The sequence below is a fragment of the Pedobacter sp. UYP24 genome, from assembly GCF_054057295.1.
In genome coordinates this window covers 1-57,671 of sequence record NZ_JBSRZD010000013.1, presented here as the reverse complement: position 1 = coordinate 57,671, position 57,671 = coordinate 1, and the positions used below count along the sequence as shown (strand labels likewise).

Genomic DNA, 57,671 nt, shown 5'->3' with positions numbered 1-57,671 from the left:
CAAAAGGCGAATGAGGCCCTGGCTTGTTGGGCCGGTCTGGGCTGGTATGGTCATAACTCATCAATGTTACAAAATCATATTGGGCCAGTGCAGTTTCGGTGAGCTGGTCTTTATAGAAAATGGCGATTGCGGCGGTAGAGATCAAATTGCGCCGGTGCAGTGCAGCCGATAGCTCGGTAGCAAACTTTTCGTAGTTGCCATCAATATCGCTGCCTTCAATATCTACATCAATACCGTCAAATCCATATTTAAGTGCCACATCTATCAGGCTATTAATAAAGGCAGGTCGTTTATCATCCCTTAACAGCGCGGCATAATAGGGGTGCCTGCCGCCGCCAGCTATAGATGGCAGTACCTTTACATTTTTAGCGTGTGCAGCTTTAATAAAAGGCGCAAGGGCAGATAGGTCGGCACTAAAATTACCCAGCGTATCGGGATTTAAAAACGATAGATTAATATGAGTAACCATATTAAAAGGCACGGTATTTAAATTGGTAGTTAGCGCTGCACGGATGGAGTAGTATCCAACTATTTTAAATTTGTTGTTCCGTTGCTGGCCCATGGCCGATGCCATTGTGAGTACTAAGAATAAGCTTAATAATATGTTTTTCATCTTCCTGTATTATTTACTCAACGAGTCCAAATGCTGGAGACTTTGCTTCTTGTTCTGCCCTTGAGAGCCCCTGCTTTGAAGCTTGTTTTCGCCAATCTTTAACTACTGTAGAAATTTCCTGAATGATCTGATACATTTGGTTCTCCTTTAACTGGAAAAATTGACCTACACTTAATGCCAGTTCAAAATCCAGCGCATTATTGTCCATATCTACATTTATAGCCAATCCATTTTTTTCTATTGAAGGATTAATATCATATGCTGGCGATAACCTCCAACCCTTTTCCGTTAGTAAAAACCCATGATTTCTCAAATGATCATCGGTATTCGAGATCGCCATATTAAACACTATTCTCCTCCATAACTGATGTAAATCCTCCTCAATAGCTGAACCATAAGTTTGTATAAAATCTGCTATTTCAAGATAACTTGAACTAACATCTCTAATGCTATGAACTGCTCCCTCAAAACTGGGTCAATAGCACCAAATCACCTGACTCGGATAATGCATCTCAAATCTACTCAAATTCTATTTCAAAATATTGAAGAATAGCTTTGTAATTATCCTGAGCGGTAAGGCAGGTGTCTGATAAATATTCTTTTATGTGACCCCATTCTTGTAAACCTCTATAATAGAACAATTTTATATCCTCATCTATTATAAATGGCACCATATTGTTGGCTAGGCATTCCTTAAACATAATCAACCGACCAACACGACCATTACCATCTTGAAAAGGATGAATAATCTCAAATTGATAATGAAAGTCAATAATATCTTCAAAAGTTTTATTTTCGATACTGTGGTATTTAGAAAGTAAATCTTTCATTTTTGCTGTAACTTCTTTAGGTGGACAAGTTTCATTACCACCAACTTCGTTCGGGAGTTTTTTGTATTCGCCAACATTAAACCAATCTTTTCTACTATCGGAAGTGCTCGTTTTTAAAAGATAATGTAATTCTTTAATCAAAGATTCTGTCAACTTAGATTTTCCTTTATCAATAATTAAATCGATACAGCGAAAGTGGTTTGTAGTTTCTATAATATCATCTATATTAACACTTTCTTTTGATGCTTCAATTGTATTGGTTTCGAAGATATATCGGGTTTGGTCGTGGGTTAATTTACTTCCCTCAATACGATTCGAATTATAGGTGAGATCAATTTGCGTAAGATGATAAATGCCACCTTTCAGCTTCATTTCCTTTTGCTCTTTTAGATGATTGAGTAAAGTATTATCACTGAATTTCTTCTTATTCTCTTTTTGAGATATCGTAGCATATTCTGGAATATTCCAAGTTTTACCAGTTAAGAATGCTCCTTGAATTCTGTCTTTAGCACAATAATTCCGAACAGTTCTTTCAGGAATGCTCCATTTTTTCGCAAATTCACTTACTGAAATATAGTTCATAATTTTATTTAAGTGCCGTTATCGGCAAATATACAACAAATCAAGCTTTTATAATCATAATTTTGCCGATAACGGCAACAATTGAGGATTTTATTTCCTTTGAACTTTATGGGAACCTGTAAAAAAAATGGCATTAATCCATTTGAATGGCTTAGGGATATTCTTGTCAGAATACCAGAACATTATGTAAATAAATTGCATGAACTACTCCCACAAAACTGGGTCAAGAGCACTAAATCATCTGATTTGGGTACTTAGCCGATGGCTTAGGTATGGAGAGCTATGCTACGCCCTGCTGATATAAGTGTTTCTGGAATTCTATAAACATGGAGCTGATACTAGCTACACTGCCAAGAACGCCCTTAGCATCTTCTAAAGAATGATATTTGTTTGTTAGTAATATGGGCAGTTTTTCTTGGTCAAGTTCATCTACGCCGGTCTCAATATATTTGGTTAATACGAATTCTATAAATTCCTTTTGTTTATCGTTTAATAATGCAAAAATTGTTGCCTGTGCTGCAGCCACTCGCGCTTCTCTAGTTATAGGCTTAATATCACTATTGAAAACATATTCTAAAACATCAAATAGATCACTCTTTTCTGCATCTATTAATTGTTGAAGTGTATGTAATTCATCCTTACCAAAACCTGCTTCCTCTAATTTTATCATTAAATCTTTTCTAGTAATGGGGTTACTCCAAATTGTACGTAATTCATCTTCACTTTTGAAAAGATTTGGCAGCTCTCCAAAAAGGTTATTTAAAAACTCTTCCGACGATATTGGTTTACCGTCGGCACTCCAGAAGGAGGTCGACATCATAAATTGAATATCTCTTTCTTTTCCGTCACGTAGCTTAATTTTAATTTTCGTCCTTCTCTCAGGCGGTTCGCCACCATCTGTTGTTGGCTTTGGTGGTCTTGTATAGGTCCCAGGGGGCTCATGAACTTCATTGGTCTCTGGTTCAAGTGGTTCTCCATCCCATGCGGGGTCAGCAAAGTGGTGGTATGCATCAACAAAGTCGTAAATGGTGAAAAATTCTTTGCCATCAAATAGACGGGTTCCTCTACCAACAATTTGCTTAAATTCAATCATTGAATTTACAGGACGAAATAGCACAATGTTTCTGATGTTTCTTGCATCAACACCAGTAGATAGTTTTTGCGAAGTTGTTAAGATTGCAGGAATGGTCTTTTCATTGTCCTGAAATTCTCTTAAAAATTGTTCTCCAATCTCGCCATCATTGGCTGTTACCCGAACGCAATAGTTCGGGTTTTTATCTTTTTTATTTTGATTAACTAAATCACGTATAGCAGAAGCGTGGTCTTGGGTAGCACAAAAGATAATTGCTTTTTCTTTTTGGTTAGCCTCATTCATGTAAATTTTAACACGCTTATCCTCTCGTGCCTTTATTTCAATGATCTTATTGAAATCAGCCTCTTTATATAACTTCCCTTCCTCAATTTCTCCTTCGATGATTTGGTCATCGCTAGTGTAAATATAATCATCTAGGGTAGTCTTGAAGCGTTTTACCTTAAAAGGCGTTAAGAAGCCATCATTAATACCCTCTTTAAGTGAATAGATATACACAGGTTCGCCAAAATATTTATAGGTGTCTACATTATCATTCCTTTTTGGTGTTGCCGTTAAACCGAGCTGAACAGCAGGGCTAAAATATTCTAGAATTCCTCTCCAGTTACTTTCGTCATTGGCTCCACCACGGTGACATTCATCAATAATAATGAAATCGAAATAGTCCGCAGGATAAGCACCAAAGTAAGGCGCAGATTTACCCTCGGCATCTGTACCTGACATAAATGTTTGAAATATCGTGAAGAAAATACTCCCGTTAGTCGGAACACTTCCTTTTTTACTAATTTCTTTTGGACTAATTCTTACCAAAGCATCTTCTGGAAATGCGGAAAATGAGTTAAAAGCTTGATCAGCCAATATATTTCTATCGGCTAGAAATAAGATCCGAGGTCTTCTACTACCATCTCGGCTTAAGTTCCAACGGGTTTGGAACAGTTTCCAGGCAATTTGAAAGGCTATGGCGGTTTTGCCGGTGCCTGTAGCTAAGGTTAAAAGAATGCGTTCTTTATTCTTTGCAACGTCTTCTAATGTGTTTTTAACGGCAATTTCTTGATAATAACGTAATTGCCAACTTCCACTTTTGTCTTCGAATGGAACAGAGGCAAACTTCTCTCTCCATTCATTTTGTATAGTAAATGTTTTATCCCAAAGTTCATCAGGTGTTAAGTAGCTGTCAACCAACTTCTCTTCACCTGTTTTAAGACAAATAAAATAAATCTCTCTGCCGTTAGTAGAATAAGTCGTTTCTAATTTAAGCTTATTGCCATATAATTTAGCTTGCGCAACGCCTTCACCGACTTCCAATTCATCACTTTTAGCTTCAACTACAGCTAACTTAATACCTTTATAAACTAAAATATAATCCGCTATCATAGGTTTACTACGTGTACCGCCTACATTAATTTTACCATCGGTTATTTTGGCATTACGTTCTCGAAGAACTTTTGAACCCTCTATAACACCCCATCCACAAGCTTTTAGCTTTGGGTCAATTAGTTCTGCTCGTGTTTCTGCTTCGTTCATTTTAGAGGGGTGTTAATTTTTCTATTGAGTTTCTATTGAGTTTTTACTGGTTTTCTTGCAGATTTGCTCAATAGAATATTTCATGCCTCCATTTAAATTTCTTATTTGCCTCTAAATAGGTAAGCATATTTGGGGTTAAAATAAATCCTTATAGAATTCGACCCCAATATTTATATTTTCACTTTCCGAACTGACTTGGCTTAGTGCATGGATGATTTTTAATTTCAGGGCTTCACTATAATCTTCCTCATTTACAATAGAAATAATTATCTCGAGTAATAAATCTTTATCAATTATATTATCTGCCACTGTCACAGCAATATTCTCCATTTCTATAATAAACTTGTCTACAAAGACATCTAGGCCATTTATAGAAAGAAAAAAGGCCCCCATTGCAATTGATGTCCGTTTATTACCATCATTAAATGCATGGAATTTATTGAAAGAAAAAACAAGATGGCTGAGCTTTTCTTCAAAACTAGGATAATAGTCATCGTTTTGAATGTGTTCCAATGGGCTATCCAAATTTCCATAAACTTTAACACCTTCGATGCCACCTGAGATTTCAATAATTTTATCGTGAATTTGTATGGCATATGCTGTTTTAAAATAGTTGAGAGCCATATTATCGATCTTTTAATCTCTTAAAAATTTCCTTATTATCTTCTAGTCTTTTTTCCAGATCCATACTGCGTTCTCCCAGAAAAGTCTCATAATCCTCAGAACTTACTTCATTAATATAATCCTTGAGCTTTTCATGAAGCGCCTCTCTAAAAGCCAAATCACGGCTGGCCATTAGACTTCTGGCTTTTTCCCTTAATGGCATTAAAGTAAATTCTGTAATTTTCTCATAGGAGGAAAACAGCAGGTGGGCCTCAGATAAACTTAGTTTCCTACTTAATCTTTCAAACTCATTTTTCAGAAAATTAGCAAAACCATTTTCATACCCAGAGACCAAATCCAAAATTTCAGAGTACATTGTACTACGTACACTTTCATTAGTATTCAATTTTAATATATGGCGGTATTCCTTAGCATTTTCTTTAAAAATGCTCTTGTATATTTTATCCGTGAGCTGGCTATACTTAAATTTATTTTCTGTTATATAATAATCAAGTGCGTTAGTGAATTCTTTTCTATAGTTATACTCCCTAATTGCACTTGGTAAAAAATCTTCTTCCCGCTGATTGATAAATTTTGTTTTACCTCCCAGTTTTTTATTTAAAACATCGATTACGATGTCTAAAATAGAAGAGCGAAGTTTTTGAGCTTTTTCAGAGCTAGTAAGCAACATACCTACGTTTAAAAAGGACTTGTAGGTAAACACAGATAATTGAGGTGCTTTCAGTAAGCTATCTGATTCACTTTCATATAATTGGACGATGTCTCCGACATCGATGTCGGAGACATCCGACTGAGTCTTGGCTTTTTTTAAAAAAGCTGAAATTTCCTCTTTGAAAAGCTTGAGCTTACTCCCTGAAAAAACTTCATAACCGCTTAGTATCAATTCTTCTCTATGTACTTCTACTATCCGTTCAATAGTTCTGATATCTACTTCAAAGTAATTTGCCAGTTGTTGTCGCGTGAATCTATATTTACAATCGAATTTAATTCCATAGAAACCTACCTGCTGATAAACTTCCTGAATTGCATAATTATTGTTTAGTATATTTTTCCTGTCGAGACTGGAATTCGTTAAATCTTTACTCATAAATTTCCATTTTTTTGGCTTTCAACGTCCCACTAAACGCCTTGTGTAAAATAGATTTTTTAAGTTCTTCAAAACGATCTAGTTTTTGCTGATATGTTGACTTTAACTTTTTAGTTTCGGTTGATAGAGCATCTAGTTTTTGAACAATGGCTTGTTGTTCATCAATGGAGATAGGAAAAGGTAACTTATAGTTTTCGAAAGTTCCTAAATTTATATTGTCCTGGGCGCTCCCTTTTCCTAATTTCTTTAGCTCCGATTTTAAATACTGTAAAGTATAGTAAACAAAGTCTAAATCAGCCTTCGAAGGGTCAACTTCTAGACCAATTATGCTATCTGGAAAACAAGAATCAAAATCTAAAATAGCTGTTTCAGCGATATTAGCTGCTATAGTTATGCAGATTGTTCCCTTTTTCCAAAGTTTACTTTGAGCTAGACCTACCTCGTTATAGGTTTGAGAATATTCTGTTACAAACTTATTAGCATTTCTAACATCACCGGTTTGAATAAAAGGGAAATCCCCTTCGTAAAGACCCTTCCAGTTTCTTGGACGATGTTTGGATTTTCCTCTACCAAAATCTAATGCAATTTCGACTAAGGTTTTCTCCTCCCAATGGTCACCTTTATTCTCAAACACCCCTTGCAAATAATTTTCAAAAAGTTTTTTAGCGTTTTTTAAGTTTTGCTCAGCATTGGCTATTGCTCGGGCTATAGTGGCAAAAGTATTATCTAAAATCGCAATGATGCGTTGTTGCTCGATGAGGGATTTTGGATAGTTTATTTGAATCGTTTGAAGTTCAGATTTAACTAGACTTGGTATAGTGGTTCCTCTATTCATACTTTTAAAATCAATTCCTAAGCATAAATAGTATATTAATCTCTTATCTATTTGATCTTCATTTTTAGGAAAAAAACCAAAGGCTGTATCTACATTCCAAATTCTTTCATCAATGTAGATTGGTTTACTAATGTTACCTTTTCGTCCAATTATTGTTGTACCAGCTTCACAAATGAAATCCGTTGCATAACCCATTGCATTACCAGCACTACCCATAATTTTATACTTTCCAGTATTAGATAGTACTGCTTGCTGGTTTTTGCCATTTCTAATTTCAATTACTTCCCCAAATTTTTTTGTTTCCCAATTGTCTCTCATATTAGTTCTAAAATTGAGGTTAAAATGTCAGCGCTTTCTTCATCTAAAACTTTAATATCGGCTAAAATTTCTTGCGGTTGGCGTAAGGCAGCTTCTTCCTTTTTGTTTGGATTTTTGGCAGATAGGTCAAAAGTAATCTGGTCAATGTCTTTTACATTAATGCTCCAAGAGTTTTCGCTATCAACTTTTGTTTTTTGTAAGGTTACAAAATCGGCTAAATCCTTTTCGTTTAGGGCGTTAGTTTTGCCTAGATTTCTGGCTAAATTTAGTTGGTAAAACCAAACTTTTTGAGTTGAACTTCCTTTTTCAAAAAATAACACTACCGTTTTTACACCGGCACCTGTAAAAGTTCCACCAGGCAGATCTAAAACAGTATGCAAATTACAGTTCTCTAAAAGCAATTTGCGCAAGCTTACACTGGCATTATCGGTATTGCTTAAAAAGGTGTTTTTAATTACCACACCCGCTTGTCCACCTGCTTTTAAAATCTTAACAAAATGCTGTAAAAACAAAGAAGCCGTTTCGCCGGTTTTAATCGGGAAATTTTGTTGTACTTCTGCACGCTCCTTACCACCAAAGGGAGGATTAGCTAAGATGACATCATAACGATCCTTTTCCTGTATATCGGCCAAGTTTTCTGCAAGCGTATTGGTATGAACAATATTTGGGGCTTCTACACCATGCAAGATCATATTCATAATGCCAATAATGTAGGCTAAGGATTTTTTCTCCTTACCGTAAAAGGTTTTCTTCTGTAAGGTTTCGGTATCTTTTGTGGTTAAAACTTTGCTATTTTTAAGGTAGTCAAATGCTTCGCATAAGAAGCCAGCACTACCTACTGCACCATCATAAATAGTATCGCCAATTTTTGGAGCAACTACTCTAATAATCGTTTTAATCAAAGGACGAGGAGTGTAATATTCACCGCCATTACGGCCTGCATTACCCATGTTTTGTATCTTGGCTTCGTACAAATGGCTCATTTCGTGCTTTTCGGCACTGGTTCTGAAGCGAAGTTCATCAATGCGATTAATTACTTCACGTAGGTTGTAACCACTTTGTATTCGATTTTTTAGCTCACTAAAGATCTCGCCAATTTTATATTCAATGGTATCAGCACTTTCCGCATCTCCTTTAAATTTCTTCAGGTAAGGAAATAATTGTATGTTAACGAAATCGTTTAAGTCATCTCCTGTTAAAGCATTGTGATCTATCTTTCCGTTCTCTAATTTCGGTGCTGCCCAAATGCTCCATTGATATTCTGGTGCAATAATATCAATGTAAGATTTGCCTGTTAATTCGGCAGCAGTCCTTTTGTCGTGCTCTAAGTCATCTAGGTATTTTAAAAACAGTACCCATGAGGTTTGCTCTACATAATCCAATTCACTTCCACAACCAGCATCTTTATGCAGGATATCATCTATATTTTTAAAAGTTTGTTCGAACATTCGTTTTGAAGGGTATTTATACTCTTCAAATATGGTGATTTTCAAACTTTTATTTTTGATTTTTGGGGATCCTATTTTTATCTTAAATCATTTCCGTCCTAAACGTTTTATCTCAATAAAGAAATTGGTGATTTCATTGGATTAAATCGCTATTAAAGACTGTTTTCAAAACAGAACCCCCTGTATGCATTCCGGGGGTATATCAAGCAACTCTTCGAAGGGCTTGTTCAGCCATAGTTGGAGGTTAATCTTTACAAAGATATTAAGCCTGATGAATGGCGACCAGTGCTAATATTTTGCATATTTATCAACATTAACATTATCTTTGTACTTACAGTGCCGGGCCATACAAAGCATTAGTCCTGCACTTTAAAAAAAGAACATTCAAAACCCGAGCAAGCCTCGAGTTTTTTATTTCAAGCCAATCTCAATCTAAATGCCATGTATTTGCTTTGGTATCATTTATTTTTTCTTTTCGTTATTGCGATGTAACGTATCCGTACTATAAACTACAAGTTTGATTGCTCAATAATTTGTTTATAGTTCTGAGGATATAGATTCTTGATGTTTTTGTGATTTATGGATATGATATTTTGCTGTTGCGTCGGGCGGATAAAATATGCAGACTTGTAATATTCTATTGCATAGGACGGAAATTTACTACAATGGAACAATAAATCCCCTTGTAGTTTTGATTACATGGTTAATATCTACGCCATCTAAAAAGATGTAAAAAATTTCGAGTTCCCAGTTCTCGGAAGTGAGCGCAACTATCCGGTTATATGCATATTTAGACTTAAAAACGAATGTACAAGCTCTTTCATATTCAATACCGAACTTTGCCCCCCATATTGTGTCTAAATATTTTTCATCATAATATTTATAAGGAGCTATTTTATTTCCATAATGTGTAAATTTGCTAATTGCATTATTTTTAAAATTTGTCGGCGATAAAGGCATCGTTTTTCTCTCAATATCTTCCCTGCGATTAATAAGAATCCGAATGCCTATATAAACAGTGCTATCGCTATTTTTTAGAACTCGATCGAATAATGTTTGACTGTGATGAGGGGCACATTGCCAGTCGCCAAGTTCTACGTCTTTCATTGGAGCAATACTGAAATTGTTTGGCAACTTAAATTTAAGATGCGCATCTACCAACAAATCTTGAAAGGCTTTCTCAAACTGATTCTCGGTTAAAAGACTTCTTTGTGCGTTGGAGTTCAGAAAAAACACCAAGTTCAAAATCAAAATACAAAAAAATCTAACCATAAATTTGGAATTAAAATTGTCTAAGGATTTTTCTTTCTTATACCTCCATGCTGATTTTACGAGTGAACTATTTAATGAGCGTCCATCACTTATTACCATTTTAATACTTTAAGATATGATTTTTTGTTAGAAAGAACATATTCGTTGTAAGCTTTTACATTGACGTCTTCAACTGAGGACTATCCAGGCCTACATTTCTTTCCATTTTCCTATTTCTGCAGCAGTGAAACCTTTCTATCTTTCCTTAACCTCCCTTTTCGGTTCCTTCTTAAATTTCAACATTTTCTCCAGTCTCTTTAATCGATTTGCTAATTCTTGTTGGGATATACCGCTGTAATAGTGGTATATTTCAATATCAACTTTATTTTCTTTGTGCAAAAAAATTACTCTACAATTTTCATCGGGACTAAGTACGGGTATCTGTCTAAAAGGTACTAAATTCCATGTTCCGGCAACATCTGCATTATAAGTTTTTCTTGAAAATGCTTTATCAAACAATACAAATTTCTGATTAAACGGGATATAATTTTTGTTCGGATCATACAGTTCGCCATCAGACTTGACAATACTAAGCTTTTTAACAGTATCAATTGGCCCATTAAAACAAATTGCTACCGCCATGTGACCATCCAAACTTTTAAGCAAAATGCGTGAAACTGCCGTTACATGACCACTAATGCCATCTACTATCTGAACAGAACTATCTATAGTGACAAAACCCGTTGGCATTTTAAATTCGACATTGAATATTTTTAGGTTACGATTAAAATCTGACATCTGTCCAAAAGCACAGTTGCAAGAAATCACCACACATAATACGGTAATTCTGATAGTTGTAGCACCCAAAAACTTAATAGTCATACTTTAATTGGTCTTTGATGGTTGTAGACAAGTTGTCTTAAGCCAACTTGTCCCCTAATATAACGAATGGAACTTCAAATTAAAATTCTCTGCGTATTATATTTTCCCGCACAACCCCAACACCCCCTCAATCTACCGGTGTTCTTAAATATTGCATCACGCTAGATTCCAGGTAAAAATAGTTAATACCCATTTTCTTTGCTTCTATCAAACCCTTCTGCGTGTACCTTTTTAGCGTACGCGGACAGCGCTGCAGCATGTGGCATGCGGTACGTGTACTTAGCCACCTTTCCTGGGCATTTTTGTGTAATTCAATCAATTCTTTCAATAGGTCTGCGATACTTTTTAATGATACTTCCATGTTCTTAAATTTTAAAAAAGGGTTTAATAATGTTCTTGTTTTAACACCAGCAAAATTACTGGTCAGAAACCGCTTTAAAAAGTCAAAAACGTGCTTAAAACGACCAAATAGACTGTTTACCAGATCAAATGCAACCCTTTCACCTACCAACACTAGTTACCAAACAGGCGAAATACACACAATAAACAGGTGAACTACACACATTAAACCGACGAACTGCACCTGCTAAACCTGCGAACTGCACCTGGCACCAGGCGAACTACACAAATTTTATTTGCCATTTATTGGCCCAATAATCCGGAATTATTATAATTTCGCTCCCAATTCATTACATTTTAACTAACGCTCCCCATTTTGAACACGCTAGACAGGATTAACGCAGAAATTGAACCCATAAAATATAATAAACGGTATGTCTGCCTCATTGCGGCCAATCTACTGGTGATCATATTATATTTCAGATTACCTCGTAAAAACATGTTCTCCATTGATAGCGGAGATACGCTCTTTTTATTGCTGATATCGGCTGTAACGATCAGCTACATGCTGTTTAAAATGACCTACTTATTCATTAAAATGTTAGACCGTAATTATCCATGGAACTTCCCAAGTTTAAGGTGGCTCTATCAAATACTCTTATGTGTTTTACTGCCAACCAGCATTGCTACGCTGGTCTCCTACTTCTATTATCGTGCTTTTGGTTATGACCTCCTCCAGTCCAACACAAAAATCATCCATACTGTCATCATTTTTCTTTGCTTTGTCTTTGTAAACCTGTATTACTTCGAGCGTTGGGCAATACTAGCCCGAAAAAGAATAGCCAATCAGAAGGAAATTGTGGTTGATGAAATCAGCACACCTCCCATCATTATACTGCCAGAAGAGCTTCCGCTAATTATCATTAGTGAAAAGGAAAAACGCTGGGCTCGCATGCCCGATGGCATCATGAAAGAATGGGAACACACCATTGAAAAATCATTAACCGCATTGCCAGATGGGGATTATTTCATACTCTCCCGTGATATCATCTGCAGGAAAGATAACATCGCTACGGCCACCTATAAAAACAGAAAGTATACCGTGTCAACACGCATACCAGCAAACAACTACATCGTGCTAAGCGAAGCCGTTACCCGCAAGCACCGTCAATTTCTCCGCAGCATCCCGGTATAGCGTCTGCCTTCGGCCTGGCTTCGTCCTGGCTTCGGCACGGGTTCGTACGTCGGTTATCCATTCGGTATCCGTCGGGTATCGGTTCTGCATCATTGGTATATCTAAATAACAATTAAATAAGCTCAAAAGGCTCCTTAATGAATACCAAAAATACGGACCCAACAGCACCTGGTATACTGCCTGTAGCTTAATGACTGCCTACTTGTTGCTCTTGTGGACAGTACCTGGACAACGGTTGACAGTTCTGCTCCAGGCTTGGATTCCCTGATATTCTGCCTTAATTTTGCAGGAAACAAGAACAAATCATAAACAAAAACAGAAAAAACATGGGAAAATTTGACGGAAAAAATTTTATGGGATTTAGTGGAAAAGTAGGTGGCATAGTGGCTTATTACCTTAAAGGACAAAACGTGATTAGGCAGGTTGGTTATCCTGTAAAACCACCCAGCAAATTGCAAATTGCACAAAGACATAAATTAACGGTAATTAACGCGTTTCTTAGCCCGCTCAAAGGTTTTTTTAATACCGGGCTTAATCTGATGGTGAAAGACACGCCAAAGAATGCATACAATCAGGCAGTAGCGTATGCCAGCCTAGCACTTGAAGGGCAGTATCCAGACATCAGCATCAATTACACGAAAGTAATTTTAAGTCAGGGGTATTTGAAAAATCCAGAAAACCTGCAATTGTCTTTTCAGCACAATACGGTAGAAATAACCTGGACAAAAATCAATAATGATGTAAACAGAAACCTGGATCGTTCGATGCTCGCTTTCTATTTCCCCGACTTGGGAAGGGCCTTTATCGCTTTAACCGGGCCAGAAAGAGCGGATGGCCGCGTAACGCAAACTTTGCCGCCTGATTTCTTGAACCAAAGAATGATCGTGTACATCGCCTTCCAATCTGATGATAAAAAAGAGATCTCCCAAAGTGTTTACCTGGGAGATCTCTTCACCACTGCTGGTTTGTAATCAGCAGTCAATTTCTATTGTTCTAAAGTAAATTATTAACTTTATTATGCAAACAACGCTGGAACATGTTTACCCAGTCCATCTGGAGTGGTATAAAATGGCCGCTTTTCTATCACATAATTGGTTTCTGGTGCAATACCCAGGGCGTGGTAAATACTTTGGTGAACCTGGTCAATCACGATCGGGTTTTCGATTGTTTTGCATGGCCGCTCATCAGCAGTTTTGCCATATACGCTCCCCTTTTTTATGCCACCTCCAAACATCAACATGGAGCAGCCATCTGTAAAGTGGCGGTGCATACCGTAGTTTTTTATGTCTGTAATGATGTTTGGTTGCTCAACTTGTTCCTGTACTTTTAGTCCTGGCCTACCCTCTACCATCATGTCCCTGCTAAATTCGCTGGCCAAAATGACTAACGTACGGTCCAGTCTCCCGCTTTTTTCCAAATCTTTAATCAGCTGTGCTACTGGTCCGTCAATCTGCTTTTTCATATCAACCAGCCTGGTGTAACCGTTATCATGGGTATCCCATCCTTTAAAAGGCTCATATTCTGTAGTTACGCTGATAAACCTTGCGCCTTGGTCCGTTAGCCTTCTAGCCATCAGGCAGCCCAGCCCAAATTTCCCTGTGTTGTAAATATCATAGCTCTCTTTAGGCTCCAAACTTAAATCAAAGGCTTTCGCCTCTGGCGAATTAAGCAGGATGTAAGCCTGCTCCATGGATCTTTTTAGGGATTCCTTCTGGTAGTCGCTCCCGTATTCGCCCATTGGGCCCCGACTAATCAAATTATGGTAAAGCTGGTTTCGCTTTTCAAATCTCTTGGCAGACATGCCGACAGGCGGCCTCACACTTTCTAAACCGGCAGATGGATCTGGAATAAGAAAAGGCCCGTATTCATTGCCCAAAAACCCGGCAGTATGGAATGCTTTCAACTCCTCGCCTTCTCCCAATGTAAACCGCTGACCAATATCTATAAATGCCGGAATTACCGAATTTAAAGGTCCCATTTCTTTTGAAATCCAGGAACCAATATGAGGGGCTGCTACCGATTGAGGTGGCTTGTAACAGGTATGCCAATGGTATTGGTGTCTGGAATGCAGGATGTGTCCCATATCGGCGGCAACATAAGAACGGATCAGTGTTCCTTTGTCCATTATTTTCCCTATCGACTCTAATCCTTCAGAAAAATGAACACCATCCAGCATTGTAGGAACAGGTTTGAAGGTACTCAATACACTATTGGCCTCCATCCCCTTGGTAAAAGGAGTATATTTTTTTGGATCGAAAGTATCTGTGTGTGCCATTCCTCCAGCCATCCAAAGCAGGATAACGGTATCTGCAGTGGCATTTTTACTTGTTCCGTTACAGGACGACAGTAAATTGGTTAATGGTATACCGGCTGCCATAGCTGCCAGTGTAGCTGCACTTGTGTTCTTTAGAAATTCCCGTCTGTTCCAGCTCATATTTAGAAGATTGGATTTGATTTACGCCTCATGCTTTAGTAGATAATTTGAAACTCTGGCAGCAATACCATTGCCCAGAAAAAGTCTTGTATGGCTTCTGCTTTTGGAGCAGTCCCCAAGGTTTGTCTGGCCAGCTTAAACTCTTGAGCTGCAGGTTTCCGCCCCAGTGTTTTTTGATAGATTTCATCAATCAACTGATCCGTATTCTTGAATTTTGCTTTCCAGTTTTGCGCACCCTGAAGCAATACGGAATTGAAACGCCCACCGTTCGTTAGCTCCAAAGCTTGCAATAGGTTGGCCTGAGAATCTCTGCTTGTCGCTACTGTTTCCCGGTTTGGCCGGCCCAAAGCAGTTAAGAAAGAATTATTTGCCACCAATGATGCCCGTACAAATGCGGGTTTTACCGGCATCTTGTTATAAGCGGCATTCATAAATGGATTGTACCGCAAATTTGAGTCGGCAAAAACCGGAGATATGATGTTGCTTACCGCATCTGTAAACTGCTCGGCAGACATCCGCTTACGTGCCATTCCTTTAAATTGATATTTTGGATTACTAACCTGGCTTGCTTCTTTAAAGCCTACGGAAGGCATTTGATAAGTGTTAGAAGTAGCGATCAAATAGACCAGTTCTTTGACATCTGCTTTTTTGGCTACAAAATTAAAGGCCATCCAATCCAGCAAATCCTGGTTCCAGGGCTCATTGTCCATCACATCTACCGGCTCCACCAATCCGCGACCCATTAATTGCGCCCATACCCGGTTCACTATGGTTCGGTAAAGCCTGCCATCTGCTGGTTTGATCAAATTCTCTGCAAGCTGCATCCGCTTCTGCGCTACAGTTGCTTTCGCATCAATGGCACCCAATTCTTTCCAAAGCATCCTGGCATCCACAAATTTACCGGTGGGCTTATCACACCTGTTTATTTCCAATGTGGTATCGGCAAAGATATTGGCAAATGCATAGGCATCCTCTAGTTTTAAATCGCTGATAAAGCTGTTGTGGCAAGAGGCACACTTTAAGTTGAGGCCCAAAAATACCTGTGATACATTTTGAGCAGCCTGCATTTCTGTACGCTGACTGGAATTGATTACGCCACGCCATTTAATACCTTCTACAAAACCCTTTGATGCATCGGTAGGGCTGATGAGTTCTTTTACAAAAACATCATAAGGCTTATTCTCTTTGAGTGATTTATAAAGCCAGTCGGTAATATCAAATCTTCCACCGGTAATATATCCGGTACCTGTATAATCATTCCTCAACACATCATTCCAGAAACTAAGCCAATGCAAAGCATAGTCATCTTCCTGATCCAATAGTCTTCTCACCCATATCGCCCTTTTATCGGGTCTCGTATCTTTAACAAAGGCATCCAAATCCTGAGGACTTGGCAATAGACCTATAATGTCCAAATAGATCCGCTTTAGATAAATCTGATCCTCAACAGGTTTATCCCATTTAATGTTGTTCTTTTTAAAGTATACGTTAGTCCAAAGATCTATAGGATTAGAAAGTCCATTGCTTACTGCCGGAAGCACAGGATTACGAGGTTCCAATTTGGCTACCCGATAAATAACTTGCTTGCTTCCATCATCTGGCCAGGGCGCTCCCTTGTCGATCCAAAACTTAATGGTAGCAATATCCTTATCCTGAAGTTTTTTGCCTTTAGACGGCATAACATCCTTATGATCTATAGGAAGGTTGATTCTGAACAATTCACTTTCTGAAGCATTTCCGGGTACGATAACCGGTCCATCCTCTCCCCCTTTGAACACCAGGTGTTTACTGTCCAAACGAAGATCGCCTTTTACCTTCTCTTCACCATGGCATTTGTAGCAATTGTGTGCCAAAATAGCCCTGACCTCAGTATTCAGTTCCGCTTCTTGTTGTTTGCTAAGCTTGGCGGTATCATTTTGAAAACTGGCCAGACTAAAATTACCACTGCTCCCTGATTGGTAATCTCCATTCCATGGTAAGGTAGAGGAGATGAAATCATCACCATGTGTTAAACTGGCACCAAAATGTCCGGCTACGGAAACGCCAATAGCGGTAAAAAACAACAAGGTTCTATATAATTTAACAGTGGATGCTGTCTGCTTTTTACTTACCATGCGCAATAGGGCTACGGTAATTAAACTGAGTACTGCCGTAGCACTACCAGTATATAAATGTATGTTAAGAATATTACCTGAGTAATCGCCATATTTATAGAGCAGGAGTCCGAACAACACCGCAAATACCGCGGATATTGCCCCAATAATAATTAATATATCTATGCCTGCGCGGAATTTAGACTGATACTTTTTTAAGGTAAAAAGCTCTAAAAATGCCGCAAACACCAGTAAGGCGACTGGAAAATGCACAACAAGAGGATGAAGGTGCCCTAAAAAATTCCAAGGCCAAAATGGCTGGTCTTGTAACATACGTAGTTGATATCTGGTTAATAATACTGAGCTTCCGTGATGCGGGGTCAATTACTAAATATCTGATTAAATTTTAGAATAAACAACCTGTACTATCCTGATGGAGTAAAGAACCAAGTTTTAATTTTCAAGATGGGTTACCTAATGTTCACAATTGGCGAAATAGATATCGATGCAAATGAAATCTTCAAAACTTATAAGCTTTGTCGTTGTTTAACTTCCTAAATAGCAAATATGAACAACTTTTTTAGGGGATTAATTGCAGCCTGGGGTGCTAAGAAGCTTGGCGGAGGCTGCCTTTCAACAATTATTATTTTCGTTTTAATATGGACCTTGCTTGGTAAATGCAATAACAATGGTGCAAAGGCACAGACTCCCACAGTGAAAACGGCCGGTGTAGTAAGGATCTGATCATTTATAAACTAATTTTAGATATATCAGCAGGGTGGCTTTTATATTATTGTAAGTAGTGTTATACTTGTAGGAAATTATTAAATGCCCTCAGCCTAATGGGAACGCATAATCTTACCTTAATAAAAACATAAAAAATGAAATTACCCCAGTTAGCAGGGATGCTCATGGTCGGATTGTTCTCAATCGGCTTATCTACCAGTTGTACTTCTGAAACAAAAAAAGCCGGCAGCAAAGAATCTACTGCAACATCTGGAGATTCTACTGTAGAAGCTGAAGTTGGAACCGTGCGCGAGCCAGTTGATACTGCAAAATATAATGCAAAGATCAAAAAATTAGCCAATGGCGATACTACAGGGAGATGGCCGGTAAAAAACCAGCCTTACCCACTTGCTGGTGCAATATTGCCGTTTAAGCGTATCGTTGTCTATTACGGTAATCTTCATTCTAAAAAAATGGGTGCCCTTGGCGAATATGCACCGAAAGAGATGTGGAGTCGCTTAAATAAAGAGATTAAACATTGGGAAAAAGCAGATCCCTCAACTCCTGTTCAACCAGGTGTACATTACATTGCAGCTGTTGCAAGTGGTACACCAGGAAAAGATGGAAAATACATTAACCGCATGGGTGATAAACAGATTGATTCTGTTTTAAAAATAGCAAAGATGCAAAATGCGATCGTATTTCTTGATTTACAGGTAGCGTTAAGTACTATAAGGGCTGAGTTGCCAAGGATTGAAAAATACCTAAAAATGCCTCAGGTGCATTTAGGTATTGACCCTGAATTCTCTATGAAAGATGGTACCCTACCGGGTAAAAAAATAGGAACTTATGATGCTGCAGATATCAACTATTGTTCTGAATACCTGGCTAACCTGGTTAAAAAATACAACTTGCCTCCAAAAGTGTTTACTGTTCACCGATTCACTAAAAAGATGGTAACCAATTATAAAAACATTAAACTTCGTCCTGAAGTACAAATTGTAATGCACATGGATGGTTGGGGCGAGCCTGATCTTAAGATTGGCACTTACAGATACTTCATTTTCTCTGAGCCGGTTCAGTTTACCGGATTCAAATTGTTCTATAAAAATGATTTGAAAAAAACACCTAATCGCTTAATGACACCGGAAGAATTATTGAAATTGAAACCGGCTCCTATTTATATCCAATACCAGTAATACATAGGGCTTTTGGTGGCACCAGGTTATTGCGAGCCCCTTGTTATTGCTGTTTGTCATTACTGTTTGTCATTGCGAGCCCCTTGTCATTGCCAACCGCTTGTCATTGCCAACCGCTTGTCATTGCGAGCACCTTGTCATTGCGAGGAACGAAGCAATCTCATCGTGCAGTGTATTGCTTCGTTCCTCGCAATGACAAATAGCGCGCAATGACAAACAGCAATGATACTTAAAATGAAAACTCGGCCATCCCATCAGGATTGTCGAGTTTTGTGCTTTGACGCTTACCATTTACAATGGCATGGATCATATTGATTTGAGCATCATGCTGTTCAAACAGGATATTATTCTGGATACTGAACTTCTTAACTGGTGGAGCAGCTGAAGTCTCAAAATAACACCAGGCCGCTTCTTCCTCTATTTCATAGCCTATATACTTCAGGTTAAGCTCAACACCATTGGCTTTGATCTTTAAATGACCCTTTACATAGGCACTTATCAGCTGATCTACCTGCTGCTTGTTTCTAGGTTTTAAGATATTAATGCTGGTGTTGTATTTCTTATCTATGGCTTTTTCAAGGTCGTCAAAGAAAATACGCGTGCTTACCTGTACTATTTTGGTTTTCTGATTCTGCTCAATCTCAGTAACACTCACATAGAACGGGTGAAGTAAGGCAAACCAAACTAATAAAAGTTGTTGTAACATAATTGAATCTTATTGGAAATATCAGGATTGCTTTCAATCTTTAGTCAAATTTACAAATTAAAGCGCAATGCAGGATTTTTCCCTTTATTTTGACTTAGGATGGCAACATATTTTAGATTGGAATGGTTACGACCACATCCTATTTGTGATGGCATTATGCGGCGTCTATACCCTAAGGGAATGGAAAAAAGTATTAATCTTGGTTACTGCTTTTACTATTGGTCATAGTTTAACGCTGGCCCTAAGCGTATTCAATCTGGTTCACATTAATACAGCAGTTATAGAATTTTTAATCCCGGTTACCATTTTGATTACTGCGCTGACCAATATCTTAAGTAAAAAAACTAAACCTAAAAGCATCAGACTCAAATATTTTCTGGCTTTAGCATTTGGTTTGATCCATGGAATGGGATTTTCTAACTATTTAAAAAGTCTTTTAGGTAAAAGCACCAGTATTGTAGCAGAATTATTGGCATTTAATATAGGCTTGGAGGTGGGGCAAGTTGTAATTGTAACATTAACATTGATTTTTGGCTTTATTTTAGTCGCGCTTGTAAAAATTAAGCTATGGAACTGGACATTTTTCCTTTCTTCAGCTATATTTGGGATCTCCTTTATTATGGCGGCAGAGCGGCTTTCTGTAATTTTATGACACTTATGAAGAAACTTATACTTTTCCTTTCTGCAATTGTAATGGGCACCTGCTCTTTTGCACAAATGCTCAATAATCCTGGCTCCAACCATGGCAATAAATTTGAACAGCTGGGCACTTCATTATCTACACCAAACTCTTACAGAACGGCATCTGGTGCTCCGGGTTCTGCTTATTGGCAGCAACGCGCGGATTATGTAATTAATGCAGAACTGGATGAAAAAAAGTTATTGCTAACCGGTTCTGAAACGATAACCTACTCCAATAATTCCCCTGATCCCCTAAGCTATCTTTGGGTGCAACTGGACGAGAACCAGCACAAAGCAACCAGCGACAATAAGCTTACCGAGCAAAGTAAGATGACGGATAAGATGACCTATGCTACGCTTTCCAATATTGTTAGGGCAGAAAATGATTTTGGGGTAAAGATTGTTAAACTAACGGATGAGGCTGGCAAAGCAATCCCTTACGTGATCAACAACACGATGATGCGGATAGATTTACCCTTTGTGCTTAAACCCGGACAAAAATACATATTGAAGATTTCATGGAACTACAAGATATCAGACCGAACTACTATAGGTGGAAGAGGCGGTTATGAGTATTTTGCGGAAGATGACAACTATCTTTTTACCATGACCCAGTGGTTTCCCCGTATGGCAGTTTATTCAGATTTTCAAGGATGGCAAAACAAACAATTTGAAGGAAGGGGCGAGTTCGCCCTTGCTTTCGGAAATTACAAAGTGAACATGACCGTTCCGGCAGATCATGTTGTTGGTGCTACAGGACAATGCCAAAATTATGCACAGGTGCTTAGTTCCTCCAGCTTGAAAAGATGGAATGAAGCACAAACTGCTAAAACTCCAGTGGAAATTGTAAATCTGGCAGAAGTAAAATCGGCAATGGGCAAGCATTCCACTGCCAAGAAAACGTGGAGCTACGCTGCAGAGAACGTTCGTGATTTTGCTTGGGTATCTTCCAGACGTATTGTTTGGGATGCGATGGCAACTTATATAGAAGGCAAAAAGATTATGGCCATGTCTTACTATGGTCCGGAAGCTTATCCACTGTACAACAAATATTCTACTAAGGTAGTTGCCCATACACTAAAAGTATATTCTAAACACACCATTCCATATCCATACCCGGTGGCCATTTCTGTTGAGGCATCGAATGGAATGGAATATCCCATGATCTGCTTTAATTACGGCCGCGCTGAAAAAGACGGGACTTATACGGAAGCTGTTAAATTGGGGATGATTGGTGTAATTATCCATGAGGTTGGTCACAATTTCTTTCCGATGATTGTGAACTCTGATGAAAGGCAATGGACCTGGATGGATGAGGGATTGAATACCTTTTGCCAGTTTTTGGCGGAGCAGGAATGGGATAACAATTATCCTTCTGGCAGAGGGCCGGCACATAAGATAGTCGACTATATGAAAATGCCTAAAAATCAATTAGAGCCGATCATGACCAACTCTGAGCAAATTGTCAATTTCGGACCAAATGCTTATGCTAAACCAGCAACTGCACTTAACATTTTACGTGAAACAGTTATGGGCAGGGAACTGTTCGACTACGCATTTAAAGAATATGCAAAACGTTGGGCATTTAAACACCCTACACCTGCAGATCTGTTCAGAACTATGGAAGATGCTTCTGCTGTAGACTTAGATTGGTTTTGGAGAGGTTGGTTTTATGGTACTGATCCTGTAGACATTTCTTTGGATAGCGTTCGCTTTTACCGGATGAACAGCATGAAACAAGCTACTGAGAATGTGGACAAAAAAACTGTTTATGAACGCGACAATAAATATATTGGAAGGGAACGCAATAAGGTTGCCGGGGTTAAGTTTGCTGTAGAGCAAGATACCAGCTTACTAGACTTTTACAATAAATTTAACAGGTTTGAGGTTGGGAAAACTGCTGATCAGGAATTCCAAACCTATTACAATACGCTTAACGATAAAGAAAAAAGCCTTTATGAAAGCAAAAAGAATTTTTATGAGTTGAGCTTTAGCAATGTTGGCGGTTTGGTGATGCCAATTATTGTAGAGTGGACCTATAAAGACGGCACCAAGGAAGTAGACAGGATTCCGGCCTATATCTGGAGGATGAATGAGAATAAAGTGACTAAGGTTTTTGCAAAAGACAAAGAAGTGGTTTCTGTTCAGCTTGATCCTTACCGTGAAACAGCTGATATTGACGAAAACAACAACAGCTGGCCCAGAACACTAAAACCTTCCAGATTTGATCTGTTCAAACAACAGACAGTTCCAAGAGGTGCATCCAGTGGCGGAAATCCAATGCAAGAATCGAGGAAGCAGAACTAAAATAATTTAGTCTGCCCTTTATCGTCAATATCAATATCGTCAGGATTTGTGATCTCAAAGTCGACAGATTTTGCAGGAGGAACTTCTTTTACTTCTTCAATGGTAAGGTGATCATCTGAAGTACTTTCGTCAGAAACATTTTCCTCAAGAGAATCAGCTTCCTGCACCTCATCATCCTCGGACTCAGTTTCAGCAGCTATTTCTTCAGCATTTAAAACTGGAGCAGCAACGGGCTTCTGTTCTAATTCCAATTCAATTTCTTCATGGTTAGCGATGCTGATGTGCTTAACATCATGTTGAGAAAGGCGGTTTCCATTAGCTTTTATGCCCTTTACATCAATAAAATCTGCCAGCACCACTTCCAAAGTTTCGGGAGTTTGTGTTTTACCTTTTAATACCTCTACAGTCAGCATCGCAGCGGGATTGCTGGTCAAATACATAAACTTAGATCCGGCTTCTTCACTGATCATTCCACCTTTACGGCCAACGGCTATAGGTTCAAACAAGAAACGTTTTACGAAGTAGTTTTTGGCTTTACCCTCATATTGTACAAGGGCAAAAGGTTTTTCCGGTTCAAATTTCTGGATCAGGATTAAATCAGCGTCAAAGTGATTGCTCAATTCAAAAGTACTCAGTTCATACCATCCATCTTTATGCACCTGAAGGATTTTATCGTCGCCATCAAATTCGCCGAGATACTTACCCCTTCCATCTACATTTAACCTCCTTAACAAGGAATCATACCAAATCTTTAAGCCAGACAAAGTAGATACACCTTTACTCTTGAACAAAATCTTTTTAACAGGATACTTAGAAAGGATATTTCCCTGTGATCCGCGACCTTTAATCGCAATTTCTGCATAATCAAGATCGAACTGCAGTTTCTTTAACTTGGTATGCGGCTTAAGCTGGACGGTAACTACTTCAGCCTCCCCGTTAGGATTAGCACTAAAATACAACACTTTAGAGCCTTTGCTGCCTTTAGTCAGGTCGTACTCCTTATCGCGGGTTACGCCTACTACAGCAAACCGTTTAACATAGGAAATACCTGTTCCGCCATCTTTATAAATGAGGTTGTAGACCGTGCGCTCGTCGTTCTTTTTGAATACCTGCGCATGGAGAATACCTTTACCAGCAAACGTTTTATCTGCTACTTTGGTAATGACGCATTTACCATCTTCCCTAAATACAATAATCTCATCTATATCTGAGCAGTCCGCAATGAACTCGTCCTTACGCAACCCTGTTCCAATAAAGCCATCTTCCCTGTTCATGTACAGTTTTACGTTGGCCAAAGCCACTTTAGAAGCCTCTACCCTATCAAACAACCTAATTTCCGTTTTACGCTCCCTACCCTTTCCGTATTTATCCTTTAATTTTTGGAACCAGGCAATGGCATAATCAGTTAGGTGTTTCAAATGATTTTTCACTACTTTGATCTCATCAGCAAGCGCTTTCATTTGATCGTCTGCTTTCTTCACATCAAAGCGGGTAATGCTACTCATCGGTTTATCGATCAGTTTCTTTAGATCTTCGGCTTGTATTTCGCGGTAAAGCTGGTCTTTGAAAGGTGCAAATAACCTATTTAAAACTTCCACAACCATCTCAAAATTGACTGCGTTTTCGTATTCTGGATGCTTATACATCCCCTCTTGTATAAAGATCTTTAATAAGGAACTGAAAAATATCTTTTCCTGAAGCTCATGCAGCTTAATTTCCAGTTCCAATTTCAACAACCCTTTTGTGTGTTGTGTATTCTGAACCAGAATATCATTAACACTTAAAAAATTAGGCTTATCGCTCTGGATCACACAAGTGTTCGGTGATAGCGAAACCTCGCAGGAAGTGAATGCATACAATGCATCAATTGTTACATCGGGTGAGATGCCGGGTGCTAAATGAATAACGATCTCCACATGCCTTGCGGTATTGTCCTCTATCTTCTTAATCTTAATCTTTCCCTTATCGTTGGCAGAAAGTACGCTGTCTATTACGGAGCCGGTTGTGGTGCTGTAAGGAACTTCAGTGATGACAAGCGTACGCTTGTCCTTTTCTGTAATTTTGGCACGTACCCTGATCCTGCCACCCCTCATTCCCTCATTATAAGCAGAAAAATCTGCCATACCCCCGGTAAAGAAATCTGGTAAAATATTAGGCCTAGTGCCTTTCAATGCCTCAATAGAGGCATCAAGCAGCTCGATAAAGTTATGCGGCATTACCTTAGTAGCCAATCCTACTGCAATACCTTCTGCTCCCTGTGCCAGCAATAGCGGAAACTTAACGGGAAGTGTAATGGGCTCGTTATTTCTTCCATCATAACTTAACTGCCAAACGGTAGTATCCGGATTAAAAACTACATCATTCGCAAATTTAGAAAGCCTGGCTTCTATATACCTGGGTGCCGCAGCACTGTCACCAGTTATCGGGTCGCCCCAGTTTCCCTGACAATCGATTAACAAGTCTTTCTGACCAATTTGCACCATGGCATCACCGATAGAAGCATCACCGTGAGGGTGATATTTCATGGTATTACCAATCACATTGGCCGCTTTATTGAAGCGGCCATCATCCATTTCCTTAAGAGAATGCATGATGCGACGTTGCACCGGCTTTAATCCATCATTGATGTGTGGTACCGCGCGATCAAGAATTACATAAGATGCGTAATCGAGGAACCAGTTTTCGTAAAGCCCGTTAATAGGAATTACGGTATGCGTACTTTCTTCGTTTACGTTGTTTTCTATTTCGTCACTCATCAAAAAAGGATTGGATTCCGTAAATATAAGGGTTGGATATAGATTTTAAGAACAGAAGTTTCCAACAGTATGCTGTGGATTATTTATTTAACCAATCGATCCTCTACAAAAGCAAAAGGCAGCAGGTTTTTAATTCCCTTTGCTTTAATGATCTGCCCATTTAAGCAGTAAAAAAGTACTTCTATTTCCTTTTTTTGCCGCTGCTCAAATTCCGCCATTACCTGTAGGCAGGCCCCACAAGAAGCTATGGGCCTGGCAATCTCGAAATCTTCGCTACGCGCGGTAATTGCCATTTTCTCGATAACCACATTTGGATGTGTTGCGCCGGCAGTAAACAGCGCCACCCGCTCTGCGCAGAGTCCTGAAGGATAAGCTACGTTTTCCTGATTACTACCAGTAATTACTACACCATTGGCCAACTGAATTGCAGTACCAACCCTGAATTTAGAGTATGGAGAATAGGAAGAATCCAGCGCCTTTTTCGCTAGGTTACATAACAATTGATCTTCCTGATTCAGGGCATCCAGGTTATGGAAAGTTTGGTAACTGATAATAAAAGTTTTTTGATCCATATCTAAACATACGTAAAAATTGCGTGTTATATAACCCAATGGCATGGTTTTGGTTATTATATAACTAGCTAATCTTCAAATTTCTTAGGTTGAATAAATATATACGCAAAAGTTTAAAAGTTATCTTATGGGTGATTGCCAGTATTATTATACTGGTTGTGTTACTTGCTCTTTCTTTAAACATCCCCGCCGTTCAAAACTTTGTGAAAGATAAAGCGATTAGTTATCTAAAAAACAAAACAAAAACAGAAGTTAGGCTTGAAAGCATCCATATAGCGCTTCCTAAGGATGTTGTTCTAAACAAATTCTACATTGAAGATAAAAAGGGCGATACGCTCCTTTATGCCCAAAAGCTTACGGTAGATATAAGCCTGCTGAAACTTTTGAGTAACAAAGTGGAAATCAACAACATTTCGCTTCAAAAGATTAGGGCTAATGTAACACGTATAAACCCTGATACTGCCTTTAATTTTTCCTTTTTAGTGGACGCATTTATGTCTGAGCAAACAAAACCTGAAAAACAGGTCAGCAAAGACAGCACTTCCACGTTGAAATTTTCTATTGATAAAGTTAGTTTCGAAGACATCGGTATCAATTATCATGATGATGTTGCCGGCAACGACCTTAAACTAAACCTGGGAGAATTCAATGCAAAATTGAAGGATTTTGATCTGGCTAATCAACATTATGTCATCAAAACCTTATCTCTGAAAAACACATTTGTTAAATACCTACAGCAAAAACCGCTTACAGAACTGGCTGCTCACATTATAAATAGTATTGATACCGCAAAAACTGATTCAGGCAAGCTGCCCCTTATAGAAGTACAGGACTTTTCATTTAAGAAAATTAAAGTTGATTTTGACGACCAAACCTCTGGTATGAACACCCTGGTTGACCTAAATAGTCTGGAACTGGAAAAACTAGTTATGGATTTGACCAACAACAACTATAAGCTTGCTACCGGAAAAATCAACAACACACTTGTTGATTTTAAGATGCCGGGTAGCAAAGCCACCGTAAACCTAAATGAGTTTTCGCTGGGCGATATGGTTGCTGATGTAAAAAACGGAAAATATAGCTTGAATGAAACAGCATTGAATAAGTCGACCGTCCTATTTGCTATGAGTGCGGTTAAACTTGCTACGTCATCATCAAATGCAGCTACTACCACAAAAAGCACCCCGATTTCTTTAACTGTAAATAAATTGAGTCTTGCCGAAAACAACATACAGTTCGACAATACCTCTGCGAAACCTGTTAAGGGCATGGACTTTAAACATTTAAAGATCAGTAATTTTGAACTTGTTGCCGAAGCCTTGGGTTACAGTACAAGTGGAATAAGGGTAAGAGTTAAGTCGGGCTCATTTCATGAAAAGAGCGGATTTCAATTAAATAAATTACAAGGGAATGTGGTTTATTCCGACAAACAGATCCTTATTGAAAATTTACTGGCTAAGACCCCTAACACGACTATAGAAAACAACACGAAGTTAGCATTCACTTCATTGGAAGACCTGACCAAACATCCTGAGCGCGTCAAAATTGCCATGAATTTAAGCAATACGGTAATAGGACTTAAAGACGCTACCTATTTCAGCACAGCTGTGCCTGCCAATTACCGCAATGAAAAAATTAGGGTTAATGCAGTAGTTAATGGTTACATGAGCAACCTTAGTATCCCTAAACTGCAGGTTACGGGCTTAAAAAGCACTTACATTGATGTAAGTGGAACGGTTAAAGGTTTGCCTGATGTGAATAAAACTTATCTGGACCTGAACATTAAAAAGTTCTCAATAACAAAACGAGACCTGTTAATTGTGATTCCTAAAAAATCTTTACCGGCTTCCATCGAATTGCCGAATGTGATTGCAGCAAATGGAAAATTTAAAGGGTCTATGACTAACTTTAATACAGCCCTCAATATCAGTACTGATATGGGATCGGCAAAACTTGTGGCCAAAATGAAAGGTCCTAAAGGCAGGGAACAGTATGCAGCCAATATTAACCTTAAAAATTTCAATGTTGGCAGGTTGTTAAAAATGCAGCCTAAACTAGGAAGAATCACAGCAAAGGCTACCGTTAGCGGAACCGGACTGGATATGAAAAAAGCTTCGGCAAAGGTGAATGCACAGGTAGTAAGTGCTTATTATAATAAATACACTTTCAGAAATTTGTTGCTGAGCGGTAATTACGCCGGTCAAAAGCTAAACCTGAAAAGCAGCATGGCCGATACCAATGCTAATTTCAGCTTAATTGCTGCAGTAAATTTGGCGGGTAAGTATCCGTCAGTTAAAGCCGACCTAAATCTAAAACAACTAGACCTGCAGAAACTGAATTTTAGCACCACTCAATTTAAACTTGCAGGATTGGTTACTGCTGATATTAAGACTGCTGATCCTGATTATTTAAATGGGGATATTAGTATTAGAAGTTTGCAGCTGGTAAAAGAAGGTAAGAAGTTTAATCTTGACACCATTGATGTACACTCAGAGGCTTCAGCAGAACACAACTTATTTACTTTAAAATCTGAAGTACTGAGTGCTCGTGTAGATGGCAAGTATCAGCTTACCAATTTGGGAAGTGCATTTATTAACCAAATTAATAAGTACTATCAGTTTGGTGAGGTCGCTAAAATTCCCGATCAGCGCTTTAGATTTAGCGTGAACTTTTACAACCCCAAATTTTTAAGCAACCTAATCCCGGCATTAACCACGTTCTCTCCATCTAGCATGAGTGGATTAATTGACACAAAGAAGGACAGTTTATTAATTCATGCTTTTTTTCCTCAGTTGGTATATAGTGGCTACAAAGTAGACAGCTCCAGACTGAATATCGACAATAACAATCAGCAACTAAACTATAAACTAACGATTAAAAGTGTTCAAAGTCCGTCTATCGCTTTATACAACTCTGAAATTAGCGGTAGCGCAGCAAATAATTTACTGGGACTTAATCTGTTCTTGCGCGACAGTAAAATGAAAAACAAATATGTTCTGGCTGGTAACTTCAAATCTTTGAATAAAAATTACCAGTTTAGCTTTGACCCAAACAAGTTATTATTGGATTACCAAAAATGGGCGGTATCGGCAGACAATTACCTGCAATTTGGGCAGTCGGGTATTCTGGCCCACAACTTCAACCTAAGTCAGGGTGGTCAGATACTTCGAATTAACAGCACCGACAATACGCCAAACTCGCCGCTTACTGTTGAATTCAAAGATTTCAGAATTGAGACTTTAACTAAATTTGCTAAGCAGGATACTGCACTTGCAGGAGGATCAATTAACGGTATAGTAAACGTAAAAGACTTAATTAGCAATCCTAAGTTTGAAGCAAACCTAACGGTAGATCAGTTGCGCTATCAAAAAGACCAGCTTGGAACATTACGCATTGCAGTGAATAACAATACTGCAAATGCATTCGAGACAAATATTGCTTTAACGGGAGTTCACGAGATTAGAGTTAATGGATTCTATTACACCAATACAGAAAATGCGCTGGATTTGACGTTGAATATTGACAAGATAGATTTAAAGTCGCTGCAAAGCCTCTCTATGGGTCAGATCAAAAATGGATCAGGCACCATTACTGGACAGCTTAGTGTTAAGGGTGCTGTACTAGCACCAAAAGTACTGGGAGATATTAAATTTAACCAGGCTGCATTTACTGCGAACTATGTAAACTCCTATTTTAGAATGCCTAATGAAACCCTCAGTTTTACCAATACAGGCCTGAACTTTAACGACTTTACTGTTTTGGATTCATTGGGTAAAAAATTCACGGTTAATGGTGGTATCCTGACTTCTGATTATACCAATTTTAGGTTTAACATGGATATTGCTTCAGATAATTTCAGGGTGATGAATTCTACTGCTGCTGATAATGACATGATCTATGGGACTGTTTACCTGACCAGCAATGTTAAAGTGCGGGGTGATTTAAACCAGCCCAATGTAGACATGGCTGTAAAAGTGGAGAAAGGCACTAAGTTTTATTTTGCTATGCCGGTTAATGATCCTTCAATAATTGATCAGGAAGGAATTGTACAATTCATAGACGCAGACGCTGCTCCATTTAACGGGCAAAAAGCATTGAATGGAGATAGTATCAGCAAATCGCCAATCAAAGGAATTAATTTAAGCGCTAACCTAACGGTAGACCCAGAAGCAGAATTAAACGTGATAGTAGATCCTTCAAATGGTGACGCCTTGAAAGTTAGAGGTGATGCCAATCTGGTAGCTACCATGGACCCAAGTGGCAAGACCAGCTTAACAGGAAGGTATGAAATTACGGATGGGTCGTATAACTTGTCAGTTGGCCCACTGGGCAAGAAAGCTTTTAAATTGGTAAAGGGCAGCGCAATTGTATGGACGGGAGATCCAATGTCGGCCAATGTAAACCTTACCGCATTATATGAGGTAAATGCTGCGCCAATAGATTTATTGAATGACCCTACAAATACCCCTGCAAAAACCAAGCTGCCGTTTCAGGTTTACCTGATGATGAAAGATGAGTTATTGAAACCATCTATATCCTTCCGTTTGGATTTACCTGAGAATGAGCGGGGAGCTTTAGGTGGTATAGTTTATACCCGCATACAACGTGTAAACCAGGATGAAAATGAATTGAACAAACAAGTATTTGCATTGCTAGCGCTAAATAGGTTCATTGCCGAGAATCCATTCCAAAGTTTAGCCGGCGGCGGTGGTGGTGTATCCACACTTGCACGTTCCAGTGTGAGCAAACTGCTTACTGAGCAGTTGAATAACCTGGCTTCTGATTTAATTCAGGGTGTTGACATTAACTTTGGCGTAAATTCATCAGAAGATTACTCAACCGGGTCGTTGGAACAAAAAACAGATCTGGAAGTTGGCTTGTCTAAGAAACTATTAAATGACAGGCTAACCGTTACTGTTGGTAGCTCTTTCGGATTGGAGGGTCCTCCAACCCAGAATCAGAAATCGACCAACATTGCGGGAAATGTAAACGTAGAATATGCACTGTCTGCCGACGGAAGATATAGACTAAGGGCTTACAGGCGTAACCAGAATGAGGGCGTAGTTGAAGGTCAGATTGTTGAAACAGGACTTGGTTTTGCATTGGTGGTTGACTACAATAAGTTCAAAGAAATTTTTCAAAAGAAAGAGACGCGAGAACAAAGAAAGGCAAGAAAACAGAATAACAAGGAGCGGGAACTAGAGAACAGAAATAAGGAAGCAGAAGAACAGAAATTAAAAAATGAAAAACCTATATAGACTTTTATCATTCCTTTTTGTATTTACGGTTATTACGTCATGTAGTAGCACTCGTGGATTAAAGCCCGGGCAAGTGCTTTATACTGGAGCCCAAGTAAAGATTAATCCGGATACTTCTAAAAGAATTAATGATCAAAAATATGTGAGAACCACACTTGAGGGCAAAACCAGACCAAAGCCAAACAAATCTTTTTTAGGCTTTAAATACAAACTATTCTTTTACAATTTGGCGGGTGAACCTACGAAACCCAAAGGATTTAAACATTGGTTGAGAACTAAATTTGGCGAACCTCCCGTTTTATTAAGTGAAGTTAAGATAAAATACAACAACGACGTACTAACAAGTTATCTGATCAGTCAGGGTTACTTACAATCTGTAGTTACGGGAGACACTATAGTTAAAGGTAAAAAAGGTAGGGCTATCTACACCGCACTTACTGGGCAACGATATAAGATAAATAGCATCAGCTTTCCTAAAGACAGTGGTACTCTGACCCACATTATTAATCAGCACAAAGGCGAAACCCTACTAAAGGTGGGCAACTTTTACGACCTTGATGTTTACAAAAATGAAAGGATCAGGATTGACAACGACCTTAAAGAAACCGGGTATTTTTATTTTAGTCCGGATTACCTGATCCTTCAGGTAGACAGTACCATCGGCAAAAACCTGGTAGACATTAGGCTGCGGGTAAAAGACATTGCACCAGATGCAGCCTTAAAACCTTATACCATTAAAAACATCAACATCTATCCAAGTTATACATTACGTAAAGATAACGAATTGAGAAAACTGGAGCCATTGAAATATAAGGACTTCAATATTTACGACAATAGAAATACGTTTAAACCAGGAGTGTTTGATAGACTGGTTTTCTTTAAAAAGGATGAACTTTATAACAGAAAAGACCATAACCAATCGCTCAACAGAATGGTTAACATTGGTGCTTTTCAAAATGTTAAGGCTGAGTTTTTGCCTATCGACAGTTTTAAAAACAACCAATTGGACCTCAATATTTACCTTACACCATTAAAGAAAAACTCTCTTTCATTTGGCATAACTGGCACCAGTAAATCCAATAACTTTGTTGGCTCTGAAGTAAAACTTACGCAAACTAAAAGAAACATTTTTAGGGGGGCAGAAATTCTTGAGATTAGTGCAAGTGGGGGCTTTGAAACTCAGGTTAGTGGTAAATCTGCACAAAACTTAAACTCATATTCCCTAACAGGAGAGGCAAAATTAACATTTCCAAGATTTATTGTACCGTTTTATAAGCCCGGTAGTACCAATACGTTTATTCCTAAAACCATCACTTCTGTGTCTTATCAACTGTTAAACAGAGGATCTTTATACACCTTAAACAGTTTTAAAGGCGAATTTGGTTACAGTTTTAAAGAAAATCAATATAAAGAGCATATTTTTAACCCGATATCCGTGAACTACGTTCAACCAATAATTGGCAAAAATGTGGACACTTTACGACTTTATGATTCGATTCCCGGCTTAAGGTATACGCTTCAAAAACAATTGATTATAGGTAGCAATTACAATTTTACCTATACCAACCAAATGGAACAATCTCGCCGCAACAACATGTATTTTAATGGTACTATAGAAACCGGCGGAAATGTTTGGGGTCTGTTCACACCCAAAAATTCAAAGGGACAAAAATCGATATTTGATGTTCCGTTAAACCAATTTGTAAGACTAGAAACAGACTTTAGAGACTACTACAAGGTAAACCGCGGGGTTACTTGGGCAAACCGGCTAAATTTTGGATATGGTTATGCTTATGGCAGCAGTACCTCTCTCCCATTTGTTAGACAGTTTTTTGCAGGTGGAAGTAATGACATTCGAGCTTTTAAAGCCCGCTCATTAGGCCCAGGGACTTATAAAGTATCAGACACCATCCGCTTTGCAGATCAGGGAGGCGACATTAAATTAATGCTAAATAGCGAACTCCGATTTAAAATAGTTAGCGTGTTGTATGGCGCCATATTTGCAGATGCCGGTAACATCTGGTTAAGAAAAGAAGACAGGGGCATTCCGGCTACGTCATCAAGTCCGGAAATTGCAGGAAGACCAGGTTCAGAATTTAAGTTTAAAAATGTCTTGAATGAACTAGCTGTTGGTACAGGTGCCGGACTCCGGTTAGACGCTACCATCTTTGTGATTAGGCTGGATGTGGCATTTCCAGTTAGGAAACCTTACCTTCCTGAAGGACAGCGCTGGGTTCTTGACCAGGTCTCTTTTGGGAGCAAGAGTTGGAGAAGAGAGAATTTGATCTATAATATTGGCATTGGTTATCCTTTCTAAAAATGAAGATTTTGACTAAAATAAAGTGTTTTTTTATGGCTACTTATCACCTATTTGTAGCCGCAGGTAAAGGTTTTATAGAAGATAAGGTAATGAAGTTGAGCGCAGCTTTAGCTTATTATACCATATTTTCCCTCACACCATTAATTATTATTTTAATATCAGCAGTTACCTTGTTTTTGGGCGACCGCATGGATCCTGGGTCTGAGTTGTTCTCTGAAATAAGCCAAATGGTTGGATCTGATGCGGCAGCTCAATTGAAGTCGTTCGTAGATCAGTCTAATTTAAGTGACAAAAGCACTTTAGGCTTGGTTATCGGGGTAATTACACTTGTGATAGGTGCCACAGCGATATTTATTGAAATACAGGATAGCATTAACCAAATCTGGAAAGTTAAAGCGGTGCCAAAACGTGGATGGAAAAAATTGATTACCAACAGGTTGCTCTCTTTTTCCTTAATTGCCTCATTAGGGTTTTTATTGCTGGTATCCCTTGTGCTTAACAGTATTGTAGTAGGTATTGGCGATAAACTGGCCGGTTATGCTACTAAAGTAGGGATAGAAAGAGTATCAGCGCTTTTTATGCTAATCGTTACCAATACACTTACCCTGGCAGTAGTTACTTCTATATTCGCTATCATCTTTAAAGTACTGCCAGATGTTAATTTGAAATGGAAACCGGCGATTGTTGGGGCTTTGTTTACCGCTGTGCTTTTTAGCCTGGGTAAATATTTAATAGGGGTCTATATTGAGAAGGGTAATCCAGGCTCCACATTTGGTGCTGCAAGCTCCATTATTGTGATATTGGTTTGGATTTACTATACATCTATTATACTTTATTTTGGAGCAGAGTTTACACAAGCATATGCAGAAAAGTTCGATGAAGGAATTTCACCAAGTAAATATGCAGTGCACACTAAAATTATTATCGTTGAAAAGAAAGTAGATGTACTGCCACCCCAGCATCCTGAAGAGACAAAAATTAAAGAAGAAAGTTAGGCAGATTCAACAAGCTCTTCAACTGTATCTTTTTCTACCCTTAAGTTACGGATAATATGTTGCTGCCTGTCGGGCGTGTTTTTACCCATATAGTATTCCAGCAGATTCTTAATCGTTTGATCCTTTAAGATCACGGGATCAAGCCGGATGTCTTTACCTATAAACAGCCCAAACTCATCTGGCGAAATTTCTCCCAATCCTTTAAACCGGGTGATTTCAGGCTTGTTGCCTAGTTTTACTATTGCTTTCTTTCGCTCGTCATCACTGTAGCAATAAATAGTTTCTTTCTTATTACGTACACGAAACAACGGTGTTTGCAAAATGTAAACATGGCCGGCACGAACCAGGTCAGGGAAAAATTGCAGAAAAAAAGTCATCATTAATAGTCTGATGTGCATCCCATCCACGTCGGCATCTGTAGCAATTACAATATTATTGTAATGCAAGCCTTCCAGTCCGTCCTCAATATTCAGCGCATGCTGTAATAGATTGAATTCCTCATTCTCATAAACCACCTTTTTTGTAAGCTCATAACAATTTAATGGCTTGCCCTTTAAGCTGAATACAGCCTGACAATCCACATCTCTTGATTTGGTGATAGATCCTGAAGCAGAATCCCCTTCGGTAATGAATAGCGTAGTCTCGTAACGTTTATCGTGGGTACTGTTGAAATGTACTTTACAGTCCCTCAGCTTTTTATTGTGCAAGGACGCTTTCTTGGCCCTATCATTAGCCAGTTTCTTGATACCTGCAATATCTTTGCGCTCTCTTTCTGATTGCATGATACGTTTTAACAGGGCGTCAGCTACGTCAGAATGCTTATGAAGGTAATCATCCAGTTCTTTCTTAACAAAATCGTTGATGAACGTGCGTACGGAAGGACCTTCCGGGCCCATGTTCTGAGAGCCCAGTTTGGTTTTGGTTTGCGATTCAAATACTGGTTCCTGTACACGTACCGATACTGCAGCTATAATAGAGGCCCTAACATCAGATGCATCAAATTCCTTTTTATAAAACTCACGAATGGTTTTGACTACCGCTTCGCGGAAAGCGGCCTGGTGTGTTCCGCCCTGAGTGGTGTGCTGACCGTTTACAAAAGAGTGGTAATCCTCACCATATTGCTGACCATGCGTCATCGCTACCTCAATATCATTACCAATTAGGTGTATAATTGGGTAGCGAAGCTCTTCAGGCTTATTGAATTTTGAAAGAAGATCATACAAGCCCCTTTCAGAGAAATATTTTTGGTTATTGAAGTTAACAGTTAAGCCCGTATTCAGGAAAACATAATTCCAGATCATGCTTTCTACAAAATCAGAAATGTAATGGTAGTTCCTAAAAATACTTTCATCGGGATAAAAGGTTATTGCAGTGCCATTACGCTGGGTAGTATCTATGATATCATGCTCAAGGATGATCTCACCCTTAGAAAATTCAACTTTTTTAGTTTTACCATCACGATAAGACTGTACCACAAAATTTGCAGAAAGTGCATTAACGGCCTTAGTACCTACACCGTTTAAACCTACCGATTTCTGGAAAGCTTTGCTGTCGTATTTACCACCCGTATTGATCTTGGATACACAATCTATAACCTTACCTAAAGGTATACCCCTGCCAAAATCCCTTACATTAACTTTAGAATCTGACACGGTAACGTCTATCGTTCTGCCAGAGCCCATAACAAACTCATCAATAGAATTATCAACAATTTCTTTAAGCAATACATAGATTCCATCATCCTGTGCAGAACCATCGCCCAGCTTACCGATATACATACCCGGACGCAGCCTGATATGTTCTTTCCAGTCGAGAGATCTGATACTATCGTCGTTATAAATAGGTTCTGCCATGATGATGATGAGTCTTTTACAAAAATAACACATTTCATCTGGATATTTTCTAAATTAGTTCGCCAATCAACAATCCATGGAATCAAAAAAACAGCTTTCTCTTTTCGACTTGTCCATGATAGTTGTTAGCCTGGTTATAGGCATGGGAATTTTCAGAACTCCCGTTAACGTTGCCAAGGCTGCACAGATTCCGGAGCTGTTTTTCCTGGCTTGGATTGTTGGCGGTTTCATCGCCCTATGCGGTGCTTTATCGTATGCGGAGATTGGTTCCAGGTTTCCCGTAACGGGGGGTTATTACAAGATCTTCTCAGAATTTTACCACCCCTCAATTGCTTTCGCCATCAACTGTATCATTGTAGTTTCTAACGCAGGGTCGGTAGCTGGGGTGGCGCTTATTGGCGCCGAGTATTTTAGCAAAGTGATTTTACCATTAGAAATGCAGACGGAAACCTGGCGGATCATTATTGCTGCAATAACTATCCTTTTGTTTTACTTCCTAAACCTCTTTGGATTGAGGGTAAGCTCTAAAACACAGAATGTACTTTCCATTATTAAAATGGTTATGGTGATCACGCTAGTCGGCGCCATATTTGTTGGAGCAGGACCTGAAACTGCTGCGCCGGTTTTTAAAACGGCAACCGGACTTGCTCCCAATTGGTTCGACTATGGAAAGGCATTAGGCGTATGCCTCATTGCCATCTCCTTTACTTATGGAGGATATCAGCAAACCATTAATTTTGGGGGCGAGATTAAAAATGCGAAAAGGATCTTGCCACGCGGCATCATTATCGGACTGGCAATTATCATTACCTTATATCTTGCTATCAATTATGCGTATGTAAACGTAATTGGTTTTCAACAGCTTAAATCATCAGAAAGCATCGCAGCAATACTTGCGGGCAAAATATTCGGACCAGTAGGTTTTACTTTATTATCTGGATTGATCTATCTTTCTGTATTGGGCTATGTAAATGTAAATCTACTCAGCAACCCAAGGGCTATGTATGCCATGGGCGAGGAAAAAGCACTCCCCGCTATATTCATTAAAAAAAGCAAGAAAACAGATGTGATGTATGTTAGCCTCACTGTATTTGCAATCATTGCCATTCTTACGCTATTTTATGCGCAAACATTTGATAAGATTTTGAATTATACCATCTTTTTAGATTGTATTGGTATGGCCACCTCTGTTGCCACTATTTTTATGTTAAGGAAACGTACTGCTCATCTGGATAAAACGACCATTTTTACGATGAAATTATATCCTTTACTGCCTCTTATTTTTATTGCAGCTTACTTGTTTGTGGCGGTAAGTATTTATAGTGATGACCCCGAAGCGGCCATAAATGGCTTGCTTATTTTTGTTGTCTTTATTATTATATATTTTATCAATCGTTTTTTTAATAAATCTAAAGCAAAGCATTCAATTTGATTACCTTAGTTGCACCTACCTCTATTTAACCGATGCCAATAAAGCAGCTCCCATTAAGAAAACAAATTGCCTATGCATCAGGTATGATGGGCTGGAGTATGATGAGTAATATCATCATTGTGATGTTGCCCTACTTTTATTTGCCGCCAAACAATTCCGGATTAACACCACTTGTTCCGCAATTGCTGGTTTTCGGCGCTTTTAATATCTTATCGCTTATAGCGGCTTCGGGCAGGTTATTTGATGCCATTTACGACCCATATATTGCATCTGTTAGCGATGGGAGTAAAAACCCTAAGGGGCGCAGAATTCCCATTATGAAATATGCCATCTTACCGGCAGTCATCTTTTGTTCCTTAGTCTTCTACCCCATCGTAAAAGGAGAAAGTTTGATAAACGGATGGTGGCTAGCGTTTGTCCTGGCAGGTTTCTTTATTTCTGTAACCACTTATATCATCCCTTACAATGCCTTGTTGGCCGAGCTTACGCATACACCAGAGCAAAAAGTTAAGCTCTCAACCTATCAGCAGGTTGGATTTGTAATGGGTATGATTGTGGCTGCGCTGGTAAACAATTATGCAGACCTGATCCAGACTTATTTTGGCGTTGCAGATAGATCGCTGGCCCTGCAATACACCATTTGGATCTTGAGTATTTTTGCTGGCCTGGTAATGATCCTTCCGGTAATCTTTATAAAAGAAAAAGACTACACAGAAGCTAAACCCACCCATATTGCGCTGCTCCCGGCTATAAAAAATACATTTCGAAATAAGAACTTCAAGTATTACCTGATTTCAGATTTTGCATACTACATCGCACTAAGTATTATTTCCAGCGGATTACTGTTCTTTGTTACTGTACTACTGAAACTGCCGGATTCTGACGGCGGCAAGTTTATGGGTGTTATGGTTCTGCTATCGCTACTGTTCTACCCATTTATTAATTATGGCGCCAAAAAATTTGGTAAAAAGAGCTTAGTATTATGGGCCTTTGTAGTGCTGTGTTTGATATTTGTAACCATCTATTTTCTTGGCAAACTTCCATTCCCACCTGCAATGCAGATGCTGATCCTGGTTATGATGGCCTCCTTTCCATTGGCGGCATTAGGTATTTTGCCAAATGCAATACTTGCTGATATAGCGCAACAAGATACTTTAGAGACAGGGGAAAATCATGAGGGAATGTTCTTTGCAGTAAAGTATCTTTTTGTTAAACTAGGACAAACAATGGGTATTGCCATATTTGCTATGTTAACGGTTTATGGTAAAGATCCCGGAGACGATTATGGCCTACGTTTAAATGGCGTAGTAGGCTTTGTACTTTGTGTGCTGGCATTACTATTCTTTAGCCGGTTTAAAGAACCAAAACTACCTGTCATATAAGCACATAACTATAAATAAACCAGAAAAGCAAAAACCGAAAGTATTGCGTACCTTTGTGCCCAGAGCGAAAACTAAGGCTCTTATTATACATTAAATACACGTACAATTGTTATTCGAAGAATTAAACCTGATTGAGCCTATTTTAAAAGCGCTGCAAACAGAAGGTTACACACAACCAACCCCAATACAAGAACAATCTATCCCGAGCATATTACAAAAGAAAGATCTTTTAGGCTGTGCCCAAACTGGTACCGGTAAAACTGCTGCCTTTGCAATTCCAATGCTGCAGTTGCTATCCAAGCCCCATACCAACACCAAGGTACATAAATCCATTAAGGCGCTGGTATTAACCCCAACACGGGAACTGGCCATACAAATTGAAGAAAGCTTCAAAGCTTATGGTAAAAATCTGCCAATCCGTCATTTAGTGATCTTTGGCGGAGTTGGACAGAAAGCACAAACTGATGCATTACAAAGGGGCGTAGATATTCTGGTAGCTACTCCTGGTCGCCTTTTAGACTTGATGAACCAAGGTTTTATTAACCTAAAGGATGTGGAGATATTTGTACTTGACGAGGCAGACAGGATGCTGGATATGGGTTTTATTCATGATGTTAAGAAAGTAATCTTGAAACTTCCTACTATCAGACAAACCTTGTTTTTCTCGGCTACTATGCCAAAAGAAATCCAGTCACTTGCTGATACCATTTTAAGAAACCCGGTAAAAGTTGAAGTTACACCAGTATCTTCAACAGCTGAAAAAATACAGCAGCAGATCTTTTTTGTGGAGAAAAATGACAAGAAAGACCTATTACTGCACCTTTTAAAAGATAAGACTATTGAAACCGCACTTGTTTTTGCACGAACTAAACATGGTTCTGACCGTATTGTTAAGGATCTTATTAAAGTTGGTATAAAAGCAGAAGCAATACACGGCAATAAATCACAAAATGCGCGACAAAGGGCATTGTCTAATTTCAAAGCTAAAATAACACGTATCCTGGTAGCAACAGACATCGCTGCCCGCGGTATTGATGTTGATGAGCTGGCACATGTAATCAATTACGAATTACCTAATGTTCCCGAAACTTATGTGCATAGAATTGGCCGTACTGGTCGTGCAGGATTAAGCGGAACTGCCTTCTCTTTCTGCGATCCTGAAGAAAAAGAATTTCTTGATGATATTGAAAAGCTAATTGGCCTAAAAATACCTGTTACTGAAGATCATCCTTATGCAATGAGCTGGCAAAGCTTACTTAGCGGAGCTGCAGCAGCTAAGGCTCAAGGCAAAGCCAAACCTAACAGAGGAGGAGGAGGAAGATCTGAGCGTAATGCAAGGCCGGCAGCCGGAGGGGGTGCTACTAAGCCAAATGGAGCAAGACCAGAAAGGACTGAAAGACAACCTAATCTTAGTGGTGCCAAAAGAAATCCTAATAGCGGAAGCAGACGCTGGAGTAGCAAAAAAACGTCTAGCTAATTGTAAAAAATAGACCGTTCTGTTCTAAGTCTGCATAATTGCGCTGAAAAAGCGCAAAGACGCTAGGTCTTCTCACAGAAGGTATATTTTATTACCGATCAGCTCCGAAATAAGTAATCTGAAAAAGGAAGCAATAAATTGCTTCCTTTTTTTTTTTTAATAGACGTTAGTTTAAAACAAGTATCTCAATCTCGTGTTCTATCAATAAATAAAACTATGATTACTCCAGAAAACCAAATCCCGTTAGACGATTCTAACACATCAGAAAGCGAAGATCAACAAAGCCAAAAAGACATCCATTCTAATGGATTTGAGGAAACTTCTGTTGCATCCGAAGAAGATGATAGTTCAGGTGATATTGAACGTTTGGAACAAGCTTCAGAAGCATCAGAGCCATCTTATACTTTGAACCTAGGCGACGATAAAAAAGAGTGATATGATGCTTCTCGCTTGGCAGGTTAAGTAACTAAAAACTTCCCTTCTTCGCTTTGCAGTTTAAAGTGATATCAAACTTCCCCCATTTGCCTTGCTAAAGATAAAATTACTATTGCTCAGAGAAGGCCTAGCGTCATTGCGCTTTTTCAGCGCAATTATGCAGACTTCGAAGAGTAATACTTAATTTTTCCTAGTAAACAATCTTCAATTATCTTGCAGTGTTATTAGGCCTGGCATACACCATTTGCATTACATTGATATTCCTCATTTCAAATGCCGCTTCGCAATAATTAAAGTAATAACGCCATTTTCTAATAAACCTATCATCATAACCCAGTTCCTTAATCTCAGCAACATTCTGATTGAACTGCTCATACCACAACCGCAAAGTTTTTGCATAATCTAATCCAAGATCTTTCAAATCTACCATGGTAAGTTCACTGGTCTTATTGATGGATTGATTAATCTTTGCTACAGATGGAAGTAACGATCCAGGAAAGATATGCTTCTGAATCCAATCTACACCTTTGCGAAGGCTGTCATAACGAGAATCCGGACTAGTTATCACCTGGAAAGCAAAAATACCATCAGGCTTAAGCAGGCTATTTACTTTAGAAAAATATTCCTCATAATAATTGTGCCCCACAGCTTCCAGCATTTCAATAGATACAATCTTATCAAACTCACCGGTAAGATCGCGGTAATCCATTATAATCACCTGTACTTTGTCAGTTAAACCTTCAGCTGCCACACGCTCAGCAGCCATTTTCTGCTGCTCTATTGATATGGTTACAGAGGTAACCTTACAACCATAATTCTTGGCCATGTAGATCGCATTCGCGCCCCACCCACTACCAATTTCCAATACATGATCCGTTTCTTGCAGATGAAGCTGATCACAAAGACGTTGATATTTCGCATACTGTGATTCCAATAAAGACACCCCCTCCTTAAAAAAATAACCGCTGGAGTAAGTCATCGTAGAATCAAGGAAAGTTGCAAAAAACTCATTGCTCAAATCGTAATGCTCAGAAATATTCTTCTGCGACCCAGATATGCTGTTGGACCTGCCATTATGGTAGATCCTATTTAACCATTTAAACAAATTTAATGAAAGTGCTTTCCCTTTGCTACCCGATACAGAAGGCGCATTGTCTACATTCAAAAGCACCCATTTTATTAATTTAGTAATATCATTCGTATACCACAAACCATCCACATAGGCCTCACCAAAACCTATATCACCATAAAGCACCAAAGCCTTAAAAAATTCATCGTACTTGATATGGATTTCTGCTTTTAGTTTAGCGTGCTCATCACCAATCTGAATAAACTCCCCACCGGGAAGCGTTACCTCCAGGCAGCCTTTAGTCATTTTACTAAGGGTGCGGAGCACGGTATTTTCATAAAAGCCAGACCTCTTTTTGGCTATAGTTAACGCTTGCATATTACTTAGTTTGCGGTTTATATGGTTTATATACGTCCTTTTGAAGTATCTGGTTTGCAGTTTTCTTGTGAAAAGAGAATTTTTTACGCCATAACAAAAAAGCCTGCCAGTGTATCAACCACATCACTCTCAATGGTATAAGCGGTATTAAGAAGAAATATCGTAATAAATTCCAATCATTTAGCGTTTTACTTTCTCCTATTAGTGTACTCAAAAAGAACCTATTACCTTCTTTATCATAATCATCTATCCTGATATCCAGTTTTTCGGCAGGAATATGGAGGTTAAAATCAAAAGAAGTATCCAAATCTATAAACGGAGATACATAAAAGTACTTGTCGGCACGTTGTCTAAAAGCGTCTTTATCCAAGTCATCTTTGCCGATAAAAAACATTTTCATTTCATGGAAAGTATTGCTGATCTCTACTACGGCACACAAAGGCTGTTCGGCCTCATCAAAGCAAAAATAGAAGGATACGGGGTTAAAATTATAGCCCAAAACAGAAAGGTTTGTCAATAGCATTACCCTTCCCAAACCCAATACAATATTATGGCCCACTAAATATTCCGTAAGTTGCTCCCGTACACTTTTTGTCGTATCAGGGTTATCCTTTGGAAGCTGCAGATGGTCTTTATTCCTGAAATTAAATAAATTGAATTTATTGAAGCTGAACCATTTTAGCTTGCCAGACAACTGCTCTATCTCATCCAAGTCAAGATAAAACATGTATACGTTGTACCAAAAACTATGTTTCTTTGGCGACAATCTGTTGTGCATTACTTTGCAGATGTAGAGCGAGGAGTTCATGTTATACTACAAAAGTTTACATAATTCTACCGCACTTGCATAGGCATCTTCATGAAAGCCATATTTAAAATAGCTACCGCAATAATAGATAGGCCCACCCTGATTTAACAGATGAAGTTCATTCTGTGCCTGCATGGCGGGTACATCAAACAAAGGATGCTCGTAATCTATAGTTTTAATAATTTTACTGGCATCTAATTGTTCTGAAGGATTAATGGATACAAAGTAGTTCTTCTTTTTAGAAACTTGCTGAAGTTGGTTCATCCAATAAATAGTGCTGGGCACTAATTCAGTTCCTTTCTTTTCTACCCTGTAATTCCAACTGCTCCAGGCCAGTTTCTTTTTAGGCATAAGCGCCTCGTCAGTATGTAAAACTGCTTTATTTGGCTGGTATTTGAACTTGGATAGCAACCGTTCTTCATTGGGAGTCTTACTGTTCACAATTTGATAGGATTGATCAGCATGGCAAGCCATTATTACCTTTTCGTAAACATGTTCTGTACCGTCTGCTAGCTTAACGGCAACTTTGCCATCAGCCATCCTGCTTACTTCAATTGCTTTTTTATTAATCTGTATCCTGTCCTTAAAGGGCTTTATCAGCAGTTCTCTATAAGCCTGACTACCCTTATCTAACGTAAACCATTGATGCTGGCTATCTAAACCAAGGAAACCGTGATTTTTAAAAAACCTGATTAGCGATACCGCAGGAAAATCAAGTATTTGTTCCATTGGAGTAGACCATACTGCCGAACTCATCGGGATCAGGTATTTCCAAAGCATATCCTGACTATAGCCAAAATCCTTTATATACCTGCCTATTGAATAATCTGCATACTCAGGCTTGTCTAAAATATCTACACTCTCCTTATTGAAACGGTTGATTTGCATCAGCATCTTAATAAAAGAAGGATTGAAGATATTGCGACGCTGCGCAAAAAGATGGTTCATACTTGATCCGCTATACTCCAAATTATCAGGAAGATACTGGACGCTGAACGACATATCTGTTTTTTTTACAGGGGCTTTTATCTCATCAAATAGCTTAGTCAAGTTAGGATAAGTCTGGTAATTAAACACCATAAACCCAGTATCGATATAAACAGGCTGGCCATCTTCGTCTACCGTAACGGTATTGGTATGCCCACCTACGTAGTCCAGTTCCTCATAAAATGTAAGGTCGTATTTCTGATGCAGGAAATGGCCACAACCCATACCTGCCACACCTGTTCCTATAACAGCTACCTTCTCCATTATGGTTGGTTCTTTTTAAACAGGTAATGACAAACCATCCACTCGTTCCCTTCATCATAACCAAATAGCTCTGCACATGAAAGGTAAAATAAACGCCAGTAAACCCACCACTTAACCGCATCATCTTTGCCGTAAGTTTGCTCAAAAACACGCATAATCTCTTTTTTATGCGCATCCATATTACTTAACCAGGCTTCTGAGGTTTTGGAATAATGCATTCCATTTACTACCCACATCTGATCAACCCTGAGGTCATCATTAAAATAAAACAGCAAGTGGTTTGAAGGCATAATCCCTCCTGTAAAAAAATATTTACTCATCCAGTCTGTTTCATCCTTAACCTCAAATTTGTAGGCCAGGGTTTTGTGTGTAAAAATGTGAACGAACAGCTTACCATCTTCCTTTAAAAAGGAAGCCACTTTGCTTAGCAATAACTTGTAATTGCGCATGTGTTCAAACATTTCTACCGATACCACACGGTCAAACTGCTGAAGGATCTGAAAGGTATTCATATCTGCAGTGATCACAGTCAGGTTACTAATCCCTCTTTCTCTTGCTGCATTATCTATATAAGCTTTTTGCGTGGTAGAATTAGAAACTACCGTAAAGCGACTGCCGGGGTATTTGGCCGACATAAAAAGAGATAGCGACCCCCATCCGCAGCCCAACTCTAAAACGTCTTGTCCGTCTTGCAACTCCGCGCGGTTACAGGTAAGCTCCAGCATATCAGCTTCTGAGGCATCAATATCAGAAACACCTTCGCGCCAATAACCACTAGAATATTTTAGATGTTTACCTAAGCAATACTGATAAAATATAGTTGGAACTTCGTAATGCTGCTGATTTGCATCAGCGGTATTGATGGCAATTGGAGAATTCTTGAGCTCATCCAGTAAATCGTTAAAAGCATTTTGCTGCAATTCAACATCAGATAAAGTTTCGTCTGCTAAACGCTGCTTTAAAAGTTTTCTAATGCCTTGTCTTAATATAAAATCAGGAAGTTTGTTTTGTTCAATTAAAGAATCATACCACATTTAGCTGGAAGTTTTAAATCGTAAGTCTAGGTTATTATTTTGTATGCGATCAAAAAATAATGTACGCATAATAAACTATACGTTTTTCCTAAATATAAAGATTTACTTTCAGCTCTTTTTAAACCAAGGAACAAAAACACTGGTGGTTTTCTGATACTTACGGTATTTATCGCCTTTAGATCTCAATGATTGTTCTTCTGTAGCAGGTATACCGGTAACTTTGAACAGCAAATAAAGGATTATAGCCGGACTAAGCACTGCAATCCAACCAAGTGGTGCAGTTAATGCAAATAGAAAATAAGCCATCCACATTAAAGATTGGAAAAAGTAATTGGGATGCCTTGAATAATTCCATAAGCCAATATCACAAACCTCTCCTTTATTCTTTGGGTCCTTTTTAAACTGGTCAAGTTGCCAGTCTGATATTGCTTCTCCAACAACGGCAACCAACCATATCCCTATTGCAATATATTCCAACACATTAATTTGTGGCTCCTTATTAAAAGCAATTAAGAAAAAAGGTGCGGAAAGTAATACATTAGAAATCCCCTGAAACTGGAAGAACATGAAAAATTTAAAGTCTTCTTTAGGAGCCCATTCCTTTCTAAGCTGCTCGTACCTGCCTTCCTCTTTATCGAGGTGGCCTATAACTCTTCTCCAGAGGTGAATACCGAGCCTTGAACCTGCGATGAACACCATGCCGCAAATGAGCAGTTTACGCAGCTCGAATCCATCAGCAAGAAAATATAATAGTACAGCAACGACAGGAAAATTGAATGACCAAAATACATCAACAACACCTGCGTTGGTTATCCGCTTTGCCCATACCCACACTGCAGCCATTATTAAGCAACAGGCAGCCAAACATATCAATATGGTAACAAGGAGGCTCATCATTAATTCTTGTTATTGATCAATTCCTTAACGCCTTCACCGGGTTTAAGTTTGAACAATTGGATAAGCATGTACACACAGGTACCAATGCTTCCCAGGCAAAATAACAAGACTAGCCAAAGAATTTTAATAGCGATGTTACTTTCCTTATAAATTACCCATAGGTAAATTACGAACAGATTGGCGTAAAAGTCCCAAAGCGTTGCGCGCATCCAGGGGATACTACCTAGAAAATCCCAGTCTTTAAAAAGATTACTTTCCATACTCGTTGTAACCACCTGATAGGTAACCCATACCAGGATAACGGAAAATACAACCTTTAAAAAGGTAATGATGTTCATAACTATGTTTTTCTTATCCTGATGATGTGCATCCAATGCATAACTTTCATGATTGGGTAGGTAGGATCAAACTCGTACCATTTAGAAGCAAAATTCGGACTATTAGGCTTCTTGTGGTGGTTATTTTGAAACAGCTCTCCCATCATTAGAAAATCTAATGGCAAAGAGTTTTTACTATGGTCATTATTATCATGGTTGGAATAACCGTATTTATGACCACACCAATTTACAATAGCACCATGTAAAGGACCCATTAAAAAGTGGATAGGTAACAAAAGAAACATCCACCAGGCAGTTGCAAAGGTTACATAGAACCAGATGTAAAAACTGATAAAAAGGAGTCTTGTAACCCATGAATCTCCAATTTTATCAATAATAGGCCATGAAGGATAGTTGTCTCTAAACTGTTCTTCAGGTTCATGATTATACTTGGAATAGTTAAGATAAATGTTCTTGGTTTGAATCATCATTCCCCAAACGTCCTTCACAAAATGAGGCGAGTGTGGATCCCTTTCTGTATCACTGAACGCATGGTGCATCCGGTGCAAAATGGCATAAGCACGCGGGTTCAGAAATGATGAACCTTGTGACAAAAATGTAATGGTATAAAAGAACTTCTCCCAGAAGCCATTCATTTTAAACATCTTATGCGATGCATAGCGATGTAGAAAAAATGTCTGTGAGAAAAGAGAAAGAAACCAATGTAATAGAAAAAATAATAAAATGATCATATATGATATTAACGAAGAATATAAGTGATTAGATGTGTTTATCTTCCAAAATCATCCTGAACCCTTACGATATCACTCTCATCAGATGGATTATCAGGATCAGTATGTTGCCAAATTTCGGAGACAATACCCCAGTCGTCCAGACCCACTAAACGGTGCCTTTCACCTTGCTTTAATTTGATAGATTGACCAGGAGCAAGCTTTTTCAATTCACCTTCTACATCCGTATCACTAGTAATAACACCTACTGTACCATTTACCACTTGCCATATTTCGGCACGGCGATGATGATACTGCCACGAAAGCCTGGTATTAGGAGCAACTATTAAAATCTTAGGGCTCAGTTTACCTGATATCCTTAATTCTTCTACATTTAAACCTTCAAAATACACATTGGCAAATTGTTGGGCCTGGTCTTCATCTATAACAAAAAAACCACCCCACGGACGAGTTTCATCACGGTTTACAACATTAAAACCTTCAATCTTAAGGCGTTGTGCTACGCCTTCAAATATTTCTTTTTTCTGATCTGACATTTTATAACAATATTATTTAATTCCCAAACTTAGGCAAAACTGACATAGTTTCCGTTACCAACACTAAAAAAAATTATAACTGATTGATAAAAACAAGTACCTAATTATACAAACATCAAACGTTCCTTGAAAGTTTGTCAATATCTAGTAAATCCTGATTTAAATAGTGGATCAGATCGTATAACAGAGAAATGTTTTTATCATCTGATGGCACTTCTTCCATACAAAAATCGGAGTAACGCTCCAGAAACTCGTCATAAATCTCAACTGGAACATCTATTACTTTTAAATCCAGCTGGCAAGTTACATGGTACAGCAGCTGTGCAATGCAAAAATAAACCGTATTTAGGTTTTCCACCAAATCTTCATAAGAATTGTTTTCCCAGTTGATGATATAAACATAGTAATTATCAGAAGCCAGCTGATTGAAATCATCATTTTCCATTACCTCCAGCTCATCAAGGTTGTTGATCAGGTAATAGGTTTTCATACACCTGATCACACGTTCTGCAGATACAAGAATCAACTGTATAATTGGATCATCCACACTTTCCAAAAGTTCGAAATCATCCGGATCAATAGTATCTGCCTCAACCAATCCTTTCAGATCTGAAAGGTCTTTCTCAAATGCCAGCAAAAAGCCATTCTTCGATAGCTCATTAATAATGAATCCTAAAGTATGGGGTACAGAACCTATTATTGAATCTTCCAAAGCATTGAATTTAGTTTACCTGACTCCTATATGGATAAAAGTTAATCGCCTTTCAGTAATTTACCAAATAAAAACTTAATGTACAACTTCACTTCTGGCCAATAAAAAAGTCCTGATCATGCAATCAGGACTTTTTATTACACATTAAAGTCTGCTATTTAGACAATTGTGCATTTATACGTTTTACTATATAATCAATATCAAAAGGTTTACTGATGTAATCATTTGCACCAGCATCTAAACTAATTTGCTTATTCTGATCGTTGGCAGACATTACAATAATTGGAATATGTTTGGTAAAAACATCTCCTTTTAAATCTTTACAAATACTTGCTCCGTCCCCGTCAGGAAGCATCACGTCTAATATAAATAGATCAGGGACAGAGTCCTTAAGTTTGCTTTTTAGTTCAGCAAACGTTGACGAAAGTTGTAATTCATAACCTTCATCTTTAAGCAACACCCCAATAATGTATCTTATATCTTCGTCATCTTCAAGTACATGTATTCTTTTAATCATAATTGATCTTGTTTTTATGTGGATTTGTTCTAATTACTAGCAACAACTTTGCCACTATTTCATTTTAATCCATGTTGCCAGATCATCGATCAGCAAAGCCGAAACATTCGCAGGTTTCTGATATTGTTCCATCGTGCCCTTTTCAGTCTGAGAACTCAACAAATGATTTAAATCCGGATAAGATTTTAATGCTACGTTTTTCCTTTTACCTAATGCAGTACTCCACAGGTTGAAATCGGCCATAGACACTTGGAAATCCATACCGCCCTGTGCAACAAAGATGCGTTGCTTCGTTAATTTTTTAGCGGTCTCTACCTGATTGTACTTATTAAGATCTATCCAGTATGATGCCGGTAAACCAAGCAAAATTGAATCTGCTTTAATGGTTGTACCTAAACTTAATATTCTTGATTTCGCAAATTCTACAGTCGCCTCTTCCATCATCTTCTTTCCTTCTGCAGTCGTGTCTTTTGCAAGAGCAAACATGTAATTATTTTGTTCTATTATAATGTCTGTCAATTTTCTTGCTGGTGCTGCAAGCAATATAATCCCACTCAAATCAGGCGCCATACTGGCTATACGTGGTGCAAGCATACCACCCAAACTATGGCCCAATACAAAAAGCCTTTTTTTATCTGCACCAGGCACTGTTCTGGCGAGCGCAACGGCGGCCATCGCGTCATCTAAAACTTCTTCTTTAACCGTAAATGCACCAACAAATTCCTTCTGATAAATAATGGTACGTTTAACATACCTGATGCTGGCAATCCCTTTGGAAGCAAGTCCGGTTGCCAGATCTCTTAGCGGTCTGTTTGTTCCAACTGTACCATCCATATCACTCGGACCAGAACCATGTACCAATACTACAAGCGGATAGTTTACCGCCTTTTTGGGTGTAGTCAATATTCCCACCAAACTATGCTTATCAGCTTTTACGTAGATCTCCTTTTCACTATATAAGGTTGTATCTGCATAAGCAGGATTAATGTATGTTGCCGAAGCAGATCTTGGCTGTACCCTCATGCCAATAATTTTTTCAGCTTTATTAAAAGCCAGAATAAAGTTCTGAATATCATTGGCAAATTTCCCTTCTACTACCAGTACATATACATCCCCCTCAACCGCCTTACTGCTCAATACGTTTATAGATTGCAGTTTGCCCAGTTTTCCTGTAATTGTACCCCACATTCCCTGAAACTTATCTATAGGTGCCTGTGTCTGGAAAGACGGATCAAAAAAAGCATACGCTTCTTCGTATTTTTCAGACCCCATCAGGACAAAAAAATCATCGGCCTTGGCAAAAAGGTTTAGCATTCCCTGAGAAAATGCAGATGTTGTGCACAACAATGTTATAAATAAGACAAAAATCTTTTTCATGAACTTTATACGGTGGTTTTTTATTAAAAATTAGATTATCAAAGCTAACAAAATTTAATAAGTATATTCCCGCAGCAATAACAGATCTCGACTACAAAACCCCTAGCAAAAGCATGAAATTTAGCATCGACCAGCAATCTCTAAGGGATCTCAATATTTTCACTTCCACTGCAGATGCTATGCCCATTATTAAATTATTTAGATTAACCAAAACGTTAGGTGGCAGGGAGATGCTCCATGAAATGATGAACTCCCCATCGGCCGATATAAATTTCCTTGAAAACCGGATTGCAACAATTCAATATATTAAAGACCAAAAACTAAGTTTAGCCATCAGCTCTGACCAACTTGACCTTATTGAGCATTACCTAAAATACGATAAAAACTTTTTAAGAAACAACATCATCGACTCCTCTCTAGATTTCATTAAGAACAAAATCCATTTGGGGGTAAGTTATTATACCATTACAACCGGCATAAAATACATCATCAAACTAACCGAAACGCTACGCCAATACATCCAAACCATAAAAGAGAGCGATGCCCCAAAAGGAATAAAATTGCATGCAGAAAATATAGAAAAAATACTGGAATTACCCCTCGTTAGAAAAACGACCACCATACCATTCTCTAAACTCAGGTTTTATCACATCAATAAGATTGATGGGCTGGTCAGAAAAAAACTCCAAAAAGATTTAAGAGTTTTGTTAAGGTTAGTCTATGAGCTTGATGTTTATGAGGCCCTGGCATATATTATGGAAACAAAGGGTATGTGCTTACCCACCTATTCTGCAAGCGAAACATTATCTGTTTCCATTAAAGGCGTTTACCATCCAGAAATTAAAAATGCGGTAGTAAACGATATAGAAATTGATCAGCACAACAACATGACCTTTCTCACCGGATCAAATATGGCAGGCAAGTCGTCCTTTCTAAAAGCGGTAGGCCTGTCTGTTTACCTTGCTCATATTGGCTTCCCTATTTTTGCAAATCAAATGACAACCACTGTCTTCAACGGAATGATTACCACTATAAATTTGCCAGATAACCTTACAAACGGACTTAGCCATTATTATAGTGAAGTTAAAAGGGTAAAAGAAACGGCAACAAAGCTCATTGAAGACAAAAAGATTTTTGTCATTTTCGATGAATTGTTTAGGGGAACTAATGTTAAAGACGCTTTTGATGCCTCATTACTAATTATTTCAGAACTCACCAGCATAAGGAATTCTGCATTCTTTATCTCCACACACATTGTTGAACTGGCAGAAGAATTAACCAAATACCAAAATGTAAGCTTTAAATACATGGATACGTTCTTTAGAGAGGAACGCCCTGTGTTCACTTATAAACTCGTTAACGGAATTTCAAAAGAGAGAATAGGCATGTACATTGTAAAAAACGAGGGTATTGTAGAAATTATCCGCGAAGCGGTTAAAAATCAGCAATAACAAAGCGGGATTACCCTTTCGAATAATCCCGCTTTATTAAAAGTAAAAGTACTTATTTACTATTTTTTGTCTCTGTAACTTCTGTACGAATTTCTTGAGCTAGATTTTTTAAATCTTGCATACCTTTTCTTACTCTGGTACCCGCTGCACCGTTTCCTGAATTGTAAAATTTAGTTGCATCTGCTTCGATTGATGCTACCAGTTCTTTTAGTTTTGTGAATTTTTCCATGTTAATTTTTTATAAGTAATTCGAATATAGTTTTTTATCATTAAAACAAAATAATTAATGCGCTTAAATTGTCTTTTTTTTATCCCATCATCCTAATTTGTTAAACAAATAGATAAAATAGTTAAACAATTAGGACTAAACTCCCTTAACTGTGCGCTAAACATAAGGTTGCAAAACATAGGCCACAGTTTTACTCCTACTAAATAATTGGTTCAATCAGCCTATACTCACAATCCAGTCATCCTATTACCAAATTCCTAGAAACGACTTATAAAAAACTAATAAACAAGTAATAAAAAACGTGGTTGGAATATCCTTGCAATATCGTTGAAATATCATTGAGATATCCTTGCAATATTCCTAGGATAACTGAACCATAACGAAAGGATAACTAAAGGATATTTTAATTAAGTTATTTATCAGTTGTTTATTAGTTTTTTATAAGTTTTCACTAGCAGGATGTGTGCTTTCAGTGGTAACTGAATCCCTAACCGTTACTTTCTTTGCTTTTCTAACTGGCAATGGATGGTAAAAAAATATATTAACATTAAACTAACAAGTTAGTTGCGGAACTAAAATATTAGTTTTATCTTAGCCCTACAGTAAACCAAAAGACAACAATGAAAGAACTAACAAAGGCAGAGGAACAGATTATGCAAGTGCTGTGGGAAATAAAAAAAGGATTTGTTAAAGATGTGCTGGCGCATCTTCCTGAACCTAAGCCCGCCACTACTACGGTATCCACCATCATCAGGATTTTGGAGGGCAAAGGTTTTATTGATCACGAAGCTTTTGGAACTACCCATCAGTACTTTCCTATTGTAGGTATTGAGACGTATAAAGAATTCGCTGCCGGAAAATTGCTCAACTCCTATTTCGGCAATTCTGTTGAGAAGATGTTTTCGTTTTTTATAAAACAAGAAAAGGTAGACCTTAAAGAGGCTGATGAAATATTAAAATTGATTGAAAACCTTAAAAAGACCCAAAAATGAACGGAATCGCTTATATGATCCAGGTAAACTTATACTTGATACTTTTTTATGGGCTATACATCGCATTGCTCCGTAAGGAGACTTTTTTTAAAATGAACCGCTTTTATTTGGTTGGATCAGCCATGTTATCTCTAGCAATTCCTTTATTTAATTCAGCTTGGGTTCAGGCTTTTTTTGTAACCGACCAAGTTCATCATTTAACACAAACCTTTAACACCATTGTAAATAGCAGTACACTAGTTACTACAGGTACTTATGAAATAACAACTACTGCCAACCAGCTTGAATTTGGATTAGCAACCTGGGTTGCAATTATCTACAGCACGGTAACACTGTTGCTTTTACTTAACTTCTTAAGAAAGCTGTATGCAGTAAACCTGTTGTTAAAATCTGGAAGCAATGGAAAAGCATTCTCTTTCTTCAACAAAATAGCAATTGATGAAAAGATGGAAGGAAAAGACACCATTCTGGAGCATGAGCTCGTCCACGTAAGGCAATGGCATTCTGCTGATGTGCTTTTCTTTGAAATTCTAACCGCTATTAATTGGTTTAACCCAATCAGTTATGCCTACAAAAAATCTATAAGTAACATTCATGAATTTATAGCTGATGAAACAGCGGCCTCATCACTTAAAGACAAAGCGGCGTACGCGATGCTGTTAGTTTCAAACTCGTTCAACACACAACCTGAACACTTAACTAATAATTTTTATAATAAATCTTTACTAAAACGCAGACTCATCATGTTAAACAAAAACAAATCAAAAAAGGTGGCCATTCTGAAGTATGGCCTTACTGTACCGCTATTTGCTGTAATGATCATTTTTTCATCTGCAACTGCTGCCGGAAAAAGGGTAATTAATGCTATTGAAGAAACTACCGCGCCCGCATTAGAAAGTCAATCCAACACAGAGCTAGAACCCCTAATAGAAACGGAGCAAATGGATCTTAAAGTTAACGTACCTAAAATTAGGCTTACAAATGAGCCAATTAAAGACTCAATTAAAATTGAATCCCCAATTGTTAAAGTCGGCCATCAAACTAACATTACAAAAATGCTGGATTCGATTGATGGCACACGCCCCAAAAACCTCGTTAAGTATATAAGCCTATTCTTTAAAGGTAGTTCCCTAGATTTAAAAGAAGGGACAGTTTATTATAGTTTTGATGTATCAAAAGGCAAAAAAATCAGCAACATTCAAATCATTCGGTCAATTGATTCGGATTGGGAAAAAAATTTATTATCTTATCTTAGAACATTTAAAGACACAGTAAGTCTGGCTGAAGGTAGTTATAACTTTTTCCAGGGTATCGCCTTCTTTGATTTAAATGACCCAGTAAGAGCTACTGGTACCATTTTTATTCCAAAACCAGGACAGCCCGCATTAAAATTCTTATTCGGTAGTACTATAACTTCCAGCATAACCATTTCTACAGCTGACGAAACGAAAGAAGAGGCTGGAAAAATAGTTAATTATATTAAAGTAGATTATATTAAAAATCCTATAATTCTGGTTGATGGAAAAATTGCAAAATATAAGATAACAGATAAGGGATTTAGACTAGACGAAACGATATATCCTAAACATTTCGATACAAAGGTTTATAGAGGTGACAAAGCTGTGGCTAACTATAACGAGAGTGCGAGAAAGGGATTAATCGTAATTACTACATATCCATCAACTCCCCAAAAAGACTAACCAAATATATAACTCTTAACCCACCAAATATGAACGCCTTAACTTATCTCATTCAGGTAAACCTTTACCTGGTCTTGTTCTACGGAATATACCATTTGATTCTCCGCAATGAGACGTTCTTTAAAATGAACAGGTTTTATTTGGTAGATTCAGTACTATTATCACTGGGTATTCCATTATTGAGGATGGAGTGGATTAAAGATCTTTTTATAACGGAGAAGATTTATCAAGCTACACAAACACTGAGCGATAATTTAAACAATGTTGTAATTGAAAATCCGGTTCTGATAAACAACTCGATTTATTCCAGCTCTTCCATTGAAAACATAAAAGATACAACCCCAGCATTAACTACGCATCAAGTATTTTGGATCATTTACCTGAGCATCACCATTGTGCTTTTTCTTAATTTTTTAAGAAAATTATATCTGGTAAACCGTGCCTTAAAAGGCGACATGCAGAATCAGGCTTTTTCTTTTTTTAATAAGGTGGTTGTTGATGAACAGCTGAAAGGGAAAGAAACAATAATTGACCACGAGATGGTGCACGTTAAGCAATGGCACTCATTAGACGTAATCTTTTTTGAGCTATTTGCAGTTTTTAATTGGTTGAATCCAATCTCCTACGCTTATAAAAAAGCGATTAAGAACATACATGAATTTATTGCTGACGAAACCGCAGCGTCAACCTTAAATGACAAAACGGAATACGCAATGCTGTTGGTATCCAACGCCTTTGGTACACAACCACAAAAATTAACAAACAGTTTCTATAACGACTCACTATTAAAACGAAGGATTATCATGTTAAATAAAAATAAATCCAGAAAGACCGCCATGCTGAAGTATGGACTCTCTGTACCCCTATTTGCCCTTATGGTTATTTTTTCATCGGCCTCGATTGAAAAGTCGGCAACTGCAGAAATGATTGCAGGCAAAATAGTAGAAAATATGCCGACCTTAGTTCATGCCATTACAGATGATGCTGTTACAGAGGATCCTGCTGCTAATCGTCTGGCTCCTGCCAAAAAGCTATTGGCTGCTCCCGATCAGAAAATGTCGACCAAGAAGCCTGAAACGAACGTAATTGAGGATTCAAATGACGCTGAATTGGGAAAAGTAGTAGATTATTTTAAAAGGTCAACGAAGTTTCCTGTTGTAGTTCAGGAAAGTAAAATTGTAGGGAATACATATATCTCTTTTAATCTCGACGGGAATGGTTTTCTTAAAAACCCGGTTATTATTAAGGCAATGAACAGCATTATAGCGGATGAACTGATGAGGGTAATGGAAAACGCTCAACCATTTGGCACTGGTGTATCGGGCAAATATCTACTTCCTATTAAGTTTTCTCTGAACATTGGAGATAAAGATGCATATATGCCTTTTGATTATGCAAAAGACACCATTGACTTCGCAAAATATATGGGCTATCAAAAGCTAAGTGATATTACTATAATAGGATATATACGTAAATCTACTTCTCCCCCCCTTGCAGAAATCGTTACTGAAATGTCAGCAGGGACTAAAACAGATGGAGTACGGCCACTTATTAATGTAAGAACTTACGTCAAAAATAGCCCTACAGACAAAATGCTTGAACATTTAGGGAAATTTCAAGCCAAATCAACATTCCCTAAAACACCTTATGGCAAAACGGATTTAAAAGAAAGAATCGTAAAAATTGCATTTGATGTATCTGTCGACAAAAAACCTGGAAATTATCGGATTATAGATTCCGATAAGACCAGCTGGGGAAATGAATTAGTAGCACACTTCAACTTGTTTACCGATACAGTGGGCTTAGCTCCGGGAAGCTATTATTTCTATAAAAAAACAGGGTATGGGCCTGTTGATAGAGAAGAGAAAAAAATAACATCGCCAAAAGGATTTAAATTCGCTTTTGGTAGCTCCGAAAACGGAACTATAACTTATACGAGTACGGAAGAAAAAGAAGGCGATGTAATGAAAATATATAATTACATACTTATCCCCTATCTGAAAAAACCAGTGATCCTAGTTGATGGAAAAGTAGCCATTTATAAAACAACAAAGAAAGGTTTCAAACTTTCGGAGACCATATATCCGCAGCAGGCAGACATAAAAGTATACAAGGGTAATAAAGCAGTAGAAAACTATAATGAAAGTGCCAGGAAGACAGGACTTGTTGTAATAACAACAAAACAACTCTAGAACTGACTACTTTCTACCCTTGCCCATAAAACCATTGCATCCAAAATTGGCGTTAGCAACTCTCCAGACCTAGTTAAACTGTACGTCACAATAGGCGGAACCACAGGTTCCGCCTTTCTGTTGTCTATAACGGTGATACTGGGCCAGCGAAAACGGATGATAGCGGGCCAGTCATTACGGTAATCAACGGGCCACTTTTCATGTACAATTATAAG

General features: G+C 38.2%; 48 protein-coding genes (1 of these 48 running past the window's edge). 18 read left to right on the top strand and 30 right to left on the bottom strand.

Features of this window, described 5'->3' with window-relative positions; genetic code table 11:
- The 3 genes from ACVWYN_RS17040 to ACVWYN_RS17030 all read right to left on the bottom strand — a co-directional run.
- On the bottom strand, positions 1-613 hold the 5' portion of the coding sequence (locus tag ACVWYN_RS17040; protein ID WP_457290089.1) for a glycosyl hydrolase family 18 protein. The gene continues 350 nt to the left of window position 1, outside the view; 613 of the gene's 963 nt are visible here — the first part of the coding sequence; the start codon lies at positions 611-613; its stop codon lies beyond the left edge, outside the window.
- A 13-nt stretch (positions 614-626) separates the two neighbouring features.
- Complete coding sequence (locus ACVWYN_RS17035) at positions 627-1,061, bottom strand: type II toxin-antitoxin system HipA family toxin (RefSeq protein ID WP_457290097.1); 435 nt, start codon at positions 1,059-1,061, stop codon at positions 627-629.
- A gap of 70 nt (positions 1,062-1,131) precedes the next feature.
- Positions 1,132-2,025, bottom strand: coding sequence for a Fic family protein (locus ACVWYN_RS17030; RefSeq protein ID WP_457290088.1), 894 nt, complete (start codon positions 2,023-2,025; stop codon positions 1,132-1,134).
- A gap of 108 nt (positions 2,026-2,133) precedes the next feature.
- Here ACVWYN_RS17030 and ACVWYN_RS17025 point away from each other — a divergent pair, with 108 nt between their 5' ends.
- Positions 2,134-2,283 (top strand): transposase domain-containing protein, encoded by a 150-nt coding sequence (locus ACVWYN_RS17025; protein ID WP_457290087.1) that lies wholly within the window; start codon positions 2,134-2,136, stop codon positions 2,281-2,283.
- Between the two features lie 22 nt (positions 2,284-2,305).
- On the opposite strand, the gene hsdR is transcribed toward ACVWYN_RS17025, so the two are convergent.
- From hsdR to ACVWYN_RS16985, 8 genes are all read right to left on the bottom strand, one after another.
- A complete protein-coding gene (hsdR, locus tag ACVWYN_RS17020) occupies positions 2,306-4,639 on the bottom strand; it encodes an EcoAI/FtnUII family type I restriction enzme subunit R (RefSeq protein ID WP_457290086.1) in 2,334 nt (777 codons plus the stop codon).
- Between the two features lie 135 nt (positions 4,640-4,774).
- Positions 4,775-5,263 (bottom strand): type II toxin-antitoxin system death-on-curing family toxin, encoded by a 489-nt coding sequence (locus ACVWYN_RS17015; RefSeq protein WP_457290085.1) that lies wholly within the window; start codon positions 5,261-5,263, stop codon positions 4,775-4,777.
- Between the two features lies 1 nt (position 5,264).
- Positions 5,265-6,350, bottom strand: coding sequence for a hypothetical protein (locus ACVWYN_RS17010; protein ID WP_457290084.1), 1,086 nt, complete (start codon positions 6,348-6,350; stop codon positions 5,265-5,267).
- On the bottom strand, positions 6,343-7,503 hold the full coding sequence (locus ACVWYN_RS17005) for a restriction endonuclease subunit S (RefSeq protein WP_457290083.1): 1,161 nt from the start codon (positions 7,501-7,503) through the stop codon (positions 6,343-6,345). Before ACVWYN_RS17005 ends, ACVWYN_RS17010 begins: the two co-directional genes overlap by 8 nt.
- A complete protein-coding gene (locus ACVWYN_RS17000) occupies positions 7,500-8,996 on the bottom strand; it encodes an N-6 DNA methylase (RefSeq protein ID WP_457290082.1) in 1,497 nt (498 codons plus the stop codon). The genes ACVWYN_RS17005 and ACVWYN_RS17000 overlap by 4 nt, the downstream gene beginning before the upstream one ends.
- A 615-nt stretch (positions 8,997-9,611) precedes the next feature.
- Entirely contained in the window at positions 9,612-10,223 is a 612-nt protein-coding gene (locus ACVWYN_RS16995; protein ID WP_457290081.1) for a hypothetical protein, read from the bottom strand.
- 234 nt (positions 10,224-10,457) lie between these two features.
- The gene (locus ACVWYN_RS16990) at positions 10,458-11,084 is read right to left on the bottom strand and encodes a hypothetical protein (RefSeq protein WP_457290080.1); all 627 of its coding nucleotides are present in this window, start codon (positions 11,082-11,084) and stop codon (positions 10,458-10,460) included.
- 127 nt (positions 11,085-11,211) lie between these two features.
- Complete coding sequence (locus tag ACVWYN_RS16985) at positions 11,212-11,445, bottom strand: helix-turn-helix domain-containing protein (RefSeq protein WP_457290079.1); 234 nt, start codon at positions 11,443-11,445, stop codon at positions 11,212-11,214.
- Between the two features lie 354 nt (positions 11,446-11,799).
- Between ACVWYN_RS16985 and ACVWYN_RS16980 the strand changes: the two genes are divergently transcribed.
- Positions 11,800-12,618: a hypothetical protein gene (locus ACVWYN_RS16980; RefSeq protein ID WP_457290078.1), complete on the top strand. Its 819-nt coding sequence runs from the start codon at positions 11,800-11,802 to the stop codon at positions 12,616-12,618.
- Between the two features lie 326 nt (positions 12,619-12,944).
- Positions 12,945-13,589 carry a DUF6266 family protein gene (locus ACVWYN_RS16975; RefSeq protein ID WP_457290077.1) on the top strand — a complete coding sequence of 215 codons (645 nt, stop codon included), beginning with the start codon at positions 12,945-12,947 and terminating at the stop codon, positions 13,587-13,589.
- Between the two features lie 44 nt (positions 13,590-13,633).
- On the opposite strand, the gene ACVWYN_RS16970 is transcribed toward ACVWYN_RS16975, so the two are convergent.
- A complete protein-coding gene (locus tag ACVWYN_RS16970; RefSeq protein ID WP_457290076.1) occupies positions 13,634-15,052 on the bottom strand; it encodes a DUF1501 domain-containing protein in 1,419 nt (472 codons plus the stop codon).
- Between the two features lie 35 nt (positions 15,053-15,087).
- Entirely contained in the window at positions 15,088-17,478 is a 2,391-nt protein-coding gene (locus ACVWYN_RS16965) for a DUF1549 domain-containing protein (protein WP_457290075.1), read from the bottom strand.
- Positions 17,479-17,712: 234 nt separating this feature from the next.
- Between ACVWYN_RS16965 and ACVWYN_RS16960 the strand changes: the two genes are divergently transcribed.
- Entirely contained in the window at positions 17,713-17,889 is a 177-nt protein-coding gene (locus tag ACVWYN_RS16960) for a hypothetical protein (protein ID WP_457290074.1), read from the top strand.
- A gap of 137 nt (positions 17,890-18,026) precedes the next feature.
- Entirely contained in the window at positions 18,027-19,070 is a 1,044-nt protein-coding gene (locus tag ACVWYN_RS16955) for a hypothetical protein (protein ID WP_457290073.1), read from the top strand.
- A gap of 229 nt (positions 19,071-19,299) precedes the next feature.
- Here ACVWYN_RS16955 and ACVWYN_RS16950 read toward each other — a convergent pair whose 3' ends face one another.
- The gene (locus ACVWYN_RS16950) at positions 19,300-19,776 is read right to left on the bottom strand and encodes a DUF6702 family protein (RefSeq protein WP_457290072.1); all 477 of its coding nucleotides are present in this window, start codon (positions 19,774-19,776) and stop codon (positions 19,300-19,302) included.
- A gap of 67 nt (positions 19,777-19,843) precedes the next feature.
- Here ACVWYN_RS16950 and ACVWYN_RS16945 point away from each other — a divergent pair, with 67 nt between their 5' ends.
- Complete coding sequence (locus tag ACVWYN_RS16945; protein WP_457290071.1) at positions 19,844-20,428, top strand: HupE/UreJ family protein; 585 nt, start codon at positions 19,844-19,846, stop codon at positions 20,426-20,428.
- Positions 20,429-20,433: 5 nt separating this feature from the next.
- On the top strand, positions 20,434-22,764 hold the full coding sequence (locus ACVWYN_RS16940; RefSeq protein WP_457290070.1) for a M1 family metallopeptidase: 2,331 nt from the start codon (positions 20,434-20,436) through the stop codon (positions 22,762-22,764).
- Here the strand turns inward: ACVWYN_RS16940 and ACVWYN_RS16935 are convergent.
- Both ACVWYN_RS16935 and ACVWYN_RS16930 read right to left on the bottom strand, forming a co-directional pair.
- Complete coding sequence (locus tag ACVWYN_RS16935; protein ID WP_457290069.1) at positions 22,761-25,520, bottom strand: DNA gyrase/topoisomerase IV subunit A; 2,760 nt, start codon at positions 25,518-25,520, stop codon at positions 22,761-22,763. The two genes, ACVWYN_RS16940 and ACVWYN_RS16935, sit on opposite strands and share 4 nt — an antisense overlap.
- A gap of 83 nt (positions 25,521-25,603) precedes the next feature.
- Positions 25,604-26,092 (bottom strand): cytidine deaminase, encoded by a 489-nt coding sequence (locus tag ACVWYN_RS16930; protein ID WP_457290068.1) that lies wholly within the window; start codon positions 26,090-26,092, stop codon positions 25,604-25,606.
- Positions 26,093-26,181: 89 nt separating this feature from the next.
- On the opposite strand from ACVWYN_RS16930, the gene ACVWYN_RS16925 reads away from it, so the two are divergent.
- From ACVWYN_RS16925 to ACVWYN_RS16915, 3 genes are read left to right on the top strand one after another with little or no spacing between them, the layout of a single operon-like run.
- Positions 26,182-31,350, top strand: coding sequence for a translocation/assembly module TamB domain-containing protein (locus ACVWYN_RS16925; RefSeq protein ID WP_457290067.1), 5,169 nt, complete (start codon positions 26,182-26,184; stop codon positions 31,348-31,350).
- Complete coding sequence (tamL, locus tag ACVWYN_RS16920) at positions 31,334-33,667, top strand: translocation and assembly module lipoprotein TamL (RefSeq protein ID WP_457290066.1); 2,334 nt, start codon at positions 31,334-31,336, stop codon at positions 33,665-33,667. The genes ACVWYN_RS16925 and tamL overlap by 17 nt, the downstream gene beginning before the upstream one ends.
- A 35-nt stretch (positions 33,668-33,702) precedes the next feature.
- Positions 33,703-34,665 carry a YihY/virulence factor BrkB family protein gene (locus ACVWYN_RS16915; protein ID WP_457290065.1) on the top strand — a complete coding sequence of 321 codons (963 nt, stop codon included), beginning with the start codon at positions 33,703-33,705 and terminating at the stop codon, positions 34,663-34,665.
- On the opposite strand, the gene ACVWYN_RS16910 is transcribed toward ACVWYN_RS16915, so the two are convergent.
- Positions 34,662-36,518: a DNA topoisomerase IV subunit B gene (locus tag ACVWYN_RS16910; protein WP_457290064.1), complete on the bottom strand. Its 1,857-nt coding sequence runs from the start codon at positions 36,516-36,518 to the stop codon at positions 34,662-34,664. The genes ACVWYN_RS16915 and ACVWYN_RS16910 overlap by 4 nt on opposite strands.
- Before the next feature lie 76 nt (positions 36,519-36,594).
- Here ACVWYN_RS16910 and ACVWYN_RS16905 point away from each other — a divergent pair, with 76 nt between their 5' ends.
- The 4 genes from ACVWYN_RS16905 to ACVWYN_RS16890 all read left to right on the top strand — a co-directional run bounded on the left by ACVWYN_RS16905 (position 36,595) and on the right by ACVWYN_RS16890 (position 41,244).
- Positions 36,595-37,950, top strand: coding sequence for an APC family permease (locus ACVWYN_RS16905; protein WP_457290063.1), 1,356 nt, complete (start codon positions 36,595-36,597; stop codon positions 37,948-37,950).
- A gap of 32 nt (positions 37,951-37,982) precedes the next feature.
- Positions 37,983-39,332, top strand: a complete 1,350-nt coding sequence (locus ACVWYN_RS16900) for an MFS transporter (RefSeq protein WP_457290062.1) — start codon at positions 37,983-37,985, stop codon at positions 39,330-39,332.
- A 106-nt stretch (positions 39,333-39,438) separates the two neighbouring features.
- Entirely contained in the window at positions 39,439-40,809 is a 1,371-nt protein-coding gene (locus ACVWYN_RS16895) for a DEAD/DEAH box helicase (protein ID WP_457290061.1), read from the top strand.
- Between the two features lie 216 nt (positions 40,810-41,025).
- Positions 41,026-41,244, top strand: a complete 219-nt coding sequence (locus ACVWYN_RS16890) for a hypothetical protein (protein WP_457290060.1) — start codon at positions 41,026-41,028, stop codon at positions 41,242-41,244.
- 208 nt (positions 41,245-41,452) lie between these two features.
- On the opposite strand, the gene ACVWYN_RS16885 is transcribed toward ACVWYN_RS16890, so the two are convergent.
- The 11 genes from ACVWYN_RS16885 to ACVWYN_RS16835 form a co-directional block, all read right to left on the bottom strand.
- Positions 41,453-42,691, bottom strand: coding sequence for a class I SAM-dependent methyltransferase (locus ACVWYN_RS16885; protein ID WP_457290059.1), 1,239 nt, complete (start codon positions 42,689-42,691; stop codon positions 41,453-41,455).
- A 1-nt stretch (position 42,692) separates the two neighbouring features.
- Positions 42,693-43,499 (bottom strand): DUF1365 domain-containing protein, encoded by an 807-nt coding sequence (locus ACVWYN_RS16880; RefSeq protein ID WP_457290058.1) that lies wholly within the window; start codon positions 43,497-43,499, stop codon positions 42,693-42,695.
- Positions 43,500-43,505: 6 nt separating this feature from the next.
- Entirely contained in the window at positions 43,506-44,750 is a 1,245-nt protein-coding gene (locus ACVWYN_RS16875) for an NAD(P)/FAD-dependent oxidoreductase (protein WP_457290057.1), read from the bottom strand.
- Positions 44,750-45,784 carry an SAM-dependent methyltransferase gene (locus tag ACVWYN_RS16870; RefSeq protein WP_457290056.1) on the bottom strand — a complete coding sequence of 345 codons (1,035 nt, stop codon included), beginning with the start codon at positions 45,782-45,784 and terminating at the stop codon, positions 44,750-44,752. Before ACVWYN_RS16870 ends, ACVWYN_RS16875 begins: the two co-directional genes overlap by 1 nt.
- Before the next feature lie 108 nt (positions 45,785-45,892).
- Entirely contained in the window at positions 45,893-46,681 is a 789-nt protein-coding gene (locus ACVWYN_RS16865; protein WP_457290055.1) for a DUF1295 domain-containing protein, read from the bottom strand.
- A complete protein-coding gene (locus tag ACVWYN_RS16860) occupies positions 46,681-47,019 on the bottom strand; it encodes a DUF1475 family protein (RefSeq protein WP_457290054.1) in 339 nt (112 codons plus the stop codon). Before ACVWYN_RS16860 ends, ACVWYN_RS16865 begins: the two co-directional genes overlap by 1 nt.
- Positions 47,020-47,021: 2 nt before the next feature.
- Positions 47,022-47,750 carry an acyl-CoA desaturase gene (locus tag ACVWYN_RS16855; RefSeq protein ID WP_457290053.1) on the bottom strand — a complete coding sequence of 243 codons (729 nt, stop codon included), beginning with the start codon at positions 47,748-47,750 and terminating at the stop codon, positions 47,022-47,024.
- Between the two features lie 38 nt (positions 47,751-47,788).
- Entirely contained in the window at positions 47,789-48,286 is a 498-nt protein-coding gene (locus ACVWYN_RS16850) for a phosphoheptose isomerase (protein ID WP_457290052.1), read from the bottom strand.
- A 115-nt stretch (positions 48,287-48,401) separates the two neighbouring features.
- On the bottom strand, positions 48,402-48,998 hold the full coding sequence (locus tag ACVWYN_RS16845) for a hypothetical protein (RefSeq protein WP_457290051.1): 597 nt from the start codon (positions 48,996-48,998) through the stop codon (positions 48,402-48,404).
- A gap of 154 nt (positions 48,999-49,152) precedes the next feature.
- Positions 49,153-49,515: a response regulator transcription factor gene (locus ACVWYN_RS16840; protein WP_457290050.1), complete on the bottom strand. Its 363-nt coding sequence runs from the start codon at positions 49,513-49,515 to the stop codon at positions 49,153-49,155.
- 54 nt (positions 49,516-49,569) lie between these two features.
- Positions 49,570-50,892, bottom strand: a complete 1,323-nt coding sequence (locus tag ACVWYN_RS16835; RefSeq protein ID WP_457290049.1) for an alpha/beta hydrolase — start codon at positions 50,890-50,892, stop codon at positions 49,570-49,572.
- Positions 50,893-51,005: 113 nt separating this feature from the next.
- On the opposite strand from ACVWYN_RS16835, the gene ACVWYN_RS16830 reads away from it, so the two are divergent.
- On the top strand, positions 51,006-52,343 hold the full coding sequence (locus ACVWYN_RS16830; RefSeq protein WP_457290048.1) for a MutS-related protein: 1,338 nt from the start codon (positions 51,006-51,008) through the stop codon (positions 52,341-52,343).
- A gap of 52 nt (positions 52,344-52,395) precedes the next feature.
- Here ACVWYN_RS16830 and ACVWYN_RS16825 read toward each other — a convergent pair whose 3' ends face one another.
- Positions 52,396-52,572, bottom strand: coding sequence for a histone H1 (locus ACVWYN_RS16825; protein WP_457290047.1), 177 nt, complete (start codon positions 52,570-52,572; stop codon positions 52,396-52,398).
- 620 nt (positions 52,573-53,192) lie between these two features.
- On the opposite strand from ACVWYN_RS16825, the gene ACVWYN_RS16820 reads away from it, so the two are divergent.
- Genes ACVWYN_RS16820 through ACVWYN_RS16810 form a run of 3 tightly spaced genes read left to right on the top strand, consistent with a single transcriptional unit; the run spans position 53,193 to position 57,456 of the window.
- Positions 53,193-53,564 carry a BlaI/MecI/CopY family transcriptional regulator gene (locus tag ACVWYN_RS16820; protein WP_457290046.1) on the top strand — a complete coding sequence of 124 codons (372 nt, stop codon included), beginning with the start codon at positions 53,193-53,195 and terminating at the stop codon, positions 53,562-53,564.
- Positions 53,561-55,264: a M56 family metallopeptidase gene (locus ACVWYN_RS16815; protein ID WP_457290045.1), complete on the top strand. Its 1,704-nt coding sequence runs from the start codon at positions 53,561-53,563 to the stop codon at positions 55,262-55,264. The genes ACVWYN_RS16820 and ACVWYN_RS16815 overlap by 4 nt, the downstream gene beginning before the upstream one ends.
- 29 nt (positions 55,265-55,293) lie before the next feature.
- On the top strand, positions 55,294-57,456 hold the full coding sequence (locus ACVWYN_RS16810) for a M56 family metallopeptidase (protein WP_457290044.1): 2,163 nt from the start codon (positions 55,294-55,296) through the stop codon (positions 57,454-57,456).
- Here ACVWYN_RS16810 and ACVWYN_RS16805 read toward each other — a convergent pair.
- A partial coding sequence (locus ACVWYN_RS16805; RefSeq protein ID WP_457290043.1) for a winged helix-turn-helix transcriptional regulator occupies positions 57,453-57,671 on the bottom strand: 219 nt, incomplete at its 5' end. The genes ACVWYN_RS16810 and ACVWYN_RS16805 overlap by 4 nt on opposite strands.

Bases quoted from the DNA above. Each gene is read 5' to 3' on its own strand.
- ACVWYN_RS16945 (WP_457290071.1), top strand. From the start codon at position 19,844: ATGCAGGATTTTTCCCTTTATTTTGACTTAGGATGGCAACATATTTTA.
- ACVWYN_RS16930 (WP_457290068.1), bottom strand. From the start codon at position 26,092: ATGGATCAAAAAACTTTTATTATCAGTTACCAAACTTTCCATAACCTG.
- ACVWYN_RS16940 (WP_457290070.1), top strand. From the start codon at position 20,434: ATGAAGAAACTTATACTTTTCCTTTCTGCAATTGTAATGGGCACCTGC.
- ACVWYN_RS16860 (WP_457290054.1), bottom strand. From the start codon at position 47,019: ATGAACATCATTACCTTTTTAAAGGTTGTATTTTCCGTTATCCTGGTA.
- ACVWYN_RS16995 (WP_457290081.1), bottom strand. From the start codon at position 10,223: ATGGTTAGATTTTTTTGTATTTTGATTTTGAACTTGGTGTTTTTTCTG.
- ACVWYN_RS16910 (WP_457290064.1), bottom strand. From the start codon at position 36,518: ATGGCAGAACCTATTTATAACGACGATAGTATCAGATCTCTCGACTGG.
- ACVWYN_RS16960 (WP_457290074.1), top strand. From the start codon at position 17,713: ATGAACAACTTTTTTAGGGGATTAATTGCAGCCTGGGGTGCTAAGAAG.
- ACVWYN_RS16975 (WP_457290077.1), top strand. From the start codon at position 12,945: ATGGGAAAATTTGACGGAAAAAATTTTATGGGATTTAGTGGAAAAGTA.
- ACVWYN_RS16955 (WP_457290073.1), top strand. From the start codon at position 18,027: ATGAAATTACCCCAGTTAGCAGGGATGCTCATGGTCGGATTGTTCTCA.
- ACVWYN_RS16850 (WP_457290052.1), bottom strand. From the start codon at position 48,286: ATGTCAGATCAGAAAAAAGAAATATTTGAAGGCGTAGCACAACGCCTT.
- ACVWYN_RS16890 (WP_457290060.1), top strand. From the start codon at position 41,026: ATGATTACTCCAGAAAACCAAATCCCGTTAGACGATTCTAACACATCA.
- ACVWYN_RS16825 (WP_457290047.1), bottom strand. From the start codon at position 52,572: ATGGAAAAATTCACAAAACTAAAAGAACTGGTAGCATCAATCGAAGCA.
- ACVWYN_RS17025 (WP_457290087.1), top strand. From the start codon at position 2,134: ATGGGAACCTGTAAAAAAAATGGCATTAATCCATTTGAATGGCTTAGG.
- ACVWYN_RS16880 (WP_457290058.1), bottom strand. From the start codon at position 43,499: ATGAACTCCTCGCTCTACATCTGCAAAGTAATGCACAACAGATTGTCG.
- ACVWYN_RS16810 (WP_457290044.1), top strand. From the start codon at position 55,294: ATGAACGCCTTAACTTATCTCATTCAGGTAAACCTTTACCTGGTCTTG.
- ACVWYN_RS16840 (WP_457290050.1), bottom strand. From the start codon at position 49,515: ATGATTAAAAGAATACATGTACTTGAAGATGACGAAGATATAAGATAC.
- ACVWYN_RS16875 (WP_457290057.1), bottom strand. From the start codon at position 44,750: ATGGAGAAGGTAGCTGTTATAGGAACAGGTGTGGCAGGTATGGGTTGT.
- ACVWYN_RS16915 (WP_457290065.1), top strand. From the start codon at position 33,703: ATGGCTACTTATCACCTATTTGTAGCCGCAGGTAAAGGTTTTATAGAA.
- tamL (WP_457290066.1), top strand. From the start codon at position 31,334: ATGAAAAACCTATATAGACTTTTATCATTCCTTTTTGTATTTACGGTT.
- hsdR (WP_457290086.1), bottom strand. From the start codon at position 4,639: ATGAACGAAGCAGAAACACGAGCAGAACTAATTGACCCAAAGCTAAAA.
- ACVWYN_RS16815 (WP_457290045.1), top strand. From the start codon at position 53,561: ATGAACGGAATCGCTTATATGATCCAGGTAAACTTATACTTGATACTT.
- ACVWYN_RS16905 (WP_457290063.1), top strand. From the start codon at position 36,595: ATGGAATCAAAAAAACAGCTTTCTCTTTTCGACTTGTCCATGATAGTT.
- ACVWYN_RS16990 (WP_457290080.1), bottom strand. From the start codon at position 11,084: ATGACTATTAAGTTTTTGGGTGCTACAACTATCAGAATTACCGTATTA.
- ACVWYN_RS16985 (WP_457290079.1), bottom strand. From the start codon at position 11,445: ATGGAAGTATCATTAAAAAGTATCGCAGACCTATTGAAAGAATTGATT.
- ACVWYN_RS16830 (WP_457290048.1), top strand. From the start codon at position 51,006: ATGAAATTTAGCATCGACCAGCAATCTCTAAGGGATCTCAATATTTTC.
- ACVWYN_RS17005 (WP_457290083.1), bottom strand. From the start codon at position 7,503: ATGAGAGACAATTGGGAAACAAAAAAATTTGGGGAAGTAATTGAAATT.
- ACVWYN_RS16900 (WP_457290062.1), top strand. From the start codon at position 37,983: ATGCCAATAAAGCAGCTCCCATTAAGAAAACAAATTGCCTATGCATCA.
- ACVWYN_RS16870 (WP_457290056.1), bottom strand. From the start codon at position 45,784: ATGTGGTATGATTCTTTAATTGAACAAAACAAACTTCCTGATTTTATA.
- ACVWYN_RS16935 (WP_457290069.1), bottom strand. From the start codon at position 25,520: ATGAGTGACGAAATAGAAAACAACGTAAACGAAGAAAGTACGCATACC.
- ACVWYN_RS16965 (WP_457290075.1), bottom strand. From the start codon at position 17,478: ATGTTACAAGACCAGCCATTTTGGCCTTGGAATTTTTTAGGGCACCTT.
- ACVWYN_RS16835 (WP_457290049.1), bottom strand. From the start codon at position 50,892: ATGAAAAAGATTTTTGTCTTATTTATAACATTGTTGTGCACAACATCT.
- ACVWYN_RS16970 (WP_457290076.1), bottom strand. From the start codon at position 15,052: ATGAGCTGGAACAGACGGGAATTTCTAAAGAACACAAGTGCAGCTACA.
- ACVWYN_RS16885 (WP_457290059.1), bottom strand. From the start codon at position 42,691: ATGCAAGCGTTAACTATAGCCAAAAAGAGGTCTGGCTTTTATGAAAAT.
- ACVWYN_RS16820 (WP_457290046.1), top strand. From the start codon at position 53,193: ATGAAAGAACTAACAAAGGCAGAGGAACAGATTATGCAAGTGCTGTGG.
- ACVWYN_RS16865 (WP_457290055.1), bottom strand. From the start codon at position 46,681: ATGATGAGCCTCCTTGTTACCATATTGATATGTTTGGCTGCCTGTTGC.
- ACVWYN_RS17010 (WP_457290084.1), bottom strand. From the start codon at position 6,350: ATGAGTAAAGATTTAACGAATTCCAGTCTCGACAGGAAAAATATACTA.
- ACVWYN_RS17015 (WP_457290085.1), bottom strand. From the start codon at position 5,263: ATGGCTCTCAACTATTTTAAAACAGCATATGCCATACAAATTCACGAT.
- ACVWYN_RS16950 (WP_457290072.1), bottom strand. From the start codon at position 19,776: ATGTTACAACAACTTTTATTAGTTTGGTTTGCCTTACTTCACCCGTTC.
- ACVWYN_RS16855 (WP_457290053.1), bottom strand. From the start codon at position 47,750: ATGATCATTTTATTATTTTTTCTATTACATTGGTTTCTTTCTCTTTTC.
- ACVWYN_RS17030 (WP_457290088.1), bottom strand. From the start codon at position 2,025: ATGAACTATATTTCAGTAAGTGAATTTGCGAAAAAATGGAGCATTCCT.